Source organism: Pseudarthrobacter phenanthrenivorans, assembly GCF_000813845.1.
Lineage (GTDB): Bacteria > Actinomycetota > Actinomycetes > Actinomycetales > Micrococcaceae > Arthrobacter > Arthrobacter phenanthrenivorans_B.
On the sequence record NZ_JWTB01000022.1, the window covers coordinates 1 to 56,003 of the forward strand.

At 67.5% G+C, this 56,003-nt stretch carries 54 protein-coding genes (1 of these 54 running past the window's edge); 16 read left to right on the forward strand and 38 right to left on the reverse strand.

Annotated elements, in window-relative coordinates:
* Positions 1 to 65: 65 nt before the first annotated feature.
* From RM50_RS11715 to truB, 8 genes are all read right to left on the reverse strand, one after another.
* Entirely contained in the window at positions 66 to 2,324 is a 2,259-nt protein-coding gene (locus RM50_RS11715) for a polyribonucleotide nucleotidyltransferase (RefSeq protein WP_043452944.1), read from the reverse strand.
* Positions 2,325 to 2,565: 241 nt separating this feature from the next.
* Positions 2,566 to 2,835 carry a 30S ribosomal protein S15 gene (gene rpsO, locus RM50_RS11720; RefSeq protein WP_043452786.1) on the reverse strand — a complete coding sequence of 90 codons (270 nt, stop codon included), beginning with the start codon at positions 2,833 to 2,835 and terminating at the stop codon, positions 2,566 to 2,568.
* 182 nt (positions 2,836 to 3,017) lie between these two features.
* Positions 3,018 to 4,277: a kynureninase gene (locus RM50_RS11725; RefSeq protein WP_043452788.1), complete on the reverse strand. Its 1,260-nt coding sequence runs from the start codon at positions 4,275 to 4,277 to the stop codon at positions 3,018 to 3,020.
* Positions 4,274 to 5,128 (reverse strand): tryptophan 2,3-dioxygenase, encoded by an 855-nt coding sequence (gene kynA / locus RM50_RS11730; RefSeq protein ID WP_043452789.1) that lies wholly within the window; start codon positions 5,126 to 5,128, stop codon positions 4,274 to 4,276. Before kynA ends, RM50_RS11725 begins: the two co-directional genes overlap by 4 nt.
* Positions 5,129 to 5,182: 54 nt before the next feature.
* Positions 5,183 to 6,166 (reverse strand): bifunctional riboflavin kinase/FAD synthetase, encoded by a 984-nt coding sequence (locus tag RM50_RS11735; RefSeq protein ID WP_043452792.1) that lies wholly within the window; start codon positions 6,164 to 6,166, stop codon positions 5,183 to 5,185.
* Between the two features lie 100 nt (positions 6,167 to 6,266).
* Complete coding sequence (locus RM50_RS11740) at positions 6,267 to 6,731, reverse strand: membrane protein (RefSeq protein ID WP_043452793.1); 465 nt, start codon at positions 6,729 to 6,731, stop codon at positions 6,267 to 6,269.
* A gap of 19 nt (positions 6,732 to 6,750) precedes the next feature.
* Positions 6,751 to 7,104 carry a hypothetical protein gene (locus RM50_RS11745; RefSeq protein ID WP_043452794.1) on the reverse strand — a complete coding sequence of 118 codons (354 nt, stop codon included), beginning with the start codon at positions 7,102 to 7,104 and terminating at the stop codon, positions 6,751 to 6,753.
* Positions 7,105 to 7,106: 2 nt separating this feature from the next.
* Positions 7,107 to 8,042 (reverse strand): tRNA pseudouridine(55) synthase TruB, encoded by a 936-nt coding sequence (truB, locus tag RM50_RS11750; protein WP_082007061.1) that lies wholly within the window; start codon positions 8,040 to 8,042, stop codon positions 7,107 to 7,109.
* 193 nt (positions 8,043 to 8,235) lie between these two features.
* On the opposite strand from truB, the gene RM50_RS11755 reads away from it, so the two are divergent.
* A complete protein-coding gene (locus RM50_RS11755; RefSeq protein ID WP_205622259.1) occupies positions 8,236 to 9,393 on the forward strand; it encodes a pyridoxal phosphate-dependent aminotransferase in 1,158 nt (385 codons plus the stop codon).
* A gap of 64 nt (positions 9,394 to 9,457) precedes the next feature.
* Here RM50_RS11755 and trxA read toward each other — a convergent pair whose 3' ends face one another.
* The gene (trxA, locus tag RM50_RS11760; protein WP_043452800.1) at positions 9,458 to 9,895 is read right to left on the reverse strand and encodes a thioredoxin; all 438 of its coding nucleotides are present in this window, start codon (positions 9,893 to 9,895) and stop codon (positions 9,458 to 9,460) included.
* A gap of 2 nt (positions 9,896 to 9,897) precedes the next feature.
* Positions 9,898 to 10,419, reverse strand: coding sequence for a nucleoside deaminase (locus tag RM50_RS11765; protein WP_043452801.1), 522 nt, complete (start codon positions 10,417 to 10,419; stop codon positions 9,898 to 9,900).
* 203 nt (positions 10,420 to 10,622) lie between these two features.
* Here RM50_RS11765 and RM50_RS11770 point away from each other — a divergent pair, with 203 nt between their 5' ends.
* The gene (locus RM50_RS11770; protein WP_240471946.1) at positions 10,623 to 11,723 is read left to right on the forward strand and encodes a ScyD/ScyE family protein; all 1,101 of its coding nucleotides are present in this window, start codon (positions 10,623 to 10,625) and stop codon (positions 11,721 to 11,723) included.
* Between the two features lie 71 nt (positions 11,724 to 11,794).
* Here the strand turns inward: RM50_RS11770 and rbfA are convergent, their stop codons facing one another.
* From rbfA to rimP, 5 genes are all read right to left on the reverse strand, one after another.
* On the reverse strand, positions 11,795 to 12,304 hold the full coding sequence (gene rbfA / locus RM50_RS11775) for a 30S ribosome-binding factor RbfA (protein ID WP_043452806.1): 510 nt from the start codon (positions 12,302 to 12,304) through the stop codon (positions 11,795 to 11,797).
* Between the two features lie 284 nt (positions 12,305 to 12,588).
* Positions 12,589 to 15,501 (reverse strand): translation initiation factor IF-2, encoded by a 2,913-nt coding sequence (infB, locus tag RM50_RS11780; protein WP_043452808.1) that lies wholly within the window; start codon positions 15,499 to 15,501, stop codon positions 12,589 to 12,591.
* A gap of 171 nt (positions 15,502 to 15,672) precedes the next feature.
* Entirely contained in the window at positions 15,673 to 16,002 is a 330-nt protein-coding gene (locus tag RM50_RS20390; RefSeq protein WP_082007062.1) for a YlxR family protein, read from the reverse strand.
* A 180-nt stretch (positions 16,003 to 16,182) separates the two neighbouring features.
* The gene (gene nusA / locus RM50_RS11785) at positions 16,183 to 17,163 is read right to left on the reverse strand and encodes a transcription termination factor NusA (RefSeq protein WP_043452809.1); all 981 of its coding nucleotides are present in this window, start codon (positions 17,161 to 17,163) and stop codon (positions 16,183 to 16,185) included.
* Positions 17,163 to 17,777 (reverse strand): ribosome maturation factor RimP, encoded by a 615-nt coding sequence (gene rimP / locus RM50_RS11790; protein ID WP_043452810.1) that lies wholly within the window; start codon positions 17,775 to 17,777, stop codon positions 17,163 to 17,165. Before rimP ends, nusA begins: the two co-directional genes overlap by 1 nt.
* Before the next feature lie 106 nt (positions 17,778 to 17,883).
* Between rimP and RM50_RS11795 the strand changes: the two genes are divergently transcribed.
* From RM50_RS11795 to RM50_RS11805, 3 genes are all read left to right on the forward strand, one after another.
* Positions 17,884 to 18,978, forward strand: coding sequence for a DUF4439 domain-containing protein (locus RM50_RS11795; protein ID WP_052260192.1), 1,095 nt, complete (start codon positions 17,884 to 17,886; stop codon positions 18,976 to 18,978).
* A 129-nt stretch (positions 18,979 to 19,107) separates the two neighbouring features.
* Complete coding sequence (locus RM50_RS11800; RefSeq protein ID WP_043452811.1) at positions 19,108 to 19,905, forward strand: VIT1/CCC1 transporter family protein; 798 nt, start codon at positions 19,108 to 19,110, stop codon at positions 19,903 to 19,905.
* On the forward strand, positions 19,898 to 20,938 hold the full coding sequence (locus RM50_RS11805) for an aminoglycoside phosphotransferase family protein (protein ID WP_043452947.1): 1,041 nt from the start codon (positions 19,898 to 19,900) through the stop codon (positions 20,936 to 20,938). The genes RM50_RS11800 and RM50_RS11805 overlap by 8 nt, the downstream gene beginning before the upstream one ends.
* Before the next feature lie 26 nt (positions 20,939 to 20,964).
* On the opposite strand, the gene RM50_RS11810 is transcribed toward RM50_RS11805, so the two are convergent.
* From RM50_RS11810 to RM50_RS11820, 3 genes are read right to left on the reverse strand one after another with little or no spacing between them, the layout of a single operon-like run.
* A complete protein-coding gene (locus tag RM50_RS11810; protein WP_043452812.1) occupies positions 20,965 to 22,359 on the reverse strand; it encodes a pyridoxal phosphate-dependent decarboxylase family protein in 1,395 nt (464 codons plus the stop codon).
* A gap of 54 nt (positions 22,360 to 22,413) precedes the next feature.
* Entirely contained in the window at positions 22,414 to 23,208 is a 795-nt protein-coding gene (locus RM50_RS11815; RefSeq protein WP_043452814.1) for a sulfite exporter TauE/SafE family protein, read from the reverse strand.
* Positions 23,205 to 25,016, reverse strand: a complete 1,812-nt coding sequence (locus RM50_RS11820; protein ID WP_043452815.1) for a proline--tRNA ligase — start codon at positions 25,014 to 25,016, stop codon at positions 23,205 to 23,207. Before RM50_RS11820 ends, RM50_RS11815 begins: the two co-directional genes overlap by 4 nt.
* 446 nt (positions 25,017 to 25,462) lie before the next feature.
* Between RM50_RS11820 and RM50_RS11825 the strand changes: the two genes are divergently transcribed.
* Genes RM50_RS11825 through RM50_RS11835 form a run of 3 tightly spaced genes read left to right on the forward strand, consistent with a single transcriptional unit; the run spans position 25,463 to position 27,728 of the window.
* Positions 25,463 to 26,311, forward strand: coding sequence for an ABC transporter ATP-binding protein (locus RM50_RS11825; protein ID WP_430929407.1), 849 nt, complete (start codon positions 25,463 to 25,465; stop codon positions 26,309 to 26,311).
* Positions 26,311 to 27,063, forward strand: a complete 753-nt coding sequence (locus tag RM50_RS11830; RefSeq protein ID WP_043452817.1) for an ABC transporter permease — start codon at positions 26,311 to 26,313, stop codon at positions 27,061 to 27,063. The genes RM50_RS11825 and RM50_RS11830 overlap by 1 nt, the downstream gene beginning before the upstream one ends.
* Positions 27,060 to 27,728: a TetR family transcriptional regulator gene (locus tag RM50_RS11835; protein WP_430929408.1), complete on the forward strand. Its 669-nt coding sequence runs from the start codon at positions 27,060 to 27,062 to the stop codon at positions 27,726 to 27,728. Before RM50_RS11830 ends, RM50_RS11835 begins: the two co-directional genes overlap by 4 nt.
* 79 nt (positions 27,729 to 27,807) lie before the next feature.
* Here RM50_RS11835 and RM50_RS11840 read toward each other — a convergent pair whose 3' ends face one another.
* The 8 genes from RM50_RS11840 to dxr form a co-directional block, all read right to left on the reverse strand.
* Positions 27,808 to 28,551 (reverse strand): hypothetical protein, encoded by a 744-nt coding sequence (locus RM50_RS11840; RefSeq protein WP_240471947.1) that lies wholly within the window; start codon positions 28,549 to 28,551, stop codon positions 27,808 to 27,810.
* A gap of 52 nt (positions 28,552 to 28,603) precedes the next feature.
* Positions 28,604 to 29,494 (reverse strand): GNAT family N-acetyltransferase, encoded by an 891-nt coding sequence (locus tag RM50_RS11845; protein WP_043452820.1) that lies wholly within the window; start codon positions 29,492 to 29,494, stop codon positions 28,604 to 28,606.
* Positions 29,457 to 30,623, reverse strand: a complete 1,167-nt coding sequence (gene ispG, locus RM50_RS11850) for a flavodoxin-dependent (E)-4-hydroxy-3-methylbut-2-enyl-diphosphate synthase (RefSeq protein ID WP_043452822.1) — start codon at positions 30,621 to 30,623, stop codon at positions 29,457 to 29,459. Before ispG ends, RM50_RS11845 begins: the two co-directional genes overlap by 38 nt.
* A gap of 34 nt (positions 30,624 to 30,657) precedes the next feature.
* Positions 30,658 to 30,951, reverse strand: a complete 294-nt coding sequence (locus RM50_RS11855) for a YciI family protein (protein WP_043452823.1) — start codon at positions 30,949 to 30,951, stop codon at positions 30,658 to 30,660.
* Positions 30,952 to 31,045: 94 nt separating this feature from the next.
* Positions 31,046 to 31,645, reverse strand: a complete 600-nt coding sequence (locus RM50_RS11860) for a hypothetical protein (protein WP_043452826.1) — start codon at positions 31,643 to 31,645, stop codon at positions 31,046 to 31,048.
* A 165-nt stretch (positions 31,646 to 31,810) separates the two neighbouring features.
* The gene (locus RM50_RS11865) at positions 31,811 to 32,497 is read right to left on the reverse strand and encodes a hypothetical protein (protein ID WP_043452828.1); all 687 of its coding nucleotides are present in this window, start codon (positions 32,495 to 32,497) and stop codon (positions 31,811 to 31,813) included.
* A gap of 91 nt (positions 32,498 to 32,588) precedes the next feature.
* Positions 32,589 to 33,920, reverse strand: coding sequence for a M50 family metallopeptidase (locus RM50_RS11870; protein ID WP_043452830.1), 1,332 nt, complete (start codon positions 33,918 to 33,920; stop codon positions 32,589 to 32,591).
* Between the two features lie 17 nt (positions 33,921 to 33,937).
* Complete coding sequence (gene dxr / locus RM50_RS11875; protein WP_043452832.1) at positions 33,938 to 35,122, reverse strand: 1-deoxy-D-xylulose-5-phosphate reductoisomerase; 1,185 nt, start codon at positions 35,120 to 35,122, stop codon at positions 33,938 to 33,940.
* A 92-nt stretch (positions 35,123 to 35,214) separates the two neighbouring features.
* Between dxr and RM50_RS11880 the strand changes: the two genes are divergently transcribed.
* Positions 35,215 to 36,684, forward strand: coding sequence for a lipase maturation factor family protein (locus RM50_RS11880; RefSeq protein WP_043452954.1), 1,470 nt, complete (start codon positions 35,215 to 35,217; stop codon positions 36,682 to 36,684).
* A 30-nt stretch (positions 36,685 to 36,714) separates the two neighbouring features.
* On the opposite strand, the gene RM50_RS11885 is transcribed toward RM50_RS11880, so the two are convergent.
* The 7 genes from RM50_RS11885 to RM50_RS11915 are packed head-to-tail and all read right to left on the reverse strand — an operon-like array spanning position 36,715 to position 44,861.
* Complete coding sequence (locus RM50_RS11885) at positions 36,715 to 37,554, reverse strand: HpcH/HpaI aldolase/citrate lyase family protein (RefSeq protein WP_043452833.1); 840 nt, start codon at positions 37,552 to 37,554, stop codon at positions 36,715 to 36,717.
* On the reverse strand, positions 37,551 to 38,150 hold the full coding sequence (locus RM50_RS11890) for a MaoC family dehydratase (RefSeq protein WP_240471948.1): 600 nt from the start codon (positions 38,148 to 38,150) through the stop codon (positions 37,551 to 37,553). The genes RM50_RS11885 and RM50_RS11890 overlap by 4 nt, the downstream gene beginning before the upstream one ends.
* Positions 38,147 to 38,929 (reverse strand): CoA transferase subunit B, encoded by a 783-nt coding sequence (locus RM50_RS11895; RefSeq protein WP_043452835.1) that lies wholly within the window; start codon positions 38,927 to 38,929, stop codon positions 38,147 to 38,149. The genes RM50_RS11890 and RM50_RS11895 overlap by 4 nt, the downstream gene beginning before the upstream one ends.
* Entirely contained in the window at positions 38,926 to 39,744 is an 819-nt protein-coding gene (locus RM50_RS11900; RefSeq protein WP_043452836.1) for a CoA transferase subunit A, read from the reverse strand. The genes RM50_RS11895 and RM50_RS11900 overlap by 4 nt, the downstream gene beginning before the upstream one ends.
* Before the next feature lie 47 nt (positions 39,745 to 39,791).
* A complete protein-coding gene (locus tag RM50_RS11905; RefSeq protein WP_043452837.1) occupies positions 39,792 to 40,955 on the reverse strand; it encodes an acyl-CoA dehydrogenase family protein in 1,164 nt (387 codons plus the stop codon).
* A gap of 2 nt (positions 40,956 to 40,957) precedes the next feature.
* Positions 40,958 to 43,246: an acetyl/propionyl/methylcrotonyl-CoA carboxylase subunit alpha gene (locus RM50_RS11910; RefSeq protein WP_052260196.1), complete on the reverse strand. Its 2,289-nt coding sequence runs from the start codon at positions 43,244 to 43,246 to the stop codon at positions 40,958 to 40,960.
* A 7-nt stretch (positions 43,247 to 43,253) separates the two neighbouring features.
* A complete protein-coding gene (locus RM50_RS11915; RefSeq protein WP_043452838.1) occupies positions 43,254 to 44,861 on the reverse strand; it encodes a carboxyl transferase domain-containing protein in 1,608 nt (535 codons plus the stop codon).
* Between the two features lie 145 nt (positions 44,862 to 45,006).
* On the opposite strand from RM50_RS11915, the gene RM50_RS11920 reads away from it, so the two are divergent.
* Positions 45,007 to 45,663, forward strand: coding sequence for an SACE_7040 family transcriptional regulator (locus RM50_RS11920; RefSeq protein ID WP_043452840.1), 657 nt, complete (start codon positions 45,007 to 45,009; stop codon positions 45,661 to 45,663).
* A 105-nt stretch (positions 45,664 to 45,768) separates the two neighbouring features.
* Here the strand turns inward: RM50_RS11920 and RM50_RS11925 are convergent, their stop codons facing one another.
* From RM50_RS11925 to pdhA, 3 genes are read right to left on the reverse strand one after another with little or no spacing between them, the layout of a single operon-like run.
* Complete coding sequence (locus RM50_RS11925) at positions 45,769 to 47,163, reverse strand: dihydrolipoamide acetyltransferase family protein (RefSeq protein ID WP_082007064.1); 1,395 nt, start codon at positions 47,161 to 47,163, stop codon at positions 45,769 to 45,771.
* Between the two features lie 8 nt (positions 47,164 to 47,171).
* On the reverse strand, positions 47,172 to 48,182 hold the full coding sequence (locus tag RM50_RS11930) for an alpha-ketoacid dehydrogenase subunit beta (RefSeq protein ID WP_043452844.1): 1,011 nt from the start codon (positions 48,180 to 48,182) through the stop codon (positions 47,172 to 47,174).
* Complete coding sequence (gene pdhA, locus RM50_RS11935; protein ID WP_043452846.1) at positions 48,182 to 49,348, reverse strand: pyruvate dehydrogenase (acetyl-transferring) E1 component subunit alpha; 1,167 nt, start codon at positions 49,346 to 49,348, stop codon at positions 48,182 to 48,184. Before pdhA ends, RM50_RS11930 begins: the two co-directional genes overlap by 1 nt.
* Before the next feature lie 193 nt (positions 49,349 to 49,541).
* Here pdhA and RM50_RS11940 point away from each other — a divergent pair, with 193 nt between their 5' ends.
* The 4 genes from RM50_RS11940 (at position 49,542) to RM50_RS11955 (ending at position 51,968) form a co-directional block, all read left to right on the forward strand.
* The gene (locus RM50_RS11940) at positions 49,542 to 50,015 is read left to right on the forward strand and encodes an Lrp/AsnC family transcriptional regulator (protein WP_043452848.1); all 474 of its coding nucleotides are present in this window, start codon (positions 49,542 to 49,544) and stop codon (positions 50,013 to 50,015) included.
* Positions 50,016 to 50,147: 132 nt separating this feature from the next.
* Entirely contained in the window at positions 50,148 to 50,717 is a 570-nt protein-coding gene (locus tag RM50_RS11945) for a hypothetical protein (RefSeq protein WP_240471949.1), read from the forward strand.
* A gap of 154 nt (positions 50,718 to 50,871) precedes the next feature.
* Entirely contained in the window at positions 50,872 to 51,276 is a 405-nt protein-coding gene (locus tag RM50_RS11950; RefSeq protein ID WP_043452850.1) for a DUF4383 domain-containing protein, read from the forward strand.
* Between the two features lie 2 nt (positions 51,277 to 51,278).
* A complete protein-coding gene (locus tag RM50_RS11955; protein WP_240471950.1) occupies positions 51,279 to 51,968 on the forward strand; it encodes a hypothetical protein in 690 nt (229 codons plus the stop codon).
* A gap of 169 nt (positions 51,969 to 52,137) precedes the next feature.
* Here the strand turns inward: RM50_RS11955 and RM50_RS11960 are convergent, their stop codons facing one another.
* Both RM50_RS11960 and RM50_RS11965 read right to left on the reverse strand, forming a co-directional pair.
* Positions 52,138 to 53,754 carry a solute symporter family protein gene (locus RM50_RS11960; RefSeq protein WP_043452853.1) on the reverse strand — a complete coding sequence of 539 codons (1,617 nt, stop codon included), beginning with the start codon at positions 53,752 to 53,754 and terminating at the stop codon, positions 52,138 to 52,140.
* Complete coding sequence (locus RM50_RS11965; RefSeq protein WP_043452855.1) at positions 53,751 to 54,131, reverse strand: DUF485 domain-containing protein; 381 nt, start codon at positions 54,129 to 54,131, stop codon at positions 53,751 to 53,753. Before RM50_RS11965 ends, RM50_RS11960 begins: the two co-directional genes overlap by 4 nt.
* A 177-nt stretch (positions 54,132 to 54,308) precedes the next feature.
* Here RM50_RS11965 and RM50_RS11970 point away from each other — a divergent pair, with 177 nt between their 5' ends.
* Positions 54,309 to 55,490 carry a sensor histidine kinase gene (locus tag RM50_RS11970; RefSeq protein WP_043452961.1) on the forward strand — a complete coding sequence of 394 codons (1,182 nt, stop codon included), beginning with the start codon at positions 54,309 to 54,311 and terminating at the stop codon, positions 55,488 to 55,490.
* A gap of 33 nt (positions 55,491 to 55,523) precedes the next feature.
* Positions 55,524 to 56,003 carry the 5' portion of a LytR/AlgR family response regulator transcription factor gene (locus RM50_RS11975; protein WP_043452856.1) on the forward strand. Its footprint extends 237 nt past the window's final position, so only the first 480 of its 717 coding nucleotides appear in the window; its start codon is at positions 55,524 to 55,526; its stop codon lies off the right edge, out of view.

Here is a 56,003-nt window from a genome sequence, read left to right on the forward strand (position 1 = left end):
GGCGGGACCGGTGGATCATCCACCGGTCCCGCCGATTCATGCTTTAGGCCGGGAGGCCCGGGCTGTTAGACGTCAGCGCCTTCAGCCGGTTCCTCGGCGTGTGCACGCTCGGTGTCGGCCGGAGCCTCTTCCTCGGCGACCACGGGGGCGAGGGACAGCTTTCCGCGGTCGTCGATCTTGGTGATTTCCACCTGGACCTTCTGGCCGACGGAGACGACGTCCTCCACGTTGTCCACGCGCTTGCCGTTGGCCAGCTTGCGGAGCTCGGAGATGTGCAGGAGCCCGTCCTTGCCCGGGGTCAGGGAGACGAAGGCACCGAAGGTGGTGGTCTTGACGACCGTACCCAGGTAGCGTTCGCCGATTTCCGGAACCTGCGGGTTGGCAATGGCGTTGATCGCGGAACGTGCTGCGTCTGCAGACGGACCGTTGGTGGCGCCAATGTAGACGGTGCCGTCGTCCTCGATGGAGATGTCGGCGCCGGTGTCCTCCTGGATCTGGTTGATCATCTTGCCCTTGGGGCCAATGACCTCGCCGATCTTGTCCACGGGGATCTTCACCGCGATGACGCGCGGAGCGAACTCGGAGAGCTCGTCCGGGGTGTCGATCGCGGAGTTGATGACCTCGAGGATGTGCAGGCGTGCTTCGCGGGCCTGCTTCAGGGCTGCTGCCAGGACGGAGGCAGGGATGCCGTCGAGCTTGGTGTCCAGCTGGATTGCTGTGACGAACTCGGACGTACCGGCAACCTTGAAGTCCATGTCACCGAAGGCGTCTTCGGCGCCGAGGATGTCGGTCAGGGCTGCGTAGCGGGTCTGGCCGTCAACCTGGTCGGAGACCAGGCCCATGGCGATGCCGGCAACCGGGGCCTTCAGGGGCACGCCGGCGTTCAGCAGGGACAGGGTGGAGGCGCAGACGGAACCCATGGACGTCGAACCGTTGGAACCGAGGGCTTCGGATACCTGGCGGATGGCGTACGGGAACTCCTCGCGGGACGGCAGGACGGGCACCAGGGCGCGTTCCGCCAGGGCACCGTGGCCGATTTCGCGGCGCTTGGGCGAGCCCACGCGGCCGGTTTCACCGGTGGAGTACGGCGGGAAGTTGTAGTTGTGCATGTAGCGCTTGCGCGTTACCGGCGACAGCGAGTCGATCTGCTGTTCCATCTTCAGCATGTTCAGCGTGGTGACACCCATGATCTGGGTCTCGCCGCGTTCGAAGATGGCGGAGCCGTGCACGCGGGGCAGGACCTCGACCTCGGCGGTGAGCTGGCGGATGTCCGTCAGGCCACGGCCGTCGATGCGGACCTGGTCCTTGAGGATGCGCTGGCGCACCACGTGCTTGGTGACCGAGCGGAAAGCAGCGGACAGTTCCTTCTCGCGGCCTTCGAACTGGCCGGCCAGGTTGGCCAGGACTTCGTCCTTGAGGGCGTCGGAGGCGTTGTCGCGTTCCTGCTTGTCGGCAATCTGGAAGACGGCGGCAAGCTTGTCCGCGGCAGCGGACTCGACGGCGGCGTAGGCGTCGTCCTCGTAGTCCAGGAAGACCGGGAACTCGACGGTGGGCTTGGCAGCGCGTGCTGCAAGGTCTGCCTGCGCGTCGCAGAGTGCCTTGATGAACGGCTTGGCAGCCTCAAGGCCCTCAGCCACAACCTCTTCGGTGGGGGCGGTGGCGCCCTGTTCCTTGATGAGGTTCCAGGAGTTGTCGGTGGCTTCGGCCTCGACCATCATGATGGCGACGTCGTCACCGGCAACGCGGCCGGCCACCACCATGTTGAAGACGGAGTTCTCCAGCTGGGAGTGCTTGGGGAACGCGACCCACTGCGAGCCGTTCTCGTCCGCAACCAGGGCAACGCGGACGCCGCCGATGGGGCCGGAGAACGGAAGGCCGGAGAGCTGGGTGGACATCGAGGAGGCGTTGATGGCCACGACGTCGTACAGTTCGTCGGGGTTGATCGCCAGGACGGTGACCACGATCTGGACCTCGTTGCGCAGGCCCTTGATGAAGGCGGGACGCAGGGGGCGGTCCATCAGGCGGCAGGCCAGGATGGCCTCGGTGGACGGGCGGCCTTCGCGGCGGAAGAACGAGCCCGGGATGCGGCCCGCGGCGTACATGCGCTCTTCGACGTCGACCGTCAGCGGGAAGAAGTCGAAGCCTTCACGCGGGTGCTTGCCGGCCGTGGTGGCGGACAGCAGTGCGGTGTCATCATCGATGTACACCATGGCTGCGCCGGCGGCCTGCTTCGCGAGGCGGCCGGTTTCGAAGCGGATTACGCGCTTGCCGAAGCGGCCATTGTCAATGACAGCCTCTGAGAACTGGATTTCGGGACCCTCCAAGAGAGTCACCTCCGTTTCTGTTTCACGGAAGTCCAGCCGCATCAACCCAGCCCAGCATCTGTCTACTGGCCCTGCACCCGGTCATCGATCGAGACCCACGGGCCGTCGGCTTCAGTCGACGAAGCCGTTCCCGGAGATCACTACCGAGGACCGCGAATGCGTGATGCGGTTGATCCTCCTGTTTAGTTTTAGGTGAAGAAGGCGGCCCGTTCCGGATGGAAAGGGCCGCCCCAAAGCCAGACTAGCGGCGCAGGCCGAGGCGCTCGATGAGCGAACGGTAGCGGGCGATGTCAGTCTTCTTGAGGTAGCTCAGCATACGCTTGCGACGACCAACCATGGCCAGCAGACCGCGCTGGGTGTGGTAGTCGTGCTTGTGCTCCTTCATGTGCTCAGTCAGATCCTTGATCCGCTGGGTCAGAACGGCAACCTGGACCTCGGGTGAACCGGTGTCGCCTTCGGCGGTTGCGTATTCCTTGATGATGGACTGCTTTACAGCGGCGTCAAGTGCCACAATAACTCCTTGGGAATGTGCCGTGAGGGCCCAGGTCAGAAACTCACTGCCGGGTCTGCCGCGTGCGTCCCGCCCGGAAAACCGGAGGCGGCCGCCAACAACAGGAGCCAGCCGCCACGGACTGCAGCCGGATCCATCGTCCAGTTTACCGGCCCGGGCCTAACCTTGTCGAAACAGTGCGCTCAGCTTCGCAGGCGGTCCCTGACGGCCGCCATGCCCTGCAGCACTTCCGCGAAGCTGGTGCTCAGCGGCGACAGCCCGATCCGGATGCCGTGCGGGGACCGGAAGTCCGGGATCACGTCGCTGTCCCAGAGCGACTCCACGGTGGCTTTCGTGAAGTCCGGGTGGTCCACCGTGATGTGCCCGCCCCGCTCCTCCGGGTTGCGCGGGGTGGCGAGCGTGGCTCCGAGCGGCGCCAGCCACGCGTCGAACACCTCCACCGCGAAGGCGGTGAGGTCCACGGACTTCGCCCGGATGGCAGCCATGCCGGCCTCCTCGATGAGGTCCAGGGTGCCCTGCATGGCGATCATGCCGAAAATGGCGGGCGTGCCGCTGAGGAAGCCGCGGATGCCTGCAGCGGGTTCGTAGCCTGCGGCCATCTCGAAGGCGTCCTTGCGGCCCATCCATCCCCAGATCGGCTGGTTGAGTGCGGGCAGGTGCCGGGCATTGACATAGGCGAAGGCAGGTGAGCCGGGACCGCCGTTGAGGTACTTGTAGGTGCAGCCAGCGGCGAAGTCGACGTCCGCATCGTCCAGGCCGATCTCCACCGACCCCGCAGAATGGCAAAGATCCCACACCACCAGCGCGCCGGCGTCGTGTACTGCTGCGGTGATGCCCGGCAGGTCCGCGAGGTGGCCCGAGCGGTAGGCGATCTGGCTGAGGAGGACGACGGCGGTGCGCGGCCCGGTGGCCTGGCGCACCTGGTCAAGGGTCACCCCGGCGGCCGGGTCCGGCTCGATCCAGCGGAGGGTCAGGCCCTCCTCGAGGGCGATGCCCTCCACCAGGTAGCGGTCGGTGGGAAAGTTCTCGGTGTCCAGCACAAGTTCGTTGCGGTCCGGGTCCTGCACGGCGGCAAGGGCTGCGCGGATGATCTTATAGAGCACCACGGTGGTGGAATCGGCGATGATCGTTTGTCCCGGAGCCGCGCCCAGGACGGCCCGGCCCAGCTGGTCACCGATGGCCTGCGGCAGGTTGAGCCATTGCTCGTCCCACCCCCGGATGAGGCGGCCGCCCCACTCATCCCTGACGAAAGCGGCGACGTCGTCCGCGGTCCGCTTCAGCGGCCGGCCCAGGGAATTGCCGTCCAGGTAGGACAGGGGCGTCTCCGTGCCGATGAAGCGGTCCCGGTAGTGGGCCAGCGCATCCCGGCGGTCGAGCTCTTCGGCGCGGCCGCGGAGCTCTTCGGCGGTGACGTCGGTGGGGTTTTCCTGGTGGATGCTCATTGTCCGATCTCCGTCCTGACAGCGAATAGTTCCGGGAAGAACGTCAGTTCCAGGGCCTTCTGCAGGAAGGTCACACCACTGGAGCCGCCGGTGCCCGTCTTCATGCCGATGGTCCGCTGGACGGTGCGCAGGTGCCGGAACCGCCACAGCTGGAAGTTGTCCTCCAGGTCCACCAGTTCCTCGCACGCCTCATAGGCCGCCCAGTTCTCCGCCGCGTGTTCGTAGATGTGCTTGAAGAGCGGTACCAGTTCCGGGGCGAACTCGTGGGCGCGGGTCACGTCCCGGTCCAGGACGGAACGCGGCACGTCGAAGCCCTGCCGGGAGAGATAGGCCAGGAACTCGTCGTAGATGCTGGGAGCGGCTAGCAGTTCCTCGAGCATGGCGTGGGCCTCTGGGTCGGACTCGAAGACAGGGAGCATCTTGCGGTTCTTGTTGCCCAGGACAAACTCCACTGCCCGGTACTGCGCGGACTGGAAGCCCGAGGAGTTGCCCAGGAAGCCGCGGAACTGGGAGTACTCGGTAGGCGTCAGCGTGGCCAGCACCGACCACTGCTCGGTGAGGGTCTTCTGGATGTGTTTGACCCGGGCAATGCCCTTGAGCGCCGACCCCAGGTCGTCTGTGCGGAGCCAGGCGGCAGCGCTGCGCAATTCATGGAGCACCAGTTTCAGCCACAGCTCCGTGGTCTGGTGCTGGATGATGAACAGCAGCTCATCGTGGTGTTCGGGCTGGCTGACCGGCTGCTGGGCACTGAGCAGGGTGGGAAGCTGGAGGTAGGAGGCGTAGCTCATCCGTGAGCTGAAGTCGCGGACGATCCCCTTATCCAGCTTGCGGGTGTTCTTCTCGACGGACACGTACTGCCTTTCGTTGTTGTCACCCGGTTGTTGCCGCCCCTGCGGAGGCAGCGGTCAGCGGCCACCCAGGAGTTCGTGGGCCTGCGCCACGTCCAGGCGCATCTGTTCCACCAGGGCTTCAGGGCCACGGTAGGCCACCATGCCGCGGAGCCGCTGCACGAATTCGATGATTACTGTCTGGCCGTACAGATCGAAGTCCTCCACCGCTTCCTTGGGCCGGTCGATGACGTGCGCCTCCACCTGGCGGCTGACGCCGTCGAACGTGGGGTTGGAGCCCACCGAAATGGCCGCGGGCCAGCGCTTGCCGGCCTGGTCCACCAGCCAGCCGGCGTAGATGCCGTCGGCCGGGATCAGCCCCGAGGCGTCCGAGGAAAGGTTTGCGGTGGGAAAGCCAAGGGCCCTGCCCCGGGCTGCGCCGTGCACCACCTCACCGCGCATCCGGTGCGGCCTGCCCAGGACGGACGCAGCGGTGGCGACGTCTCCCTCCTGGAGGGCTTCGCGCACCCAGGTGGAGGAACAGCGGCGGTCCGTGCCGTCGTCGTCGTGCAGGGGATATCCCTCGGAGCCGAACTCACTGATGACCTGCACATCGAAGCCGAACTTTTCGCCAAGCTCCTTCATGGTGTCCAAATCGCCCGAGTTCCCCCGCCCGAAGCGGGCGTCGTGGCCGATCACCACGTGGCCGGCGTGCAGGCAGTCCACCAGGTACTGCTCCACGAACTCCTCGGCCGTGAGGCTCGCCAGGTCCAGGGAATACTTGACCACCAGGATGGCGTCCAGGCCCAGCTCGCCGAGGGCTTCCAGCTTGTCGTCCAGGCCCATAATCAGTTCGGGAGCTGCCTCGGGCCGGTGGATGACTGCCGGGTGGGGGTCAAAGGTGATGGCCACGGCTTTCGCCTGGGAAAGCCGTGCCAAACGCACCAGTTGGGACAGCACCTGCTGGTGGCCCCGGTGAACGCCGTCGAAGTTGCCGAAAGTGACAACAGATGGGCCGAAATCCGCCGGGACATCGGACGGATCGTTCCAGATGTAAACCATCACCCTCGCCTTAAGCTGCCTGCAAGCATCAACGTTCCGTCACCCATACCGGCGGCGGACCTCTTCAAGGTTACCCGGATTCGCTGCCCGTACTTTGCCTTCACTTCGCGGCCCCGGCCTGGGGCTGCCGGGCCAGTGAGGGCCGGCGCCGGTAGAGCCACACCAGCCCCAGGATGGGCAGCAGCAGCGGAACGAAGCCGTAGCCGCGGCCAAAAAGCGACCAGACGGTTTCGTGCGGAAACTGCACGGAGTCCAGGATGCTCAGCGTCCCCACCACCAGCACGCCGGCGAGCTCAACAAGCACGGCGGCAACGGAGACTTTGAACCAGGTGGTGCCTGCCTTGGCCAGCGACACCGTGGCAAGGATGTACACCACGGCGGCGAAGGCAGAGAGCAGATACGCCAGCGGAGCCTCGTTGAACTTGGTGAGGATCTGGTAGCCGGCCCGCGCGGTGGCGGAAATGGCGAAGATCCCGTACACGGCAATGAGCAGCCGGCCGGGACCGGTGTTGCGGGTATTGCGCACGGGCGCGTCTCCGGTGGCCGAGGGCTGCTGGTCTTTCATACGTGCTGCTTCTCCCATTTCAGTACCAGATCTGGTTCATGCGCGCGGCCATCACCAATGCCGTGACGCCGACCGCTGCCAGGACAAAATTGCTCCACCGGGTCCGTTCCAGGATGGACCAGTAGATTGCCGCCGGCGGCAGCAGCATCGCGGTGGCCATGTAGCCCCAGAATTCCCACGCCTCGCCGGCAATCGGTTCGCCGGCCACAACGCGGACAATCGAACCCACCAGATAGACCACCAGGGCCACTTCCACCGCCACGACGGACAGGATGGTCACGTCGTTCGGTGCCTTCTTGAGGATTCCTGCGCCCAGGCACAACAGTGTGGACACCAGCCCCACGACGAGGATGATCCAAAAATATGCGTCCACGCTCAGGCCTCCGCGGCAGCGGCCGCGGCCGCTCCGTTGCCGGGGGCGAAGACGAGTACGGGCTTGGCGTAGCTTCCCGCGTCGGCGAGAAGCGCCACCAGGGTGCCGTCGGGAGCGAAGGCCGCCGCCGGGTGCTCGGCGGTGGCGGCGCCCGGGGTTCCTGCTGCCGGGCCGGCTCCGATCCGCCGGCCAAAGGAAATCTCGGCGGTTTCCTCCGCGGTGAGTTCACGGTTGGGCATCAGGGCTCGGGCGGCAAGGGACATGTCCAGGACGTTGAGCTCTTCGGCGAGCTGTTCCAGGGTGCGCGCCTGGTCCAGGGTGTAGGGACCAACCTGGGTTCGCCGCAGTGCCGTCAGGTGGCCGCCGACGCCCAGGGTGCTGCCCAGGTCCCTGGCCAGGGCGCGGATGTAGGTCCCTGACGAGCATTCAACCGTCACATCCAGGTCCACGTCCCCGGCTTCGGCGTCCCGGCGGACAGAATGCACATCGAACCGGTGGATCGTGACGGGACGGGCTGCAAGCTTGACGTCCTCCCCGGACCGAACCCGCGCATAGGCGCGTTCGCCGTTGACCTTGATGGCGCTGACGCTGCTGGGCACCTGCTGGATATCGCCCGTGAGCGCTGCGACGGCGTCGAGGATCTGTTCATCGCCGACCCCCGCGGCGCTGGTGGTGGCCGTGACCTCACCTTCGGCGTCGTCCGTCACGGTGGACTGGCCCAGCCGGATGGTGGCGGTGTAGGTCTTGGAGGTTCCCACGATGTAGGTCAGCAGCCGGGTGGCTTTGTTGATGCCCAGCACCAGCACGCCCGTGGCCATGGGATCGAGGGTGCCTGCATGCCCCACTTTCCGGGTACCTGCGAGGCGCCGCATCCGGCCAACCACATCATGGCTGGTCCATCCCTGCGGCTTGTCCACTATCACCAGTCCAGAAAGCACGCCTCCCAGTATATCGGCGCAGGTTGGGGCCCCCGCGCAGGGCGGCGACGGGCGACCGGACGACGGCGGCAGGCGACCGGGTGGGCCAGCCACCTGGTGCGGGCCGAAGGCGGGCCGACGGCGGCAGGCGACCAGGCGGGCCAGTCACCGGGTGCGGGCGGAAGGCGGGCCGGCGGCGGCTAGGATGGCTGGCATGCCTGAGCTTGCCGCCCATGTCCGCGACGTGCCCGTCAACCAGATCCGCGAGATTACCGAGGCCGCGTGGCGGACTCCCGGCGCTGTGGTGCTGAGTATCGGGGAGCCTGGCTTCCCGCTCCCCCGCCATGTCCTTGACGCCGGCATCGCCTGCCTGGACCGCGACGAGACCAACTACACGCCCAACGCCGGGATCCCTGCCCTCCGTGAGGCGTTCGCCGCCCGGTTCCGGGAAGAGCAGGGCGTGGACGTCGGGGCCGACCGGGTTTACGTGGTGTCCGGCGCCCAGCAGGGGCTGCACTTTGCGATGAGCCTGCTCCTCTCCCCCGGCGATGAGATCCTCATTCCCAACCCTGGCTACCCCACCTTCGCCATGACCAGCCGGCTGCTGAATGCCGTCCCGGTGGGCTACCCGCTGCACCCGGAACATGGCTTCCAGCCGCGGGTGGCCGACGTGGCGGCCGTGATCACCGGCCGGACACGCGTCCTGGTCCTCAATTCGCCGTCCAACCCGCTGGGCGCGGTACTCGGTGAAGACCTGGTCCGCGAACTGATGGACCTGGCCCGCCGCCACGACATCTGGGTGATCTCGGACGAGTGCTACGAGGCGTTCACGTATGACGTCCCGCACGTCAGCCCGGCACGGTTCGACGGCGCCGTGCCGGACGACGCGCGGGTGTTCACGTCGCTGACGCTGTCCAAGACCTACGGGCTGACGGGGCTGCGGATCGGCGCGCTGGTCTGCCCGCCGGGGCTTGAACGGAAAATGGACAACGTCATGGAGTCCATCGTCTCGTGCGTGGCATCGGCGCCGCAGTACGCGGCGCTGGCGGCCCTGACCGGCCCGCAGGATTACGTCCGGCACGCGCACCGGCATTACAAGGACAACCGGGACGCCGCTTCAGCTGTCCTGGCGGCCAAGGGGATCCGCTACCTTCCGGCGCAGGGTGCCTTCTATCTGTGGGCTGACATGTCGCACGTGACCGGCGGCGATGTGCGGGGCTGGGTGCGGCGCTTCCTCGCGGATTCGGGTGTGGCCCTGGCCCCGGGAACGGCCTTCGGTTCCATCGGCGAGGGGTGGGTGCGGATTGCGCTGTGCGGCCGGAAGGAGGAACTGCTGGAAGGGGTGTCCCGGCTTCCGGCAGTTCTGTCCTGAGCTTGCTCCTGCAGTGCGTGCGGCGTCCCGGGTGGGTTAACTCCGCCGCCTTAACTCCTGCGGGTTAACTCCGCGCGCCGGCAAGTGCCTTGTCCAGCCAGGACCGCAGGACCTGCGCGGGCGCGGCTCCGGCCTGGCGGGCCGCGACCTTGCCGTCAACGATCACCATCAGCGTGGGAATGGCCTGGACGTCGAAGCGCCGCGAGAGGCCGGGCGAGGTGTCCACATCCACCTTCACCAGCTTGATCTTCCCGGGCCGTTCCCGGGCCAGCTTGTCCAGCACCGGACTGACCATGCGGCAGGGGCCGCACCAGGCGGCCCAGAAGTCGACCAGCACCGGAACCGACGACTGTTCGGCCACGGCGGCAAAATCGCTGTCACCGGCGGATACGATCCAGGGCAGGTCCGCCTTGCAGTTGCCGCAGCGGGGGTGGCCGGCGGCCTGGGCAGGCACACGGTTGGTCTTCCCGCAGGCCGGGCAGCTGAGAAGCGCGGATTCCATGGCTAGTATTCCTTCCTGCCCTCGAACGCGCGCCACGCCTGGAAGGGGACGTCCGACGCCGGGATGTCACCCCTGGTGACCGGCATCAGTTCCGGCGCGGCACCATTGAAGTAGTCGTAGAAGAGCGCGTCATCGAAGCCTGCCGCGGCAGCACCGTGGCGGTCCGCGGCGAAGTAGACCCGCCCAATCCGGGCCCAGAGGGCGGAGGCAAGGCACATGGGGCACGGCTCGCAGCTGGCGTAGAGGACGGAGCCGGTGAGGTCGAAGTCCGCCGTCGCGGCAGCTGCCGCCCGAATGGCCACCACTTCGGCGTGGGCGGTGGGGTCGTTGTCCCGGGTCACCCTGTTGACGCCGGCATGCACGCGCCCGTCAGGAGTAACCACCACGGCACCAAAAGGCCCGCCACCCTCACTGACATTCCGCGTGGCCAAGTCCACGGCCTGTTCGAGGTATGCCGCCCACTCATGGTTCCTGCCCTGGTTGGCCTGCTGGAGGGAGCTGCTGCCCTGGTCCGCGGAGTTCATACCACGATCCTAGCCACGGCTGCAGTATGGGGGGACGAAAAGGGGGCGATGTAGGGGGTTTCCCCCAACGACTACCCACAGGTAGGGGCCTACGCTTGCGCCCGGGGGATCCGTTTTGCCTCTGCGGAGGCTATATATCCAGCCCGCAAGGGCCTCGCACCCCGGAGAATCCAATGAAACGAAAACTTACTTTAGTCACTTGCATGGCCACTGCCATGGTGGTCCAGGCAGGTCCGGCGTTCGCGTCCAGCCACGACCCCGACTACGAGACCATGGCCACAGGCCTCGTCTCGCCGCTCCATCTCGCCGTAGGGGACGGCGAATCCGTGCGGGTCAGCCAGGACTTTGCCGGGATACTCACCCGTGTCGAGCACGATGGTGAACGCCACGACGTCTACACAGCCAAGAAAGGCTGGGAAGTCGCCGGCGCGGATATTCGCGACGACACCACGTATTTCCTGGAAAGCATTGGAGCCGGTCAGGGTGACCCCTCGGCCCTCCACGGCTACCTGAAGTCGATTGATTCCAGGGGCGATGTGGATACTATCGCCAACTTCGCCGACTACGAACGGAAGGTCAATCCTGATGGCAAGCAACACTACGGCTTCGAGGCCGATGTAAGCCAGCAGTGCCTCACTGAAGCGGGAGCCATCCCCGACGCCCCTCCCGCACAGTACACCGGAGCCGTGGACTCACATCCTTACGCCGTGGCAGTCCAGAAAGATACAGCATATGTGGCCGATGCAGGCATGAACGCGGTCCTCAAGGTCGACCTGGAGTCTGGCAGGATCTCGACGGTTGCAGTCCTTCCGCCAAGGCCCGTGAAGCTGACTGCGGAAGTTGCAGCATCGCTGGCCGCTCCGGACTGCGCCGGCTTCTCGTACGCTTTTGAGCCGGTTCCCACGGACGTGGAAATTGGTCCGGACGGCTGGCTGTACGTTTCATCGCTTCCGGGCGGACAGCCGGGCCCATCAATGGGTGCCCGCGGTGCCATCTTCAAAGTCAATCCGTGGAGCGGCGAGACGAAACTGTGGCAGGACCACATCCTCACGCCTACGGGGCTGGCCGTGACCGACAAGGGTGATGTGTATGTCGCATCCCTGTTCGGCGGGGAAATCCTGAAGTTCAACTCCGAGGGCGATCGATCGCATTTCCTGACGGTCAACATGCCCGCCGACGTTGAGTTCAGGGCTGGGGACGTCTTCGCAACGGTGGACGCCCTGGTTGGCGTGTCGGACCCTGAGGCGCCTGCCGCTCCCATGACGAAGCCTGGCGGCCGCCTGATCGAGGTGGACCTCCACTAAGGCGGAAACAACAAAACGGCAGGACCCACATTGGGTCCTGCCGTTTTCAGGGCGTGGCGCTTGAGCCCGGACTACTTGTTGCCGTCCTCGTCAAGGTCCTCATCGTCACTGAGGTCAAGGTCCTCTTCGTCGAAGTCGTCCTCGTCGATGTCAACGTTGCCGGCGGCATCGGACTTGTAGGGGTCGGCGTCGCCCGCGTGCTTGGCCTTGGCGGCCAGGGCGGCCACCTCGGCGTCACGCTTCTTGGCTTCGCGGAGGAGGTCCTCAAGGTTGGAGGCGTTGACCGGAATCTGGTCGGCCACGAACTCAAGCGTGGGGGTCAGCCGGACGGTGATGTTCCGGCCGACTTCCTGCCGGAGTACGCCCTTGGCCTTCTCCAGGCCCTTGGCGGCATCCGCCTGGACAGCCTGGTCACCAAAGACGGTGTAGTAGACGGTGGCGTGCTGCAGATCATTGGTCACGCGGGCATCGGTAACGGTGATCCCCTCCAACCGGGGATCCTTAACCTTCCGGCCCAGGGCCTCAGCCACAACAACCTTAATCCGCTGCGCCAACTTGGCAGCACGTGCCGGATCAGCCATGAACAACTCCTAAGAAAAATATGGGACGTACGACGGCGGCGGTGGGCCGGCGTCGAACGTTTCAGTTATGTGCCACGCGCTAAAGGCGGGCCAACGACCATGCCGTCGGGATTTTCCGGCGGCGCTTTGGAGCCGTGAAGGGGGCCCGGGAGTGGCATCGGGCCTGCCGGAGACGGGTGGCTGACGATCGCAGATCGCCAGCCACCCGTCGTAGGGGCGGGGCCCCCTTCACGGCGGAAAAGCGGGGGCCGCCGGGAGATCCCGACGGCCCCACACCAGACAGACTAGACGCGCGGCTTCTCGCGCATCTCGAAGGTCTCGATGATGTCGCCTTCGGTGATGTCGTTGTACGACCCAAGACCGATACCACACTCGAAGTCCGTGCGGACCTCGGTGGCGTCGTCTTTGAAGCGCTTGAGCGACTCAACGGTGAGGTTGTCACCGATGATCTTGCCGTCGCGGCTGACGCGTGCCTTGGCGTTGCGTCGGATGATGCCCGAGCGGACGATCGAGCCGGCGATGTTTCCGAACTTGGAGGAGCGGAAGACTTCGCGGACCTCGGCGGTGCCGAGCTGGACTTCTTCGTATTCCGGCTTGAGCATGCCCTTGAGCGCCATCTCGATGTCATCGATTGCTGCGTAGATGACGGAGTAGAAGCGCATGTCGACGCCTTCGCGGTCAGCCAGTTCGGCAACCCGCTCGGCGGGCTTGACGTTGAAGCCGATGATGACGGCGGAGTCGACCGTTGCCAGGTTGACGTCGTTCTGGGTGATGGCACCCACGCCGCGGTGGATGACGCGCAGCTGCACGCCTTCGCCGACGTCGATCTTGAGCAGTGCGTCTTCGAGGGCTTCCACGGCACCGGACACGTCACCCTTGAGGATGAGGTTGAGGGTGTCGATCTTGCCTTCGGCGACGGCCTGGTCGAAGTCTTCCAGGCTGATGCGCTTGCGGCGCTTGGCCAGGGCGGCGTTGCGGTCGGCGGCTTCACGCTTCTCGGCGATCTGGCGGGCGGTGCGCTCGTCAGCGGTCACGAAGAAGGTGTCACCGGCGCGCGGCACGTTGGACAGACCCAGCACCTGGACGGGGCGGGACGGGCCGGCCTCGGTCAGGGCGCTGCCGTCGTCGTCGAACATCGCACGGACGCGGCCGTGGGCCGTGCCTGCCACGATGGTGTCGCCGACGCGCAGGGTGCCGGACTGGACCAGGACGGTGGCAACAGCACCGCGGCCCTTGTCCAGGTTGGCTTCGATCGCGATGCCTCGGGCGTCCTTGTTCGGGTTGGCGCGCATGTCCAGGGCTGCATCCGCGGTGAGCAGGACAGCCTCGAGCAGCTCGTCGATGTGAAGGTTCTGGCGGGCAGAGACTTCCACGAACATGGTGTCGCCACCGTATTCCTCGGGAACCAGGCCGTACTCGGTCAGCTGGCCACGAACCTTTTCAGGGTTGGCGCCTTCCTTGTCGATCTTGTTCACGGCCACGACGATCGGCACGTTGGCCGCCTGGGCGTGGTTGAGGGCTTCAACGGTCTGGGGCATCACGCCGTCGTCCGCTGCCACCACGAGGATGGCGATGTCGGTAACCTTCGCACCACGGGCACGCATGGCGGTGAACGCCTCGTGGCCTGGGGTATCGATGAAGGTGATCTTCCGGTCTTCGCCTTCGTGGTTGTGCGTGACCTGGTAGGCACCGATGTGCTGGGTGATGCCGCCGTGTTCGCCCGCCATGACGTCGGACTTGCGGATGGCATCGAGCAGCCGGGTCTTACCGTGGTCGACGTGGCCCATGACGGTGACTACTGGAGGACGTGCCTCGAGTTCCTCGTCGCCTTCGGCTTCGAGCTCGGCGTCAAAGTCGATGTCGAAGCTGGAGAGCAGCTCGCGCTCCTCGTCCTCCGGCGAAACGACCTGGAGCTTGTAGCCAAGTTCCTCGCCAAGCAGGGCGAAGGTGTCCTCGTCCAGCGACTGGGTGGCGGTGGCCATTTCACCAAGGTGGAACAGCACGGTGACCAGTGCGGCGGGGTTTGCCTCGATCTTGTCGGCAAAGTCCGTGATGGACGAACCGCGGCGCAGCCGGATGACGGTGTTGCCGTCGCCGCGGGGTACGCTCACGCCACCCAGCGACGGGGCACTCATCTGCTCAAGTTCCTGGCGCTTCGCGCGCTTGGACTTGCGCTGCTTGCCACGGCCTGCGCCGCCCTTGCCGAAGGCACCCTGGGTGCCGCCGCGTCCGCGGCCGCCCTTGCCGAAGCCACCACCGGCGGGAGCACCGCCGCCGCCACCGGGACCACCGGTGCCGGGAGCGCCGCCGGGGCGTCCGGGTCCGCGGCCGCCGCCGGGACGGCCGGCACCTGCGGGTGCGGGACGCTCGGTGCGGTTGGGCATCATGCCGGGAGTGGGACGGGGTCCGCCGGGGCGCGGGGCACCGGGACGGGGTCCGCCTGCACCGGCTGCGGGACGGGGACCACCGGCACCGGCTGCGGGACGCGGCCCACCCGGACGGGGTCCGCCTGCGCCTGCTGCGGGACGGGGACCACCGGGACGGTCGCCGTCGGTGCGGCTTCCACCGGGCCGGGGCATGCCCTGCGAGGTGGCAAACGGGTTGTTGCCTGGACGGGGTGCGCGCTCACCGTCTCCACCACGGCCGCGGGGCATGCCCTGCGAGGTGGCGAAGGGGTTGTTGCCCGGGCGGGGACCGCCGGGACGGGGACCGGATGCACCGGGCGTGGATCCACCCGGACGGGTGGAGGGAGCGGGGGCATCGGCCTTCGGGGCAGGACGTGCACCGGGCTTGGCACCGGTGGACGGAGCACCCGCGGACGGTGCAGCCGGAGCCGCAGGCGCGGAAGCGGCGGGGGCTGCCGGAGCTGCTGCCTGTGCGGGAGCGGCGGGAGCAGCCGGAGCCGGTGCCTGGGCCTTGGGGGCCGGAGCCTTGGGCGCAGCCGGGCCGGGAGCCGGGGCTGAAGGACGTGAATCTGCTGCGGGGGCGGGCGCCTTGGGCGCAGCGGCGGGGGCAGCCGGCGCCGCTGACTTGGCAGCTGCGTCGGGGAAGGCGTTGCGCAGTTTCCGCACAACGGGGGCCTCAATGGTTGAAGAGGCGGAGCGAACGAATTCGCCCAGTTCCTGCAGTTTTGTCACTGCATCTTTGGAAGTTATACCGAGCTCTTTGGCGAGCTCGTGTACGCGGACCTTGGCCACATTTCTCCTGTCTCGGTCCGCACCGAGCCAGGCACGAACCGTCTACTTCTTACTGCGGACCCCAGCCGCTGTTGATGCGAAGGGGCCCATTGCAGAGCGCAACAAAGTTGTCATCGTTACGCACTCATCGCTGGGAACTCATCGGGTTTCCATCAGATTTCTGACCCGCTTTCAGGTTTGGACGGTTGGTGTTGCAGCCACCGGGGCGGCGTCAACGTTCGGGCCTGACATGATCCAGTGTTCGACGGCGGCTGTCCCGGCCGCGCCGTTGAGGGCACGTCCGAATGCTCGCCGCTTGATCGCCAGAGCCAGGCACGATTGGCTGGGGTGCAGCCAAGCACCCCGGCCAGCCATCCGGCGTCGTTCATCCACCACGACAGCGGTTGACCCGCTGCCTTCGGCGACGAGCCGGAGCAACTGCGACCGCGGGCCTTTCTTTCGGCAGCCGATGCAGGTACGTTCGGGCTGACTTCCGGTGGAAGGTACTTCTGCCACGGTCATCGTCCTGACGTTCACTCTGCTGGCCCCGGGCTTACCGCTTCCGCTGTCACGGAAACGAGCACGCCCAAGGCACACGGCTACCGGCCGTAAGGCGCGGTCCTATCTATTCTAGCCCCTTTGGGGCCGTTCTGCCCGAAACGGGTGGCCGCCGCGTTGCGGGGGCCATCCCGTCCGCGGACATTACTTGTCGCGGGCTACCGCGGCGTCGGAGACAATGTCGATCCGCCAGCCGGTCAGCTTCGCCGCCAGGCGGGCGTTCTGGCCCTCCTTGCCGATGGCAAGCGACAGCTGGTAGTCGGGAACCACGACGCGGGCAGACCGCGTGGCTTCGTCCGTGATGGTGACGGAATTCACACGGGACGGCGAGAGTGCGCTGGCGATGAAGGTGGCCGGGTTCTCGCTGAAGTCCACGATGTCGATTTTTTCGTCGTTCAACTCCGTCATGACCGCCCGGACGCGGGAGCCCATTTCGCCGATGCAGGCGCCCTTGGCGTTGATCCCCGGGGTGTTCGCCTTGACCGCGATCTTGGTGCGGTGGCCGGCTTCCCGGGCCAGCGCAACGATCTCCACCGAGTGGTCGGCAATTTCGGGCACTTCGAGTTCGAAGAGCTTGCGGACCAGGCCCGGGTGCGAGCGGGACAGGGTAACCGAGGGTCCCTTGGTGCCGCGGTGCACGTCGATGACCAGTGCGCGCAGGCGATTGCCGTGCACGTACTTCTCCCCGGGAACCTGCTCGGGCGGCGGCAGGAGCGCCTCGATGGAGCCGAGGTTGACCTGGATCATGTGCGGGTTGTTGCCCTGCTGGATGGTGCCGGACACCAGTTCGCCTTCACGGCCCTTGAACTCGCCCAGGACGTTGTCGTCCTCAACGTCGCGGAGCCGCTGCAGGATGATCTGACGGGCGGTGCTGGCGGCGATGCGGCCGAATCCCTCCGGCGTGTGCTCGAATTCGCCAATGGGCGCGCCGTCGTCGTCAAGTTCGACAGCCCAGATGGTCACGTGCCCGCTTTTGCGGTCCAGTTCGGCGCGCGCTTTTTCGAAGGCGCCGGGCGACTTGTGGTAGGCCACCAGGAGCGCCTGCTCGATGGTGGGGATCAGGAGGTCCAGCGGGATTTCACGCTCACGCTCCAAAAGTCTCAGTGCGCTCATGTCAATATCCATCAGGCCTCCTCAGAAGGTCCATTGTGTTCAGGTTCCAGACCGTCCTCCGGGAGGTGGCTGAATTCGATCTCGACTTTTCCGTTGCGGATCCTGTCGAAAGGAAGCTTTACGGGTTCACCCTGCCGGGGCTTCATGCCCTTCTTCGCGGCGATCTCAGGGACCAGGGTCACTCCCCCGTCGTCCACGGACTGGATGCGTCCGGTGATGTTTTCGCCCTGGATCACGTTGACTTTGGCCATCCTGCCCTTGGCGCGGTGCCAGTGCCGGGGTTCGGTCAGCGGCCGTCCGACGCCGGGCGAGGACACCTCGAGGTCGTAGGGGCGGGTGTCGGACTGGGGGTCGTTGTCGAGGACGTCGGAAAGCACTCTCGAGATGTCGGCGATGACGTCCAGGCTGACGCCGCCCGTCTCCTCCTGGGGCAGGTCCACCACAACGTGGACCACCCGGTGGGAACCGGCGATGTTGATGACGACGTCTTCCAGGTAGAGGCGGTTGGCCTGGACGGCAGGTTCCAGGAGGGCCCGGAGCCGGGCGGCTTCGGGATTGTGGGCCGGGGTGGACCCGGTTCCCGTGCCGGTGTGGTCTGGTGAAGCCGTAGCTTCTGCGTTGCTCACGATGCCGGCCGCCTCCCTATAGATGATGTGGTGTTTACTAGCGTAGCTATTTTACCGGCCCATTGGTGCACCCGGGTTCCCCCTCGGCATGACACCATGGTCTGTTGTGAAAGACCGCCCCCAGGACTCCGCCCGACGCATCCGCCCGTTCCGGTTGGCGGCCGGCGGCCTGGCCGCGCTGGTGGTCCTGAGCCTCGGTTTCGCCCTGATTCCCGCGCAGGAACCCGCGCCGCCCGAGCCTCCGTTGTCCGAGCGGGCCCGCGCCGCGGCGTTCACTGAGGCCTTGAATCTGCGGGCTGTGGGGATGCGGCTCGCCGCCGCAGGAGCCGCTGATTCCGGCGTGTTGGACGGGGTTGTGACCTTGCTGACCATCCAGGCCAGGGCGCTCCAGGCCCCCACCCCCGCAACTGCCGCGCCTTCGCCGGCCCCATCCGCCGCGGCGACGTCGGATCCTCCGGATATCGCGGTGCTCGTCCGAGGCCTGGCTGCGAGCGGCGCCGCCCGGGTCAAGGACGCGGAAGGGGCCGACGGCGGCATGGCGCGCCTTCTGGCCGGGACCGGCACCGCCCAGCTGCTTGCGGCCGGGAGGCTCGCTGCGGCCGCCGGAGTGCCGGCGCCGCAGGGCACGCCGGCAGAACCGGGCGGTGATGCGTCCGGGGCCGGTTCGAGCGCTTCCCCCTGCGTGGCGGCGCCGTCCGCGGCGTCCGCAGGCGGGGCTACGGATGGCGGCGCGTCCGCAACCATCCAACAGGCCTTGGCGGCCGTCGTCGCTGTTGAAGAGCAAGCCATCTACGGCTACGAGGCAGCGCTTCCCCGGCTCGCCCCCACCGACGCGGGCCCGGCGTCGGAAATGCTCGGCCGGCATGAAGAGCTGGCCGCCGAAGCCGTAGAACGCCTCCGCCTGGCGTGCGGTGCTGCCCCGCCGCAACAGCCTGGCTACGTGCTCGACGGCGGATTCCTCGCCGCGCCGGCCGCAGGGCTGGCCAGGCTGGAGGCAGCGACAGTGGCGTCCTACGGGGATGCGGTGGCAGTGTCGCAGGGCCACGACCGGGAGTGGGCGCTGTCAGGACTGCAGGCCGCTGCGGGCAGGGCCGTACGGTGGGGCGCGGACCCGGGTCCCGTCCCGGGCCTGGCGCTGGACATTGACCAGCTGCCGGTCCTTGCCGACAGCGCCGGCCCGGGCCCCTCACCGGGATCCTGAACCGGCGCCCTCCGCGTGTCCCGTCTTTCCTGCTGCGGTGCTCCCGTGTGGGCTGATGCCGCGGTCTTCTCCTTGGAAAGGCAACCGCAAAGGGTGGCACCGGGCAGGCCTGAATGGTTTGCTGAAGGGATGAACGCGGACGAACCGGCCGATGCGGAGAAGGCAGCTGCCCAGGAAACCGCTGCCCGGGAAACTGCTGCTGCCGGGCAGGAACTAAGCAGCCATCGTGAGACGGAACCGCACAGCAATGACATCGCCCACCGGCTGAACTGGCTGCGCGCCGGTGTCCTGGGCGCGAACGACGGCATTGTGTCCGTTGCCGCCATTGTGGTGGGCGTGGCCGGGGCCACCTCCGAGGCAGGTCCCATCCTGGCTGCCGGAGCAGCAGGAGTGGTGGGCGGCGCGGTCTCAATGGCCCTGGGCGAGTACGTTTCCGTCAGCAGCCAGCGGGACAGCCAGCGTGCCCTGATCGAAAAGGAGCGCCGGGAACTGGCCGAGGAGCCCGAGGCTGAACTGGCAGAGTTGGCCGCCATTTATGAGGCCAAGGGCCTCTCCCCCGAAACGGCGGCCACGGTGGCCCGCGAGCTCACGGACCACGATGTCCTGGCCGCGCATCTGTCCGCCGAACTCAATATCGACGAGGCAGACATCGTCAGCCCCTGGCATGCGGCTTTCGCCTCCGCTGTAGCTTTCACCATTGGGGCCATCCTGCCCATGCTGGCCATCCTCCTTCCGCCACCGGGCATCCGTGTCCCGTTGACCTTCACCTCAGTCCTGGTGGCACTTGCCCTGACGGGAGCGCTTGGAGCCTGGATCGGGGGCGGTTCACGGTCCAAGGCCGCCGTGAGGGTTGTGGTGGGCGGCGCCCTTGCCCTTGCGGCGACCTTCGCGATCGGCAATCTGTTGGGTGCCTCCGGTGTTGTCTGAGCCCACGCTGCCCCATGCGGTCCCGGTCCCTGCGTTCCTCGAAGCACGGTACGGACGCAGCAGCGCGGGGCGGGGCTGGCTCAGCAGCCTGCCAGGCCTGCTGGCCGACCTGGTGGAGCGCTGGCATCTGGACGTCGACCTGGCTCCAGGCGGCCAGCCGTGGCACGGCCACGGCGCCATCGTGGTTCCGGTGCGGCAGGACGACGGCTCACCGGCGGCCCTCAAAATCGCATTTCCGCATGATGAGGCGCTGGTGGAACGGCATGCGCTGGCGCTCTGGGAGGGCCGTGGCGCCGTTGCCCTGCTGGCATCGGATCCGGGGACGTGCGCCATGCTGCTGGAACGGCTCGACGCCGGGCGGTCGCTTGCCGGTCTTGCCATGGACGATGCCGTGCCGGTGTGGGGTGGCCTGGTGCGGCAGCTGGGGCTTGCGCCAGACCACCGGCCCGGGTGGCAGGAGTTCGAACACATCGCCGCCCGGGCGGAGCAGTGGAGCGATGAGCTGCCGGCCGAATGGGAGCAACTGGGCCGGCCCTTTCCCAGGTGGCTCCTGGAGGCCGCCCTGGAAGTTTGCCAAACGCGGGGCGCGGTGGGACGCCGGTCTGCCCATGACGTACTGGTCCACACCGACCTGCATTTCCTGAACATCCTGGCACGCCCGGTCAGTGCAGACGCAGGGGCCACGGCCGGCGCGGCGGCGTACGCCGCAATCGATCCCCAGCCGATGATCGGCGAGCCCGAATTCGCCGTGGCACCGCTGCTGTGGAACCGGCTGGGCGACCTCCCGGAGGCACACCCCGGAGCCGCACTGCTCCGCCGCTGCCATGACGTCAGCACCGCCGCCGGCCTGGACCCCGAGGTGGCCCGCCAGTGGGGAGTTGCCCGGGAAGTGGAGAACGCGCTGTGGTACGCCGCCAAGGGCCACCGGGGCGACCTCGCCCGGTCCCTCTGGGTGGCCAGCACCCTTGCCGGAGATACGCTGGCCGACCTGCCGCATCCCCACGCACTGCCGGAACCCGGACAGGGTGGATAGCCGGGCCTGCGGGAGGATTGAACGGGTCAGGGGTTCCGCACGGCGGCGAGGGCGCTGCGGACGGCTTCCACGGCCGTGGCCACGTCCTCCCCGGCAGTCTGCCAGTTACTCACGGAAACCCGGAGGATGTCACGGCCGCGCCACCGGGAACCGGACATCCATACCGTTCCGTCCTCGATGATGCGGGCGGTGACCTTGCGGGTGGTCTCATCGTCTCCGAAGGCAAGTGACACCTGGGTGTAACCGACGTCGTTGACCACCTCGACGCCGTCGAGCCTTGCCATGCCCTCCGCGATGGCTGTGGCGGCCGCAGCCATGCCTCCCACCTGCGCTGCCACGCCGTCCCGGCCAAGGCTTTTCAGGGCCGCCCAGACGGGGACGCCGCGCGCCCTGCGGGACAGTTCGGGAACCTTCTCGAACGGGTCTCCCGGGCCTTCGGCATCATGGACCAGGTAGCTGGCGTGCAGTCCCATCGCAGCCCGCAGGGCCGAGGGGTCACGGACAATGGCGATGCCGCAGTCGTACGGCACGTTCAAGGTCTTGTGCGCATCGGTGCCCCAGGAGTCCGCCTCCGCGAAACCGTCGGTCAGGTGCCGCAGTTCCGGGGCAGCGGCGGCCCAGAGCCCGAACGCCCCGTCGATGTGCACCCAGGCGCCGTGCTGATGGGCGACGGCGATGGCTTCCCTGAAGGGATCGAAGGCACCGGAGTGCAGGTTCCCGGCCTGGAGGCAGACCAGGGCGGGTCCGTTCCCCGCGGCAAGGGCCGCGTCCAGGGCAGCGGGGACCAGCCGGCCCTGGCCGTCGGCGTCGATTTGCTCCGGCTTTCCGAGGCCCAGGTACCGCAGTCCCAGGTCCACGGTGTCGTGCCGCTCCCGTCCCACGAAGCAGCGGATCCGCGGCGCGCCAAACAGGCCATCCCGGTCCAGGTCCCAGCCTGCGTCGGCAAGCAGCCGCCAGCGGGCAGCCGCCATCCCCGTGAAGTTGGCCATGGTGGCACCGGTGACGAATCCGACGTCGGCCGTGGCCGGCAGGCCCAGCAGTTCCAGCACCCACTGCCCTGCGGCTTCCTCGATCGCGGCGGTGGCGGGAGTCGCGTACCGGAGGCCGGCGTTCTGGTCCCAGGCGCTGACCAGCCAGTCGGACGCCAGGGCCGCTGGCAGGGTCCCGCCGATCACCCATCCGAAGAAGCGGCCCGAGGGCATGGCCATCAGTCCGGGCTCGGCCTCCTTGGCCAGGAAGTTGATGACGTCAACGGGCGGCGTTCCCGCTTTCGGCAGGGGGCCGCCGAATATCCGGACAAGCCCGGCGGCATGTTCGCTTGGTCCTACCGCCCGGCCGGCCAGGCTGGCCAGCCAATCCTGCGCGTGCCCGGCTGCGGCCGCCAGTGCCGCGGCATACCCGTCGTCGTCGCCGTGTGCCATACCTGCATGCTACGCCGGGGCCGGTCCGGCTACGAGGCCGGCTTCCGGGGTGGATCAGCCGAAGTTTTCCTGCCACACGTCATAGCCAAGCTTGACGATCAGTGCCGCGACAACCACCAGGAAGACCACCCGGACAAACTTGCTTCCCTGCTGCACGGCGGTACGGGCGCCAAGGTAGCCGCCGGCCATGTTTGCTCCCCCCAGCAGCAGGCCGATTCCCCACAGGATGGACCCGTGGGGAAGGAAGAACAGCAGCGCGCCGGCATTGGTGGCCATGTTCACGATCTTGGCTTTGGCGCTGGCCTCCAGGAAGGCGTAGCCCATGGCCGACACCAGCGCGATGACCAGGAAGGATCCGGTTCCGGGGCCGATCAGGCCGTCATAGAAGCCGATCACCGCGCCGATGAGGCACGCGACGACGTAATGCCTGTGCCCTGCGTGCCGCAGTTCCGTGAGCTCCCCGACGCTGGGCCTGAGGGCGGTGAAAAGCGCGACGGCGACCAGCGCCACCACGATGATGGGCTTGAAGACTCCTGCCGGCAGCGTGGCCGCCAGGCTTGCCCCGCCAAAACTGCCGGCCAGGGCGATGACCGCCATGGGAACGGCCGTCCTGAGATCGGGGCCCACCCTTCGGTAGTACGTTGCGGCGCTGGTGGCGGTGCCAAAGATGGAGCCCATCTTGTTCGTGGCCAGCGCCTGGACGGGCGCGATGCCGGGCACCAGGAGCAGCGCGGGGAGTTGGATAAGTCCCCCGCCGCCCACCACTGCGTCAACCCAGCCGGCTGCGAATCCAGCCACCACAATCAGGATGATGGTGGCGGGCTGGATCGATTCGAAGCCGGAAATCACTGGTTGCGGACGGCGTTGACCACGTAGTCGACGGCCTTGTCCACTGCAACGTTCTCGGCTTCGCCGCTGCGGCGGTCCTTGATCTCCACCACGCCGTCCACCAGGCCACGGCCCACAGCCAGGATGGTGGGAACGCCCACCAGCTCGGCGTCGCCGAACTTCACGCCGGGCGAAACCTTGGGACGGTCGTCATAGATCACGGACAGCCCGGCTTCTTCCAGTTCCGTGGAGAGCTTCTCCGCGGCCTGGAAGATCTCGTCACCGCGGCCCACGGCAACCACGTGCACGTCGGCGGGCGCCACGGAACGGGGCCAAACAAGACCACGGTCATCATGGTTTGCCTCCGCCAGGGCGGCCACCGCACGGGTAACGCCGACGCCGTAGGAACCCATGGTGACCACCACCTGCTTGCCGTTCTGGTCCAGCACCTTGAGGTCCAGGGCTTCGGCGTACTTGCGGCCGAGCTGGAAGATGTGGCCCATCTCGATGCCGCGGGCGGTTTCCAGCGGGCCGGAACCGTCCGGGGAGGGGTCACCCGCACGGACTTCGGTGCACTCGATCACGCCGTCCCAGGTGAAGTCCCGGCCCGCCACCAGCCCGAAGACATGCTTGCCGGCCTCGTTGGCGCCGGTGATCCAGGCGGTTCCGCTGACGACGCGCGGATCCACCAGGTACAGCAGCTTGGTGGCGCTTTCGGCTCCGAGGAGCGGTTCATCCAGGGAGAGGCCGGGGCCAAGGTAGCCCTTGACGATCAGCGGCTGCTTCTTGAGGTCTTCCTCGCCGGCCTGTTCAAGCCCGATTTCGCCCGCAATCGGCAGGAAAGCGCCGATGTTTGCTTCGACGCGCTTGAGGTCCACGGCACGGTCGCCGGGAACGCCGATGACCACCAGCTGCCGCTCACCGGTGGGCAGCGTCACGGCGAGCACCACGTTCTTGAGCGTGTCAGCCGCAGCCCAGGGGCCGCCGTCGGCCTCTGCGCGCGGCGCAATCTGGTTGGCAGCGGCAACCAAAGTCTCGATGGTGGGGGTGTCCGGGGTGTCCAGGACCTCCGCCGCCGGGGCGTTGCTGAAGTCGATGTCTTCGGGGACCACGGTGGTGACGGCCTCGACGTTGGCTGCATACCCGCCGGCGGAGCGGACGAAGGTGTCCTCGCCGATCTCGGTGGGGAACAGGAATTCCTCACTCCTGGACCCGCCCATGGCACCTGCGGTGGCTGCCACCGGCACCACCTCCAGCCCCAGGCGCGCGAAGATCTTCAGGTAGGCGGCGCGGTGCGCGGCGTAGCTGGCGTCCAGGCCGGCGTCGTCCACATCGAAGGAGTAGGAGTCCTTCATGATGAATTCGCGGCCGCGGAGGAGCCCCGCGCGGGGGCGGGCCTCGTCGCGGTACTTGTTCTGGATCTGGTACAGGCTCAGCGGCAGGTCCTTGTAGGACGAGTACAGGTCCTTGACCAGGAGCGTGAACATTTCCTCATGCGTGGGGGCCAGCAGGTAGTCCGCGCCCTTGCGGTCCTGGAGCCGGAACAGGCCCTCGCCGTACTCGGTCCAGCGGTTGGTGGCCTCGTACGGTTCCCGGGGCAGCAGGGCCGGGAAATGGACTTCCTGCGCGCCGATGGCTGCCATTTCCTCGCGGATGATTTCCTCGACCTTGCGCAGGACACTCAATCCCAGCGGCAGCCAGGTGTAGATGCCCGGGGCGGCCCGGCGGATATAGCCGGCGCGGACCAGGAGTTTGTGGCTCGCAACCTCGGCGTCGACGGGGTCTTCGCGCAGGGTGCGCAGGAAAAGCTGGGACAGTCGTAGGACCACGGGTGTATCCGTTTCTGGGGAAGTGCTGGGTCAGCACGCCGGGCAATTTCGTCTGGGTACTAATCTACCGGCACACGACCTTGGGCATGGACCTGCCTTGGCGCGCCTCCCGGCCCCGGGCCATCGGGCGGCCGGTCACGGACCCCGGACACAGTAGGGCCACGCCCGGAATATACAAAGCCCCTGGCCCCCCAGTGAGGCTGGTCATCGCATCCGGGCGTGGCCCAACGCCGTTATCGCCTGAGTACTGGTGAGGACTGGTGAGACCGCCCACGCCACTTCCAGCGCAGCTAGATCGAACTTATGTGATCGCGCACACGTTTGACAAGTGTTTTGACGTTAAACCTGTTGACCCCCTCCATGACGGCGCCTAGCTTTTAATTCATCAGGTGATGAATTCCGGGACCACCTTCCCGGGCCGCCTGGCAAAGCATCCGGAGGCAGCCGTGTCCCACCCTTCAGCACCCCCAACCGCCCAGCCCGGCCCCCATGCCGGTGGCGGGACAGATGCCATCGTGGCCACCGGACTGGCTGTGCGGCTTGCACGGCAGCCCGTGCTTCATGGACTGGACTTCACGGTCCCCGCCGGACAGATCACCGGCCTGCTGGGGCCGTCCGGAAGCGGCAAAACCACCCTGATGCGGACCATCGTGGGGGCGCAGCGGCCTTCCGCCGGGACCGTCCAGGTGCTGGGGCTGCCCGCCGGAAGCGCCGCCCTGCGCCGGCAGGTGGGCTATGTGACCCAGTCCCCCAGCGTCTACCCCGACCTGACGGTGGAGGCAAACGTCCGCTACTTCGGAGCGATGCACCGCAAAGGCAAAGCCGACGTGGCGGAGGCGATCGCCGCCGTCGGGCTTGAACCCCTGGCCCGCCGGAAAGCCGCCGACCTGTCCGGCGGGCAGGTCAACCGCGTGTCCCTGGCTTGTGCCCTGGTGGCACATCCCCGGCTGCTGGTCCTCGACGAGCCGACCGTGGGCCTGGATCCCGTCCTGCGCGCCGACCTGTGGGAACGGTTCCGTGCCATGGCCGCGGCGGGCACAACACTCCTGGTCTCCAGCCATGTGATGGAGGAGGCCAGCCGCTGCGACACACTGCTGCTGTTGCGGAACGGGCGGCTCCTGGCCCACCTCACGCCGGAAGGGCTCAGCAGGAAGGGACACAGCAGCAACCTGGAGCAGGCCTTCCTGGCCATCATCAGGGAGCAGGAAGAGTACGACGGCGAAAGGCCGCCCGGGCAGGACGCCTCGCGGAGCGGCGGCGGTGCGGGGATGGAAGAGAACAGGAGCGTGCGGTAATGGACGTCCGGATGATGCTGGCGACGGCGCGCAGGGTGCTCAGCCAGGTGCGCCACGACCACCGCAGCATCGCCATGATCCTGGTGGTGCCTGCACTGCTGCTGACGGCGGTGTACTTCCTCTACGAGAACGAGACCCTCCCGCCCGGCGTGCCGCGCACCTTCGACCGGGTGGGCCTAATGATGCTGGCAATCTTTCCGTTCGTGGTGATGTTCCTGGTCACCTCCATCACCATGCTGAGGGAACGCACGTCCGGGACGCTGGAGCGGCTGCTGACGACTCCCGTGCACCAGGCCGATCTGCTCTTCGGATACGGCCTGGCTTTTTCCCTGATGGCCGCACTGCAGTCGCTGGTGGCCACCGCGGTGGCCTACTGGGTCTTCGGCCTGGATATCGCCGGAGCACCGGGCTATGTGGTGCTGATCGCGGTGATCAATGCGGTTTTGGGCGTGGCGCTCGGCCTGTTTTGTTCGGCCTTTGCCCGGACCGAGTTCCAGGCGGTCCAGTTCATGCCGGTCGTGGTGGTGCCGCAGATCCTCCTGTGCGGCCTGTTCGTGGCGCGGGAACGGATGAACGATGTCCTGGAGGCAGTGTCCAATGTGCTGCCCCTGACCTTCTCGGTGGATGCCCTCCAGGAGATAGCGGCCCACGCGGAGGCGACCAGCAGGCTGTGGCAGGACGCCTTGGCCATGGCGGCCATCGCGCTGGGCGTCCTGGTGCTCTCCGCCCTCACGCTGCGGCGGCGGACGTGAGGCTGGAGGATTCCGCCGGCAGCCCGGACCGGCCCGGCAGGGTCCGTTCCGCAACGGCCGGCGGCGGACCAACTTCCACCCGCAGGGGACGCCGCGGCGGCACCACGGAGTCCCGGGACCACATCCTGGACGCCGCCCGCAGACTCTTCGCCGAACATGGCTTCGAGGGCACCAGCCTGCGGCAGGTTGCCCGCAGTGCAGGAGTGGATCCGGCCATGATCCACCATTTCTTCACGGGCAAGGACGAGCTTTTCGCGCTCAGCGTGGAGCTGCCTGCCGACCCGGAGACGGTCCTGGCGGGCATGGCGGGCACGGCCCCCGACCGGCGGGCGGAACTGGTTGTCAGGACGGTCCTCCGGCTCTGGGAGAGCCCGGCCCAGGCCGGCCTGCTGGCTTTCCTCCGTGGCACGGTCGGGTCCAAGGCCAAAACGGCCCTGCTGCGGGACATGGTGGCAAAACGGGTGATCAGCAGGATCATGGCGGGCGTTTCCGGGACACCCGAGGAAGTCGCGCTGCGTGGAAGCCTCGTGGCCACCCAGGTGGTGGGACTGATGATGGTCCGCTACGTTGTCCGGCTGGAGCCGCTGGCCTCCGCTGCGCCCGAGGACGTTGTGCGGCTCGTGGCCCCGAACGTGCAGCGGTACCTCACCGGCCCCCTCGCCTGACGGAGCGGGTTACAGCACGCCAGGGGCTGGCCTGGGTGATCAGGGTCGAGGCCGGGCCGGCTGCCTGCTCACGGTCCTGCTATTTGATCAGGGCGGCAGCGGCGTCCATCAGGGCGCCCGCCCGTTGCACGGCGTCGGCCTCGCTTGCGCCGCCGGATGCGACGGAGGTAAGGACAACGCCCTGCCGGACCGCCTGGGCCGTGACGGTGGACTGTGTGCGGCCGTCAGGCAATGTGCTGTCCGTGCGGTACGCAACAGCACCGGGAACTGAACTGACCCCCGGCACCGCTTTCACGGTAACGGCGATCTCCATCCCCGAGGCAGTCATGGTCATCGAGGGGCACTTCGCCAACTGCTGCGGCGAGTCTGTGACTTTGGCCAGGAAGCTCTGGTCCAGGCCTGCCACCAGTGACAAAGCAGTGGCCGCACCGGTGCCGTTATCAGTGCTCATACCGACCGCCATGGCCGCGCCGTCAACCGATGGCACCGTACTGGCGGCAGCGAGCTCCTTGCACTCGGCAGGCTTGACGTCGATGGAGGCGAGCATGGCCTTGGTTTGCTCCAGGGTGGTGGCGATGTCCCCGCTGGGCAGGACGGACAGCCTCCGGTCGGCCGCATCCCTGACCTGGCCGACGATGGCAGCCAACTCTTCCGCCGTGTATGCCTTGGCGGTGGGCGTTGGGGTGGGCGTGGCTGTTGGGGTGGGGGCCGCCGTGGTTGCCCGGGGTGCCGGGGAAGAGTCCGCGGCCTGTGGGGCAGCCGGTCCCCCGCAGGCGGATACGGAGATGGCCAACAGGGCCGAGGCCCCAAAAGTTCCCAGCACGGACGTCTTCAATTTTTCCCCCAATATGCAGCTGTGCGCCGGCGGCCGCCGGCTAGAAGAGAACTGTAGCGAATGTCCCCACCTGGCGGAAGCCGACGCGTTCGTACGTGGACCTGGCCCTGGTATTGAAGCCGTTCACGTAGAGGCTGGTGACGGGGGCGATCTTCTGGGCCTGCTCCACCACGGCGGACATGTACCCGGCGCTCAGTCCCTGGCCCCGGAAGACCGGGTTCATCCAGACGCCCTGGACCTGGGTGACGTCCTCGGTCACTGCTCCGAGCTCGGCTTTGAACACCACCTCGCGGGCTTCGTTGAGGTGGACCAGGGAATGGCCCTGCCTGATGAGGCCCTCCACGCGGCGGCTGTAGAACTCCCTGCCGCCCAAATAGGGCGAATAGCCGACTTCTTCCTCGAACATGGCGGCGCAGGCGGGAAGGATTCGGTCGAAGTCGGCGAGGTTTCCCTGGGCAAGGCCGGGATTGGCCTGCACCTGGGGGGCACCTTCGATGACCATCAGGGGCTGGTCCCCGCGGACTTCGTGGGCGTGGTGGCCCAGCTCCGCCAGCTCGGTGTTGAGGGCCAACACTGCTTCGGCGGGACCGAATGCGGACGCATACCTGCGCCCGGAGCTGTTGGCGGCCTGCGCTACCAGGGGCGCCAGTGCGGGATCGAGCTGGACGGGGACCAGGTTGGCTCCGGCCCAGCACGCGCCCGCCAGCACGCCGTCGTCGAATATTCCAATGACGCCGGCACCGCCGCTGGTGGGTGCCGCCGTCCCTGTGGCCCGGAGGTGGGCCAGGATGAACACGTTGGCCACCGGGTCCTGCAGGGCCAGCGACGTCAGCGCGGGGGTGTCCTGCCCGTCGAGGGTACGGACGGACAACCCCGCGGGATCGGCAACGTCCTTACGAGACGCTAACCACGGGGCTACCCTTGACAGCATCTTCGCCATCGGCCTCCCCCATCTCTTCCGCGATACGCATGGCCTCTTCGATCAGTGTCTCAACAATGGCGCTCTCCGGAACAGTCTTGATGACCTCGCCCTTAACGAAAATCTGTCCCTTGCCGTTGCCGGAAGCAACTCCAAGGTCAGCCTCGCGCGCCTCGCCGGGGCCGTTGACGACGCAGCCCATGACGGCCACGCGCAGCGGAATCTCCATCCCTTCCAGACCGGCCGTGACCTGTTCTGCCAGAGTGTACACGTCCACCTGGGCCCGGCCGCAGGAGGGGCAGGACACAATTTCCAGCTTCCGGGGCCGCAGGTTCAGCGACTGGAGGATCTGGTTGCCCACCTTGATCTCCTCCACCGGCGGGGCGGAGAGGGACACGCGGATGGTGTCGCCGATGCCGCGCGAGAGGAGCGCCCCGAACGCCGTGGCCGACTTGATGGTCCCCTGGAAAGCAGGGCCGGCTTCCGTAACACCGAGGTGCAGGGGCCAGTCACCCTTTTCGGCCAGCATTTCGTAGGCCGCGACCATGATGACGGGGTCGTTGTGCTTGACCGAAATCTTGAAGTCGTGGAAGCCGTGTTCTTCGAAGAGCGACGCTTCCCAGACCGCAGACTCCACAAGGGCCTCGGGAGTGGCCTTGCCGTACTTCTTGAGGATGCCGGGTTCCAGGGAGCCGGCGTTGACGCCGATCCGGATGGAGGTCCCGTGGTCCTTGGCGGCCGCGGCGATCTCCTTGACCTGGTCGTCGAACTTGCGGATATTGCCGGGGTTTACCCGCACGGCCGCGCAACCTGCTTCGATGGCTGCGAAGACGTACTTGGGCTGGAAGTGGATGTCCGCGATGACGGGGATCTGGGACTTCCTGGCGATGATGGGCAGTGCCTCGGCATCATCGGCGGATGGGCAGGCAACGCGGACGATGTCGCAGCCGGACGCCGTCAGTTCGGCGATCTGCTGCAGCGTGGCGTTGATGTCCGTGGTGGGCGTGGTGGTCATGGACTGCACGCTGATGGGGTAGTCGGATCCTACGCCTACCGAGCCGACTTTGATCTGGCGCGTCTTGCGGCGGGGGGCAAGGACGGGCGGTGGTGCGGACGGCATTCCCAGGCTGACCGAGGTCACGTGGACTCCTTGAGTTGAAAGGGTGAAAAGGCGGCTACGCGGCAATCCCGGCCAGGATGCCGGTTACCGGAGACCATTCGGTGATGCGGGTTCCGGCGATCACGCCGGCCGCGGCAAAAGGGTCCTGCTTGAGGATCGAGTTGAGGGCGGCTTCGTCCGATGCCTTGAAGATCAGCAGGGCACCTGCTCCGTCACCATAAGGGCCGCTTGCCACGATGACGTCATCCTCTGCCAGGCCGCCGGTCCATTCGCGGTGGGCGGGACGGACCTCGTTGCGGGTTTCGGTGGAGTCTGCGGCATAAACGTACTCAACGGCAAAAACTGTCATACCGCTACCCTATCGCCATGGCAGGCCTGCCAGCGCACCGATCCGGGTCCGGCGAGGGGTCCTGCACGCGAAATGGAGCGGCACCCGGCGCAGCTCACTGCAGGAAGAGGACCTTGGCTGCTGCGGCGGTTCCGGCCGCCCACAGCATGGAGGTGAGGGTGCCGATGATGAACCGTTCGGCGGCCACCGGCGTCTCCTTCAGCTCGGCAAACCTGCCGAGGCCCTTGATGGCGACGATGTAGGCGATGGCCACCGGCTGGCCGGCGAGGATGGCAAGGCATACTCCCAGCCGTTCGAGCACGCCGATGATGGCTCCCCCGCGCAGGATCCGCTGGGTTGGCTGGGCCGGAGCGGCGGCAGTTCCGTCCGACGCCGTGTGGCCGGGCGGGGCGCTCAACTCGCCGTCCACGGCCTGGCCCCCTGCGCCGCCCGGGCCGGTGGCGCCGCCTGCAGTGGCCTGGGATCCATCGGCTGGGGTGCGGGGAACGACTGTCCCGTCGGCGGGTGCGCGGGAGGGATCATCCACGGTGACATCGGCGGAAGGGTCCTGCTCCGCCCGGCGGGAATCCTCCGCAGCCTTGGCGGCGTCCGCCTTGTCATCGATGGTCCTGGCCAGCTTGAACACCAGTGCCGTGACGGGCCAGCCGGCAAAGCCAGCCACCACAAGGGCCAAAGCCACCCAAAGTGCGCTCACCTGTCTCCTTTGTTCCGCGGTCCGGCGGGGGTTCCGGACCGGCCTCCGCCAGGGCCAAACCCGTTCCGGGGCCAGGCCTCCTCACGTGGCCGGACCTCTTCCGGGGCGGTCCCCTCCCAGAGCTCCGATTCCTTCAGGCCCGGATTCCTTCAGGCCTGGATTCCTTCAAGCCTGGGCCAGTTGCGAGTCGGCCAGGTCCAGAAGCATGGAAGCAGCCGGCCTGGCTGCCCATTCTTCCTGCCACCCGGCCCGCAACACGGTACGGCTCACCGACTGCTCCGAAATTCCAAGTTCCTGCGCCACGCGCTTTTGGCTTCCATGCCGGCCGGGCCCAGCGCTGCCCGGGCCCAGGCGGCGGAGTGCATCCACCACCCGCCACTGCGCCTCGGTACGTTCCTGGACGAGCCGGCCGAGCAGCCGCAACACGGCTTCGGCATTGGCACACTCCTGGACCCCTTTCCCGGCTTGGCTTCCGCCGCCGCTTTCCCCTGCCATGATGCCCGGCACCACCGACAATGGAACCTGGGAGCCGGCACCCTTGGCGAGTTCCACGGCTTTCCGTGCCGCAACGAAAGCCGTTCCGGATCCTTCCCGGGGGCTGCCGCCGCGGGGCAACGAAACGGTTCCGACGCCGATCCCGACGTACCAGCGTCCTCCGCGGAGGGCGTGCAGGGCGATCTCCACCACCGCGGACGGGTCCCGCACCACGCCCTGGACTTCATCCCCGACGGAGCGGTCGAAGACGGGCGGCTCCGCATCCGCCAGGTCCAGCCGCGCAACCTCGGCAAGCAGGGCCGGAACCCGGTCCTTGTCTCCGGTGCTTCCGCGTTGGTCGATGGTCATGACGAACATGACTCAACCATATACGGCTGATCACACACGATCAATCAAATTTGGCTGATTATCGGTAATCAACTGTTTTTGTCTGACGAAGCAGGGATGGCTATCCGAAGAGGTTGACTGGCTTGACGATGTCCGCGTAGATCAGCAGCGCGCTCATTCCCATCAGGAGGGCCGCAACCACATAGGTGACGGGAAGCAGCTTGGCGATGTCGAAGGCGCCGGGATCGGGGCGGCCGCGAAGCCTGGCAACCCAGCGCCGTGCGCCCTCGTACAACGCCCCGGCGACATGGCCGCCGTCCAGCGGCAGCAACGGGATCAGGTTGAACACAGCGAGGGCGAAGTTCAGGCCGGCGAGCAGGCCAACCAGCGTTGCCACCCGTGACTGCAGCGGCACGGCTTCCATGGCCGCCACCTCGCCGGCCACCCGGCCAACGCCCACCACGCTGATGGGGCCGTTGGGATCGCGTGGCTCTTCACTGAAGGCGGCCTTGGCGACGCCCACAACCCGGGCCGGCAGGTTGAAGACAACGCCGGCCACCTGGCGGATGTTCTCCCCGGCCATGGGCAGGACGGACGACGCCGGCTGGGGCACCAGCGCCGTTTGCGCACCGATGCCGAGGAATCCGACGTCCTGGTACTGCAGGTTGCCCGCAGCGTCCGTGGCCTGCCGCCCGTCCGCACCCATGACCGGCCGGGCCGACAGGACAGGGGTGACCGTGGTGGACACCTGGCTGCCGTCCCGCTCCACGGTGATGGCTACGTCCTTGCCGGCGGAGGCCCGGATCCATTCCGTCAACTGGTCCCAGCTGGTGACCTGCCGGCCGTCGAAGGAGGTAATTGTGTCATTGGGCTTCAGGCCGGCCGCAGCGGCGGGCGTCAGCTGGCAGTCGGCGGAATTGGGATCCACGGTCTGTCCCGCGGCCACCTGGCACTTGGAGACATCGGAAATGGTGGTGGTGGCCGTGGCGACACCGAAGCCCATCAGCAGCACGGCGGTGAGCAGCACGCCAAGGATCATGTTCATGGCCGGACCGCCGAGCATGATGATGACTTTTTTCCAGACCGGGAGGCGGTAGAACACGCGGTTTTCGTCTCCTGGGCCCACTTCCTCGTGCGCCATGGAGCGGGCCTCGGTGGCAAGGGTCTGGAACATCCCCGTACTGGAGGGCCGGACGGAACCGTCCTCCTTGTTGGGGGGGTACATGCCGATCATGGAGACGTAGCCGCCGAGCGGGATCGCCTTGACGCCGTATTCGGTTTCGCCTTTGCGGCGCGACCACAGGGTGGGCCCGAAACCGATCATGTACTTGGTCACCCGCACCCTGAAGAGCTTGGCGGGCACCAGGTGCCCCACCTCGTGGAGCGCGATGGACGCGGCAATGCCAAGGGCGACGAAGACAACGCCGAGGATGAAAAGTAGGACAGGGGTCATTGAGGTGCTGCTGCTTCCTAGAGACTGCTGACTGCTAAACGTTCGTGGGCGCGGGCGCGTGCCCAGCTTTCAGCATCCAGCACCGATTCCACCGTCAGCCCGGAAGAACCTGGGTGTTCGCTGAGCACGGCTTCAACGGTGTCAACGATATCGGTGAACCGGATCCGGCCGGCGTGGAAGGCCGTGACGGCTTCCTCGTTGGCGGCATTGAACACAGCCGGGAACGTGCTGCCCTGCCGTGCTGCCTCCTTGGCCAGGCCGACGGCGGGGAAGGCTTCGGTGTCCAGCGGCTCGAACGTCCACGTGGCCGCCTGCGTCCAGTCGCAGGGGCCGGCGGCTCCAGGCACGCGGTCCGGCCAGCCCAGCCCAAGGGCGATGGGAAGCCGCATGTCCGGCGGTGATGCCTGGGCGATGGTGGAGCCGTCGATGAACTGGACCATGGAATGGACGATGGACTGCGGGTGCACCACCACGTCGATTCGGTCCAGCGGGATGTCGAACAGGAGGTGGGCCTCGATGAGTTCCAGGCCCTTGTTCACCAGGGTGGCTGAGTTGGTGGTGACCATGACTCCCATGTCCCAGGTGGGGTGGGCAAGGGCCTGCTGGGGGGTGACGCCGTGAAGCTCGTCCCGGCTCCGGCCGCGGAAGGGCCCGCCGGACGCGGTGAGGATGAGCTTGTCCACCTCCCCGGCGGAACCGGAGCGCAGGCACTGGGCAATTGCGGAGTGCTCGGAGTCCACCGGCACGATCTGGCCTTCGGTGGCTGCGGCCTTGACCAGGCTGCCGCCCACGATGAGCGATTCCTTGTTGGCAAGGGCCAGGGTGGCTCCGGACTTGAGGGCGGCGAGGGTAGGTGCCAGGCCGATGGATCCGGTGATGCCGTTCAGCACCACGTCCGCGTCCACGGCGGCGATCCGGGCGGAGGCGTCCGGGCCGGCCATGATCTCAGGCCGGTAGGACGGGCGGCCTGCCGCTGCGGCGGCGTCGCGGATCAGCGCTTCCAGCCGCCCTGGGTCTCCCCCGGCAATTCCCACGGCTGCCGCGCCGGTGTGGACGGCCTGCTGCGCCAGGAGCTCCAGGTTGCCGCCCCCGGCACTGAGTGCCACCACCTCGAACAGGTGCGGGGCGCCGTCGACGACGTCAATCGCCTGGGTGCCGATGGAACCGGTGGATCCGAGGAGGACGACTCTGCGTGGCTGCATTGTTTAAGTATCCCGCACCCTCCATGCGCCGCCGCGCCCCTGACCTGCTGCTGCGCCTTGACCCCCGTGCCGCCGGGCGTAACGTGGACTGCGTGGACTGGCTCTCGTGGTTCGATGCACCGGAGTACGAATTCGCGCGGCAGGTGCTGCAACGGGGTGTGGCAGCACTGTATTTCGTTGCGTTCCTGTCCACGCTGAACCAGTTTCCCGCCCTGCTCGGCGAGCGCGGGCTTCTCCCCGTGCCGGAATTCCTCGCCGCCTTCACCCGCCTGCGCCGGCCCACGCTGTTCCGCTGGCGGTACTCCGACCGGCTGCTGCGCGGTGTATGCTCCGCCGGCTTGGTGGTGTCGGCGCTGCTCGTGGCCGGCTTGCCGCAGGCGGGACCGCCCTGGGTGCCGCTGGCCGCGTTCCTGGCGCTCTGGCTGCTCTACATGTCGATCGTGAACGTGGGCCAGACGTTCTATGGCTTCGGCTGGGAAATGCTGCTCCTTGAGGCAGGCTTTACGGTGGCGTTCCTGGGGTCGAACCAGACGGAGCCGCCCCGGACCATCCTGATCCTGGTCGTGTGGCTGGTGTTCCGGCTGGAGTTCGGCGCGGGCATGATCAAGATCCGCGGCGGCCGGGAGTGGCGCGACCTGACGGCGTTGTACTACCACCATGAGACACAGCCCATGCCCGGACCGCTCAGCCGGCAGGCGCACCTCCTGCCCAAGCCACTGCACCGGATCGAGGTGGTGGGCAACCACATCGCCCAGCTGGTGGTGCCGTTCCTGCTCTTCGCGCCGCAGCCCGTGGCCAGCGTCGCGGCGGCGGTGGTGGTGGTTACCCAGCTCTGGCTGGTGGCGAGCGGAAATTTCGCCTGGCTGAACTGGATGGCAATCGTGCTGGCGTTCGCGGCGGTCAGCGATCCCGTGGCACATGCCGTCATCCCGGCCATTCCCGCCGATTGGGATGCCGCCACGGGATGGCAGCGGCAAACGCCGCCGTGGTGGCTGGCCGTCACCCTCGCGGCGTCAGTGCTGCTGCTGGTCCTGAGCTACTGGCCGCTGCGGAATTTGTTCTCCCGCCGCCAGCTCATGAACGCCAGCTTCAACCGGTGGCAGCTGGTCAACGCCTACGGCGCGTTCGGCACGGTGACGAAGCAGCGCATCGAAATCGTTGTGGAGGGCACGCTGGACGAGGACCCCGGCGACGGCGCGGACTGGCGTGAGTACGGTTTCAAGGGCAAGCCCGGTGACGTGCGCCGGATTCCCCGGCAGTGGGCCCCGTACCACCTGCGGCTGGACTGGCTGATGTGGTTCCTGCCCCTGCGGAGTGTGCATGAGGAGTGGTTCTACGCGTTCCTGGCCAAGCTCCTGGCGGCGGACCGGCAGGTGCTGCGGCTGCTGCGCCGTGATCCGTTCGACGGCGCCGCCCCGCGCTGGGTGCGGGTGCGCAGCTTCCACTACCGCTTCGCCACCCGGAAGGAGTTCCGGGAGACCGGCAACCGGTGGGTGCGGACGCTGCTCTACGAACCCATTCCACCAACCTCGCTGCGGCGGTCCCCCGGCCGGCAGCGGTAACGGGCATCCGGGGGAAAGTTCCCGCCCGCGCTAGGCCTTTTCCGCTGCGCGGCGGATGATCTCCTGGGCGTGTTTGAGGATGGGCCCGTCAATCATCTTCCCCTGGTACCGGAAGACTCCCGATCCGGCCGACGCCGCGGCATCCAGGAGGTCCTGTGCGGCAGCCACCTCCTCATCCGAGGGCGCGTAGGCCTTACGGACGACGGCGGCCTGGCTGGGGTGGATGCATGCCTTGGAGCTGAACCCGGAGGCCACAGCATCGGCGGCTTCGGCGGCCAGTCCATCAAGGTCCGGGATGTTCGTGTAAACGGCGTCTACCGCTTCCTTGCCATGGGCGCGCGCGGCCAAAAGCACCGACGAGCGGGCGTGCAGCGCCACCGCCCGGTAACCGCCGTCGTCATTCCTGCTGGACGTGCCGCCCAGCGTGGCAAGCAGGTCCTCCGCGCCCCACATAAGGCCCACCACGTTGGGGGCAGCGGCGATGGCCGCGGCGTTGAGCACGCCGAGGGCTGTTTCACACAGGGCGATCACCTGGTACCCCTCCAGCGCCTTGAGCTGTTCAGCCGATTCCGCTTTGGCCAGCATCACGGTCCGGTAGGGCGTGTGGGCGAGGCAGTGCAGGTCCTTTTCAAAGTCGTCGGTGCCAACCGGATTGACCCGGACGATGGTGCAGCTGGGTTGGAGCTCCGGCTCCACGCCGGTGGTGCCGAGCTGGGCGAGGATGGCACCGCGGGCACGCTGCTTGTCCGCCGGCGCCACCGCGTCTTCAAGGTCCAGGATGACGGCATCGGCGCGGGCGGCCGCCTTCTGGTAGCGCTCCGGCCGGTCGGCGGGGCAGAAGAGCAGCGCGGGTCCCATCACAAAAGTCATACCGGCATTCTCTCCTGTCCGGTGCCCTGCGCCTTCACATGGGCGTCCCGGGTCCACATCAGGCAGCTGCGCGTGGCCCGGGCCACCACCGTTCCATCCTGGTTGCGTCCGGTGTGCTGCATGGTGGCGATCCCCTGTCCGGGGCGTGAAGCCGACAACCGCTTGCCGGTGATGACCGTCTCGGTGTAGAGCGTGTCCCCATGGTAAAGGGGACGCGGGAACGAAACGTCCGTCAGGCCCAGCTGGGCGATGATGGTCCCCTGGGTCAGCTGCGTCACCGACTGCCCCACCATGGTGGCCAGGGTGAACATGGAGTTCATCAGCCGCTGGCCGAAGGGCTGGCCCGCGCTCCAGGCGGCGTCCAGGTGCAGTGCCTGGGTGTTCATGGTGAGCGTGGTGAACAGGACGTTGTCCGTTTCCGTCACCGTGCGGCCCGGGCGGTGGGCATATACCACGCCCTCCTCCAGTTCATCGAAGTACAGCCCGCGCTGTTCGACCACCCGCCGGCCGCCGCCCTGGCGGGTGCCCGTCCCGGTGCCGGCCCCGTTGGAATTTGTCCCGTTGGAATCCGTGCCGTTGGAATCCGTGCCGCTCATACGGTGAGTTCCTGGTCTTCCTCGAAGAGGTCCGCGCCGGTAGCGGCCACGACGTCCTCGGCGGAGACATTGGGGGCCAGTTCGCGCAGCACCAGGCGCGGGGAACCGCCGTCCTTGACGACGTCGATCACGGCCAGGTCCGTGATGATCCGGTCCACGCAGCCCTTCCCGGTCAGCGGCAGCGAGCACTCCTGGACGATCTTGGGGTTGCCGCTGCGGTCCACGTGCTCCATCATGACGATCACCCGCTTGGCCCCGAACACCAGGTCCATGGCTCCGCCCATTCCCTTGACCATCTTTCCGGGGATCATCCAGTTGGCCAGGTCCCCGTTGGCGGCAACCTCCATGGCGCCCAGGACGGCGAGGTCCACGTGGCCACCGCGGATCATGCCGAAGGAGGTTGCCGAGTCGAAGAACGCCGCCCCCCTGTTGACCGTCACGGTTTCCTTGCCGGCATTGATCAGGTCCGGGTCCACCGCGTCTTCGGCGGGGTAGGGCCCGACGCCGAGGATCCCGTTCTCGGAGTGCAGCACCACTTCCACCCCGTCCGGGATGTAGTTGGGAATCAGGGTGGGCATTCCGATGCCCAGGTTCACGTACTGTCCGTTGCGGAGCTCCCGGGCAACCCGGGCGGCCAGTTCGTTGCGGGTCCAGCCTTTGCTGTCGGCGGCGGACGCCTGGTCGCCTGGTCCGGCATGGCGCTGGGAACCCGCCCGGCGGTACTCCGGGCGGACGGCTTCGGGCCGCGGCGCTTCGGGGCTGTTGGGATCCATGCTCATGCTCCTGCCTGCTGGATGCTGCCCGGTGTTCTGCCGCCGGACGCTGCGCCCCCGGCAGTCTGCGCCGTCAGGGCGACGGTGCGTTTCTCGATCCGCTTCTCGCCGTCCTTTGCCAGGACCACGCGCTGGACGAAGATCCCCGGCGTATGGATGTGTTCGGGATCAAGTCCACCGGGCTCCACGAGTTCCTCGACCTCGGCGATGGTGATCCTTCCGGCCATGGCACACAGCGGGTTGAAGTTCATCGCCGTGGCGTGGAAGACCAGGTTGCCGTGGCGGTCGCCCTTCCAGGCATGCACCAGCCCGAAGTCCGGGGTGAGGGACTCTTCCAGGACGTAGTCAACTCCCCCGAACGAGCGGACCTCCTTCGGGGCGGAGGCGACCGCTATGCCTCCGTTCGCGTCGTACTTCTGCGGCAGGCCGCCGTCGGACACCTGGGTGCCGACCCCAGCCTTGGTGTAGAAGGCCGGGATGCCGGCGCCGCCGGCGCGCAGCTTCTCCGCCAGGGTGCCCTGTGGGGTCAGCACCACTTCGAGTTCACCGGCGAGGTACTGGCGGGCGAACTCCTTGTTTTCGCCCACGTAGGAGCTGATGGTGCGGCGGATGCGCCCGTCGCGGAGCAGGATGCCAAGCCCCCAGTCGTCTACGCCGCAGTTGTTGCTGACGGTTTCCAGGTTCGAGGTTCCGGCCCGGTGCAGGGCATCGATCAGGGCCACCGGGATCCCGCAGAGTCCGAAGCCGCCCACGGCCAGGGAGGCGCCGTCGGGGATGTCCGCGACGGCTTCATCGGCACTGGCAACAACCTTGTCAATCATCATCGATCCTTTCAGGCCGGCTTCGTTGCCTGCCGCAGGTGCGGGGGCTACAGTCCCAGTTCGCGGGCGATCAGCATCAACTGGACCTCCGTGGTGCCCTCCCCCACTTCAAGGATCTTGGAGTCGCGGTAGTGGCGTGCCACGGTGAACTCGTTGATGAAGCCATAGCCGCCGAATACCTGGGTGGCATCCCGCGCATTGTCCATGGCCGCCTCGCCTGCGACCATCTTAGCGATGGCTGCCTGGGTCTTGAACGGCTTCCCGGCGAGCATCCTGGCGGCAGCGTCGTAGTACGCCAGGCGGGCGGTGTGTGCCCGCGCCTCCATCCTGGCGATCTTGAACGAGATGGCCTGGTACTTGCCGATTTCGCTGCCGAATGCGCGGCGCTCACGGGCGTACCGGACCGACAGGTCAACGCAGCCCTGCGCCGCGCCGGTGGCCAGGGCGGCGATGGCGATGCGTCCTTCGTCCAGGATGGAGAGGAAGTTCGCGTAGCCGCGCCCCTCCGTGCCCAGCAGGTTTTCCTCCGGCACGCGGACGTCCTTGAGGGTCAGCGGGTGAGTGTCGGAGGCATTCCAGCCCACTTTGTTGTACGGCTTTTCGGCCTTGAAGCCGGGCGTGTCCGTGGGCACCAGGATGGTGGAGATCTCCTTCTTGACGCTGCCGTCCGCGCGTTCCGTTTCCCCCGTGACGGCCGTGACGGTGACCAGCCGGGTGATGTCCGTCCCGGAGTTGGTGATGAACTCCTTATTGCCGTTGATCACCCAGTTGCCGTCCTCGCGGCGGGCGTGGGTCTTGGTTCCGCCGGCATCCGAGCCCGCCTCCGGCTCGGTCAGCCCGAACCCGGCGAGCGCCTGGCCGGAGGCCAGCATGGGCAGCCATTCCTCTTTTTGCGCATCGGTGCCGAAGCGGTAGACGGGCATGGCACCCAGGGACACGCCCGCCTCGAGGGTGATCGCCACGGACTGGTCCACGCGGCCGAGCTGCTCCAGGGCGAGGGCCAGGGCAAAGTAATCCCCGCCCATGCCGCCATATTCCTCCGGGAACGGCAGCCCGAACAGGCCCATCTCCGCCATCTGCTTCACCACTTCATACGGGAAGCTGTGCTCTTCGTCGTGCTTTGCCGAGACCGGGGCCACCACGTTGTCCGCGAAGTCCCGCACGGTGTCGCTGAGGTCCTGGTATTCCTCGTTGAGTTCAAAACCGGTCATGGTCAGGCTCCTTCGCCTTGCTGTGCAGCTGAATCTGTCTCTATGGCTTGCGCTGTGTCCGTCGCCGGCGACGTGTCACTGGCGTCCGGCGTAGCGTCGGGGTGGATGGTGGCCAACACCTGGTCGGCCTTGACCAGGTCGCCGGTGCGGGCGCCCAGGTGGACCGTCCCTGCCAGCGGGGCCACCAGATGGTGTTCCATCTTCATGGCCTCCACGGACACCAGGACATCCCCGGCCTTGACCGCCTCCCCGTCGCTGACCGGGACGGCCACGACGGTCCCGGGCATCGGCGAGCGCACTTCGGGGTCGGCCGCGCCGTCCTTCCGCTGGATGGCAGCCAGCACCCGTTCCAGCCGCGCCTCGCGGGTCAGGACGTCCAGCCGGCAGGACCAGCCGGTATTGCCCAGGTAGAGCTGTTCGGGTCCGGCGGGAACGGGGTTGTCCCAGGCCGGGGCCCCAGGCCGTGTGTAGGCCGGTGCCAGCCGGTAGGCGTGGTGCTGGCCCTCCAGGTCAAGGTCGAAGCTTCGCCGGCTGGACCACAGCAGTGACGCCCGCATCCCGGGGCCGCCGTTGACGGCGACCACGGCGGTCCCTCCCCCGTTGGGGGTGCCGGTGACCTGGACGGTGGCCACGCCGCCGTCGGGCGTTCCCAGGCTGACGCGGCGCGGCGCCGGCTTCCCAAGGCGCCAGCCGCTGCGGTCCCGCCAGGGCCCGCTCCCCGTGGCAGGGTTGTCCTGGTCCTCCAAGGAGAGCGTGTACAGGGCGGCGGCCACCAGCTCCGCGTCGCCCACGCGCCGGAACTGCAGTCCTGGCAGTTTCCGCTCAATCAGCCCGGTATCCAGGCGGCCGGCCTGGACGTCGGGATCGCTGAGCAGCAGCCTCAGGTATTCGACATTGGTGTCGATGCCCAGCGCCGTGTAGCCGGACAGGGCCACGTCCAGGGTGGCGAGCGCGGCTGCACGGTCTTCACCCCAGGCAATGACCTTCGAGATCATGGGGTCATAGCTGGCCGAAAGCTCAAGCCCTTCCACCAGGGAGGAATCCACCCGGACCCGGCCGGCGGCCTGGTCCGCTTCCGCGGGGGCCGGAGCGGTGGGCCGCCCCTTGGGCCCGGGCAGTTCGTCCAGCGCGAGCACCGTACCGGTGGACGGGAGGAAGTTCTTCTCCGGCACCTCCGCGTACACCCGGGCCTCCACGGCATGCCCGCTAAGCGTGACGTCGTCCTGCCGGAGCGTCAGTTCGGCACCCGCGGCGATGCGCACCTGCCATTCCACCAGGTCGGTGTCCGTCACCATCTCGGTGACCGGGTGTTCCACCTGCAGCCGGGTGTTCATCTCCATGAAGAAGAACTCGTCCGGCGCATCGTCGGAGACCAGGAACTCCACGGTCCCAGCACCTGTGTAGGCCACGCTGCGGGCGGCGTTGCAGGCGGCTTCGCCGATCCGGGCACGCACGCCGGCCCCGTTGGGAAGGCTTTCCAGCAGGGGTGAGGGGGCTTCCTCAATGACTTTCTGGTGCCGGCGCTGAAGGGAGCATTCGCGCTCGCCGAGGTGGATGACGTTGCCGTGGCCGTCCGCCAGCACCTGGACTTCGATGTGCCGCGGTGTGGTCACCAGGCGTTCGAGGAAGAGGGTGTCGTCGCCGAAGGCGGCGGCCGCCACCCTGCGTGCTGTCACCAGGGCTGCGGGGAGGTCCTCCGCCGTGGTGACGGCCTGCATGCCCTTGCCCCCGCCGCCCGCCGACGGCTTGATCAGGAGGGGAAAGCCGACGGCGGCAGCCGCCTCTACGAGTTCGGCGTCGGTCATGCCGGGCTTGGCGATGCCCGGAACGACCGGCACACCGTACCCGGCCACATGGTTCTTTGCCCGGATCTTGTCGCCCATGACGTTGAGCGCTTCCACGCCGGGGCCGATGAACGTGATGCCGGCCTTCTCCAGGGCGCGGGCGAAGTCCACGTTCTCGCTGAGGAACCCATAGCCGGGGTGGACGGCCTCGGCGCCGGACTCCCGGCAGGCCTGAATGATGGCGTCGGTATTCAGGTAGCTCTCGCTTGCCGCGGCGGGGCCGATCCGGACGGAAAGGTCGGCTTCCCGCACGTGGCGCGCTCCGGCGTCGGCATCGCTGTATACCGCTACGGAACGGATGCCGAGGCGGCGCAGGGTGCGGATGACGCGGCAGGCGATCTCGCCGCGGTTGGCCACCAGCACCGTGCTGAACAAGGGTCCGCTGGCGGCTCCGTCAGGGGCAGCAGCGCCGGCGGTGGCTGGATTTGTGGTGGTCTGCATGGTCATTGCTGGCTCACATCCGGAAGAGGCCGAAGGAGGTCTCCGGCAAAGGGGTGCGGGAGACGACGTCGAGCGCCAGGCCCAGGATGGTGCGGGTATCGGCGGGATCGATGACGCCGTCATCCCAGAGCCGGGCCGTGGAGTAGTAGGGGCTGCCCTGTTCCTCGTACTGCCGCCGGATGGGGGCCTTGAACTCCTCTTCGTCCTGTTCCGGCCATTCATCGCCGGCGGCCTCGTACTGGTCCCGCTTCACGGTGGCCAGGACGCTGGCGGCCTGGTTTCCACCCATGACGGAAATCCGCGCGGCGGGCCACATCCACAGGAACCGCGGGGAGTAGGCCCGGCCGCACATGGAGTAGTTGCCGGCGCCAAAGGAGCCGCCGATGACCACGGTCAGTTTGGGGACCCGGGCGGTGGCAACGGCGGTGACCATCTTGGCGCCGTTCTTGGCGATGCCACCCTGCTCGGCGTCCCTGCCCACCATGAACCCGGAGATGTTCTGCAGGAACACCAGGGGGATGCCGCGCTGGTCGCACAGCTCGATGAAATGGGCGCCCTTAAGGGACGATTCGCTGAACAGCACCCCGTTGTTGGCCACGATTCCCACCGGGTGCCCCTCGATCCGGGCGAACCCCGTGACCAGGGTGGTGCCGTAGTCCTTCTTGAATTCGTGGAACCTGCTGCCGTCCACCAGCCGGGAGATGACCTCGTGGACGTCGTAGGGGGCGTTGACGTCCGTGGGCACGGCGCCATAGAGCCCATCCGGGTCCAAGGCCGGTTCGACGGCTGGTTCCACCTGCCAGGCAGGGGCGGCGGGGGGCGGCAGGGTGGCCACGATGTCGCGGATGATCTGCAGGGCATGTTCGTCGTTTTCGGCCAGGTGGTCCGTGACCCCGGAGACCCGGGAGTGCACGTCGCCGCCGCCCAGCTCCTCCGCCGTGACGATCTCGCCGATTGCAGCCTTCACCAGCGGCGGCCCGCCGAGGAAGATGGTGCCTTGGTTGCGGACGATGACGGTCTCGTCGCTCATGGCCGGGACGTAGGCTCCGCCGGCCGTGCAGGACCCCATGACGGCTGCGATCTGCGGGATCTTGGCGGCGGAGAGGCGGGCCTGGTTGTAGAAGATGCGGCCAAAGTGGTCCTTGTCCGGGAATACTTCATCCTGCTTGGGCAGGAAAGCGCCGCCGGAGTCCACCAGGTAGATGCACGGCAGCCTGTTCTCCAGGGCGATCTCCTGGGCGCGGAGGTGCTTCTTCACCGTCATCGGGTAATAGGTGCCGCCCTTGACGGTTGCGTCATTCGAGATCACCAGGACCTGCCTGCCGTGGACCAGGCCAATGCCGGCGATGACCCCGGCGCCGGGCGCTTCGTCGTCGTACATTCCGTTGGCCGCCAGCGGCGCAATCTCCAGGAAGGGGCTTCCATCGTCCAGCAGCTGGTCGATCCGGTCGCGCGACAGGAGCTTGCCGCGGGCCATATGGCGCTCGCGCGACTTCTGCGGGCCGCCCAGTGCGGCGTCCGCCAGCCTTTTCCTCAGGTCCCCGGCGAGCGAGAGCTGCGCTTCCCGGTTGGTTCGGAAGGACTCGCTTGCTGCATCAAGCCGGGTGGCAAGGGTCTCCATTGACGGTCCGTCCTTGTATTGACCGGGTGGCCTCAATGCCAACTCGGTTAGTGTCTAATAACTGAAATTCAGGTTAGCCGCGATTAACTGTGATGTCCAACACACCACCGGCTTGCTAGACTCTGCGTCGGTCCTAGGAGGAAAAGTGGCCAGCACAGAAACACAACCCAGCAACGCCCGGCAGCCGACCGTCGCGCAGCCCGCCCCGACCACCCAGCGCGGCAGGGCCAAGGAAAACCGGCGGCAGGCGTTGCTGGCAGCTGCCGCCTCACTGTTCGCCCTGAACGGTTTCAACCGTGTCTCGCTGGAGGACCTGGGGGCTGCTGCAGGAGTCAGCGGGCCGGCCGTGTACCGCCACTTTTCCGGCAAGCAGGCCGTCCTCGCCGACCTGCTGGTCACCGTGAGCCAGGAACTGCTGGACGGCGGGCGCCAGGTGGCGGAAAACACTGCCGATCCCCTGGCTGCGCTGCGCCGCCTGGTGGAGTTCCAGGTGGACTTCGCCCTCGGCAAGCCGGATGTGATCCGGGTGCAGGACCGCGACTTCAGCAACCTGTCGGAACGCGACCAGTTGGCGGTGCGCACCCTGCAACGCAGCTATGTGGAGGTATGGGTCGACGTCCTGGCCAAGGTGCATCCAGGAATTGATCCTGCGGAACTGCGCATGCGGGCGCACGCCACCTTTGGCCTCATCAATTCCACTCCGCATTCCGTCCGCACGCACGGCAGGCGGATGGCCGTCGGGGTGGCCCGGCCCCTGCTGGAACGCATGGCACTGGCCGCGCTGACGGTGCCCTCGGCCTGACCCGCCCGGCACGGGGCACCACACGAACGGCCTCGGCCCGCACAACCGGCCCCGGGCAGCGCCGCTTATGCGGGTTGGGGCCGGTGATGTGCAGGTCAGGACGCGTTAGACCATCGTGAGCACCATCCCGGGCTCGGCCAGGATGGCTCCGACGTCGGCCAGGAACCGCGAACCCTGCTCCCCGTCCACCAGGCGGTGGTCGAAGGACAGGCTCAGCGTGAGCACCTGGCGCAGCGCCACCTCGCCGCGGTATTCCCACGGAAGGGTCCGGACTGCACCCAGGCCCAGGATGGCGGCCTCGCCGGGATTGAGGATGGGGGTGCCGGCGTCGATGCCGAAGACGCCGATGTTGGTGATGGAGATGGTGCCGCCGGACAGATCTGCTGGGGCCGTCTTTCCGGCCCGCGCGGTTTCCGCGAGCGCCGTCAGGGCCTGGGCCAGCTCAGGGAGCGCCAGCGCGTCAGCGTCCTTGACATTGGGAACGGTGAGTCCCCTCGGCGTGGCGGCCGCGATACCCAGGTTCACGTAGTTGAAGGTGATGATTTCCTGGTTTCCCTCGTCCCAGCGCGAGTTCAGGGCCGGGTTGCGGCGCAGGGCGATGAGGACTGCCTTGGCCGCGAGCGTCAACGGGGTGAGTTTGATGCCCGCGAACGCCCTGCTGTTCTTGAGTGTGGCCAGCAGCTCGAGGCTCGGCGTGACGTCCACGGTGAGGAACTCGGTGGCGTGCGGCGCGGTGAACGCGCTGTGCACCATCGCCGCGGCGGTGTGTTTGCGCACGCCCTTGATGGGGGTCCGCGTCTCCCGCGCACCGGGGCGGGTTGCAACGTCTTTCGGCGCCGGTCCGGCCGCGGGCGCCGGTCCTTCCGGCTGTCCGGCGAACCCCTGGACGTCATCGCGGGTGATGAGGCCGCCCGGGCCGGTGCCGCGGACCTGGGCCAGGTCCAGGCCGAGGTCCTTGGCCAGCTTGCGGACCGGAGGCGTGGACCGCGGACGTTCCACGGGCTTGGTGTCGACGAGCTCAGCCACCGGGGAGCTGATTACCGCGGGCTTGGTGCCGGCGGGCTCGACCGTCGGGGAGCTGGTTCCGGCAGGCGCGGCCGCCGGCGCAAAATTCCTGGGCCGGCGGGCCGGCCGGCCGGCCGCTTCAACGACCGCGCCGTACCCCACCAGATTCGGTTCCCTCTTCGGCGTTACCGCAGTGGACTCCCCTTCCCCGGCCGCCAAGCCGGCGGACGGCTGCGACGGTGACGCCCCGGCGTCGTCCGGAACTTCGAAGGAGACGATCGGCTTGCCCACCTCCACCACGGACCCGGGCTGTTCGTGGAGCTCCTTGATGACCCCGGCGAACGGTGACGGCAGTTCCACCACGGCTTTGGCGGTTTCAACTTCGGCGATGACCTGGTTCAGGCTGACGGTGTCGCCAACGTCCACTTTCCAGCTGAGGATTTCTGACTCGGTGAGTCCCTCGCCCAGGTCCGGGAGGCGGAATTCCTTGATCATGGTGGCACTCATCCTTCCAGCCCGCTCAGGGAATTGGGGCGGCCCAGGGCACGGTCCACGCCGTCAAGGATGCGGTCCAGGCCCGGCAGGTGGTGCATTTCCAGCTTTGAGTAGGGGTAGGGGATGTCGAAGCCGGTCACCCGGACGGGGGCGGCCTCGAGGTGGTAGAAGCACCGCTCGGTAATGCTTGCCGCAACTTCCGCGCCCAGGCCGCCGGACTGTCCGGCCTCGTGCGTCACCACCAGGCGCCCGGTCTTCCGGACGGAGGCCACCACCGGTTCGTAGTCCACGGGGGCCAGCGAGCGCAGGTCGATGACTTCGATGGAAATGCCCTCGTCCGCCGCTGCGGAGGCAGCATCCAGCGCGGTCTTGACCAAGGGCCCGTAAGCCACAAGTGTGACGTCGCGGCCGGTGGTCAATACCCGGGCCTTGTCCATGGGCAGGGCAGCATGTGAGTCAACGGACTCGTCCACGTCACCCTTGTCGTGGTACCGGCGCTTGGGCTCGAAGTACAGGACGGGGTCGTCGCAGGCGATGGCCTGCTGGATGACGGTGTAGGCATCCTGGGGGTTCGCCACAGTCACCACGCGCAGTCCGGAGGTGTGGGTGAAATACGCTTCCGGGGATTCGGAGTGGTGTTCGGGCGAGCCAATGCCGCCACCGAACGGGACCCTGATGGTGATGGGCATCTTCACGGCGCCGCGGGTGCGGTAGTGCAGCTTTGCCACCTGGCTGACGATCTGGTCGAACGCCGGATAGATGAACCCATCGAACTGGATTTCCACCACGGGCCGGTATCCCCGGTAGGCCAGGCCAACGGCCGTGCCCACAATCGCGGACTCCGCCAGCGGCGTGTCCACCACCCGGTGCGTGCCAAAGTCCTTTTGCAGGCCATCCGTCACCCGGAAGACACCACCCAGGGCACCGATGTCCTCACCCAGGAGCACCACCTTGGAGTCGTTCTCCAGCGACTTGCGCAGCCCGGCGTTGATGGCGCGGGCAAAGGTCAACTGGGTCATCAGCGTGCACCTTCCTCGGAAACGGCTCCTGCGGGATCGCCGAAGGAGGCCAGGTAGCGGGCGTAGTGGTCCTGCTGGCGTTCCAGCCAGGAATTGGGGGTGCTGTAGACATGTTTGAAGATGTCCATGGGCTGCGGATCCGGCATGGTGGTGCATCCGCGGCGCATCTGCGCCGCAACGGTGTCGGCCTTGTCCTTGACCTGCTGCTGCAGCCCGTCGGTCAGGAGGCCCTTGCGCTCCAGGAGGGCGGCCAGCCTGGCGATGGGGTCCTTGGCGGCCCAGTCCTCGAGTTCGTTGGGATCGCGGTACCTCGTGGGGTCATCCGCCGTGGTGTGCGGGCCCATGCGGTAGCTGACGGCCTCGATGAACGTGGGTCCACCGCCCCGACGGGCCCGGTCCAGCGCGAGCCGGGTGGCAGCCATGACTGCCAGGACGTCATTGCCGTCCACCCGCAGGCTGGGGATGCCGAAGCCGGCGGCCCGGTCTGCGAGGTGGATGTGGGACTGGAGCCGCACAGGCTCGGAAATTGCCCAGTGGTTGTTGGTGCAGAAGAACACCACCGGGGCCTGGTAGCTGGCGGCGAACACCATGGCCTCGTTCACGTCGCCCTCGCTGGTGGCGCCGTCGCCGAAGTAGGTGACCGCCACGGCGTCGGCTCCGTCATTCTGGATACCCATGGCATAGCCGGTGGCGTGCAGGGTCTGGGCGCCGATGATGATCTGCGGCGTGGCCATATTGATGCTGTAGGGGTCCCAGCCGCCGGAGGCGTTGCCTCGCCATACCCGCAGGAGGTCGGTCAGGTCCACGCCCCGGCAGTAGGCCACGCCGTTCTCGCGGTAGCTGGAGAACACAAAATCGTCCGCCCTCAGGGCCCGTCCGGAGCCGATCTGGGCTGCCTCCTGGCCCAGGAGCGGCGGCCACAAGGCGAGTTCCCCCTGGCGTTGCAGGGCGGTGGCTTCCACGTCGATCCTGCGGATGACGGTCATGTCCTCATAGAGGGAACACAACTGTTCGTCGGTAATGTCCTTCACCCAGAGGTCGAACTCCGGATGGCTGATGCGTTCACCCGAAGGGGTGAGCAACTGGAGAAGTTCCTGTCCCGGAGCGGAATCTCCCCCGCTGTGCGGGGTTTTTGCACCGCCATGGCCCGTTTCGTCTGTAGACACGATTGCCGCAACCTTCGTACGTCGTTGACCGTGGTTTTGCGGGCTTTTGGCCCCTGCCGCCACCGGCCTTCCGGGCGTCATTGCCCCAGATACTGTGACCCTACTCACAACACCCAGGGGGTACAACCACTCCGGGAATTTTTGAGCAGAGTGCCCTGTCGGGCGTCCCCGCACCGTGCTAGCGTTGCGCATTATGCGAGCTTTGGATGGCACTGACACCCGCCTGCTGTCGGCGATGGCGCAGGATCCGCGGCGTACGGTGGTGGCTCTCGCCCAGAAGCTTGGCCTGTCCCGCAACACGGTCCAGGCACGCATGGCGCAGCTGGAGAAGAAGCATGTCTTCCTGTCCTTTGAACGGCGTATTAACCCGGCTGCGCTGGGGTATCCGCTGATGGCGTTCATCTCCGTCCATGTCCAGCAGCAGAAGCTTGGGCGGCTGGCGGAGGAGATCGCGGCCATCCCCGAAGTGCTGGAGGGATACGGGCTCACGGGTTCGGCGGATTTGCTGCTGCGCGTGGTGGCCCAGGATGCGGAGGACCTGTTCCGGATCAACGGCAAGATCCTGGCCTGCGACGGAGTGGAGCGGGCTGACACCGCGCTGGCGATGGGCGAACTGATCCCCTTCCGGGTGCAGCCCCTGTTGGAGCGGGGCTCCGAAGCAGGGTAGGAAGGGAGCGCGCCGGGTGCGGCTGGCACGACGGCGGCGGGCAGGGTTATAGGCTGGGTGCAGTCATGCGCCGGTCCGGAAGGCCCGGGTTGGTTCGCGGCGCCGGAGCGCCAGTTCGTTGAAAGGTCCCCCTTGAGCAGTCCCCAGGATCCGTACCAGCGCAGTCCCCAGGATCCGTACCTGCAGGGCCGGGCGGGCTACGGGCCGCAGCAGATTCCCCCCATGCCGGAGCAGCCGGCCCCGTTCGGACTTCCGGGGGAACCGCCGCAACAGCGCAGCCGGCGGAAGCTCTGGATCATTCTTGGCAGCATTGGCGGGGTTCTGCTGCTGGTGATTATCGGCGTCGTCATCCTGGTGAACGTGGTGGGCAGCGCCACCAACCAGGCCCGGGGACTCGCGGACGACTTCACCAAGAAGGTGATCGCCGGCGATACATCCAGCGCCTACGACGAATACCTCGACCCCGCCCTGCAGAAGCAGCTTTCCCGGGAAGCGTTTGTTTCCGGGGTGCGGAGCCTGGAAATGGACAGCTCCTGCAAGCCTGCCTACAACGACCTCAAGGTTGCCACGGAGAACGGGATGAAGTCGGCGGAGGTGGTGGGCCAGATCAGCTGCACGGGCAAGAAGGTTGACCTGGCGTACCGGTTCGAGGGCAACGACCGGCTCATGATGACGAGCATCAAACTGCGGCCTGCCTCATAAGGCGCACCGGACGGCTCCGGCCACAATTGCAAAGGGCACTGACCTTTTTACCCATCCGCCGCGTCCAATGGTCCGAATCGCTTCCGAGGGTCCCATCCGGGGACCCCGCAGCCGGCGGGAACAATGCTCCCGCCCTTTCGGAAGGATCCGGTCCATGCGCAACTCACCCAACCGCCTCGTCGCCACCATCTTCGGAGCCGTCTACCTGCTGGTGGGACTCCTGGGCTTCGCCGTCACGTCAGGCGTCGGTTTCGTTGCCACCGAAGGCGCGAACCTCATCATCTTCGAAGTCAATCCACTGCACAACGTCATCCACCTGGCCATCGGGGCAGCCCTGCTCTTCGCCGGCCTCCGCGGTACGGACACCGCCCGCACGGTCAATGCCAGCGTGGGCGCCGTCTACCTCCTGGTGGGCATCGTCGGCCTGTTCCTGCTGAATTCGCCGCTAAACATCATCGCCCTCAACGGTGCCGACAACGTCCTCCACCTTGCCAGCGCGGTGCTCCTCCTGGGCGTGGGCCTGTCCCTGGACAAGTCCCCGGCCACGGCCCGGGCCTAAGCATGGCGACCCCCGGCACGGCAGTACCCGGGACAACCGCAGCACCGGCGACGGCTGCCGCCGGGGCCGCGGCAGCACCGGACAGGACCCCGGCCAGCGCCCTCGACGTGTCCCCAGCGGCAGCCCCGGTACGGCTGCTCGCCGGCTTCGCCGGCTTTGGTGCCGGATCGGTAAACCTTGCGATCTCCTCCAGCATGTTCGCCGCGCCTGGCGCCATGGGACCCGCGCGGCTCCTGGCCGGAGTGCTGGCGGGGTTGTGGGGCGCGGCCCTGCTCGCCGGAGCCGTCGTGTTCCTGGCCAGGGAGCGGCCGGCGGGCCACTGGACCCGGTACGCCCTGTCCGGCGCGGCTGTGGTCCATCTCGCCGCCATCGCTTTCGCTGCCTCCAGAGCCTCCGCAGCCTCCGCAGCCTCCGGCCTGAGCCTGACGCAGCTCTCCGCGCTGCTGCTCACCCTGATGGCCATCGCCTCCATCGGCTGGCTCCGGCGGTCCGGGGAACGGCGGCAGCACAAGGACACTCCCCCGCAGCCCGTCGGAATGCGGCCGGGCCGGCTCCTGCTAGCAGCGTTCGCCGGCGCCGTGCTGGTGGCCGCCATAGCGACGCCGGGACTCGCCGCATCAACGGCCGGCCAGTACGCAGTACCGCACGGTGGCCACGGCACCCCGGCACCGGGCGGCCACCACCAGCGGTAAACCCGCGCCGGGGACCGGGCAGCGACCCCGGTCCCGGCACCGAAAGAGCCTCCATGCCGCAGTTTGGACTGCTCCAGTCCAGCGGCAGGAGGCTCTTCACGTTGTTGCCGGTCCATCACGGCCGGCGTCAGTAGGCCGGCGTCAGTAGGCCGGGTTCAGTGGGCCGGGGTCAGTGGTTCACGGCTTTTTCGGCCCCGATCCCCGTCAGTGACCGGACTTCCATCTCGGCCTGCTTGGCTGTGTCCTCCCGCTTCCGGTCCAGGGTGGTGCCCAGCCAGCCCAGGAAGAAGGCCAGCGGGATGGACACGATGCCCGGGTTGCTGAGCGGGAAGAGGGCGAAGTTGGCCCCCGGGATCATCGAGGTCTTGGCCCCCGAGACCACCGGGGAGAACACGATGAGCAGGATGGCCGCGGCCAAGCCGCCGTACATGCTCCATACCGCGCCCTGGGTGGTGAACTTCCGCCAGAACAGCGAGTAGATGATGGTGGGCAGGTTGGCGGAGGCAGCGACGGCGAAAGCCAGTGCCACCAGGAACGCGACATTCTGGCCGTTGGCGAAGATGCCGCCCAGAATGGCCAGGATGCCGATGACCACCACGGTGCGGCGTGCCACCCGGACCTCGGTGGCGGCGTCCGCCTTGCCCTTGGCGATGACGTTGGCGTAAATGTCATGCGCAAAGGAGGCGGCGGCCGTGATGGTCAGGCCTGCCACCACGGCGAGGATGGTGGCGAACGCCACGGCCGAGATGAAGCCCAGCAGCAGCGGTCCGCCAAGGTGGAATGCGAGCAACGGGGCGGCAGCGTTGACACCGCCGGGTGCCGATTTGATGGTGTCCGCTCCCACCAGGGCGGCAGCGCCGTAGCCCAGCACCAGGGTGAAGAGGTAGAACAGCCCGATCAGCCAGATGGACCAGACCACCGACTTGCGTGCTTCCTTGGCGGTGGGCACCGTGTAGAAGCGCATCAGCACGTGCGGCAGGGCTGCGGTGCCCAGGACCAGGGCAAGGCCCAGGGACATGAAGTCCAGCTTGGAGGTCTCGGTCTTGCCGTACTGCAGGCCGGGGTTGAGGACGGCCGGGTTGTTGGCGGTCTCCACGGCGCCGCCCAGCAGTGCCGAGAGGTTGAAGCCGTAAATGGCCAGCACCCAAAGGGTCATGACCGCGGCGCCGGCGATCAGCAGCATGGCCTTGATGATCTGGACCCAGGTGGTGCCCTTCATGCCGCCGATGAGGACATACATGATCATCAGGGCGCCGACGACGATGATCACCAACGCCTGGCCGCCCCAGTCGCTGATGCCCAGCAGGAGGGAGATCAGGCTGCCTGCGCCGGCCATTTGGGCCAGCAGGTAGAAGAAGCAGACGGCGAGGGTGGAAATGGCGGCGGCGATCCGGACGGGGCGCTGCCTCAGCCGGAAGGAGAGCACGTCCGCCATGGTGAACTTGCCGGTGTTGCGCAGCAGTTCGGCCACGAGCAGCAGTGCCACCAGCCAGGCCACCAGGAAGCCGATCGAGTACATGAACCCGTCGTAGCCGTTGATGGCAATGGCGCCGGTAATGCCCAGGAAGGAGGCCGCGGACAGGTAGTCGCCGGCGATGGCGGTGCCGTTCTGCGAGCCGGTGAAGGAGCGGCCTGCTGCATAGTAGTCGGCGGCGGTCTTGTTGTTGCGGCTGGCGCGGAACACGATCACCATGGTCACGGCCACGAACAGGCCGAAGATGCCCATGTTGAGCAGGGTGGTGTCCTTGAGCGCGGCGACGTCCACCGCAGCAGGAATTGAGATCATTTGTTGGCTCCGCCCACTCGGTTTCCGTGCTTATCGAATTCGTGCCCCTCGATCTCCTGCCGGATCTCCGAGGCGATGGGGTCCAGTTTCCGGTTGGAGTAGTGGACGTACCAGCCGGTGATGGCGAAGGTCGAAACGAACTGGAGCAGGCCCAGGATCAGGCCGATGTTGATGTTGCCCCAGACCTTGGTGGACATGAATCCCACTGCATAGTCGGCGAGCAGCACGTAGGCGAAGTACCACAGCAGGAAGGCCACTGCCATGGGGAAAACAAAGCTGCGGTGCCGCCTGCGCAATTCCTGGAACTGCCCGGTCGACTGGACTTGTTCGAAGTCCACGGACGCCGCTGCGTCCGGAGTATGGGCATCATTACCCATCGTTCCTCCTCATTGAGTTGCCGGTACACACCGGGCGGCAGGCCCGGGTGGACACCGCAGATGTGACACCAATCACTCTGCCGCCCACCGGCCTGTCCCTTCCAGAACTTCGCCGCCCACGGTCGCTCAACGGTTGCGATGCTGCGGCAAACGGCACCCCCCGCTACGCTGGGCACCATGCCGGACTCCCCCCTCCTCACCGCCGCGGCCGTGGCAGTGATCGCCATGGCGATTGCCGTCGTCGTCGGCGTGGGCCTGAAGGTGCTGCGATCCTTCCGGGAGCTGGGCACCGACGCCGAACGCGCCACCTACCACACCCTGCATGCCGCGTCCCAGGCCGGGCAGCACCTGCGGCGCGGCCTGAACCCTGCCGGCGCAGCGAAAGCCAGCCGCCAGCTGCGCACCCTGCTGGCCTGCGAGGCCCTGGCCATCATGGACACCTCAGGCGTCCTGGCCTGGGACGGGGGTGCCGAGGACATCAGGCCGCGCCTCATGGACCTCGCCGCGGACGTGCTGGGCTCGGGCCGGACCGCCGTCCTGCCCGCAGGGGCGGACGGAACGGGCGGCCGGCTTGCCGCCGTGATCGCCCCGGTGCGGGCCGGCACCCGCGTGGTGGGTGCCGTGGCCGCCTTCGCCCCGTCCGCCGGGGCCGGCCTGGTCCGGGCCACCGGCGAGGTTGCCGACTGGGTGGCCGTGCAGGTGGAACTCGCCGAGCTGGATGCCTCCCGGACACTGCTGATGGAAGCTGAGGTCCGGGCGCTGCGGGCCCAGATCAGTCCGCACTTCATCTACAACTCGCTCAACGCCATCGCGTCTTTCATCAACACCGATCCGCAGCGTGCCAGGGAGCTGGTGGTGGAGTTTGCGGATTTTACCCGCTACTCGTTCCGGCGGCACGGCGACTTCACCACCCTCGCGGAGGAGCTGCGCTGCATTGACCGCTACCTGCTGCTGGAGCGGGCCCGGTTCGGCGAGCGCGTCCAGGTCAGCCTGCGCGTCGCCCCCGAGGTGCTCAGCACCGTCATCCCGTTCCTCAGCCTGCAGCCGTTGGTCGAAAATGCCGTCCGGCATGGGCTGGAGGCCAAGGAAGGCCCCGGGCACATCAGCATCACGGCGGAGGACGCCGGTTCCTTCGCCGAGGTCACCATCGAGGACGACGGCGTGGGGATGGATCCGGAGCACCTCCGGTCGGTGCTGGCCGGCCACACGGACGGGGACCACGTGGGGCTGCGGAACGTCGATGCCCGGCTCCGCCAGGTGTACGGCAACGACCATGGGCTGGTGGTGGAAACGGCGCCGGGTGAGGGCACCCTGATCACCATGCGGGTGCCGAAGTCACAGCCCGGCCACGACGCGTGAGGCAGGACCTGCAGCTGGAAGTACCCTAGGAGCATGATTAACGTCCTCGTCGTTGATGATGAGCTGCCCGCCGTGGAGGAACTTGCTTTCCTGCTGGGCAGGGACGACCGCATCGGCAAGGTGCTGCGGGCGACGTCCGGCGCTGAAGCCCTCACGGCCCTGTCCGCGGGCAGCATCGATGCCGTATTCCTGGATATCCATATGCCCGCCGTCTCCGGGCTGGACATCGCCGCCGCCATTGCCCGCAGCAGCAGCCCGCCGGCCGTCGTCTTTGTCACCGCCGACGAGGACCATGCCCTGGCGGCCTTCGAACTCGCGGCCGTGGACTACCTGCTCAAACCCGTGCGCGCCGAGCGGCTGGCCCGTTCCGTGGGGCGGATCAGTGAACTGCGCGACGGCGGGACGGCACCGGAAATGATCACCGTCGACCAGGGCGGGACCACCAGGATGATCCGCCGCGACGATGTCACCTATGTCCAGGCCCAGGGCGACTACGCCCGGCTGCACACCGCC

What these genes read in the sequence shown, in the direction of transcription:
- nusA (WP_043452809.1), bottom strand. Translation starts at nt 17,163, where the DNA reads ATGGATATTGACATGAGCGCACTGAGACTTTTGGAGCGTGAGCGTGAA.
- RM50_RS11885 (WP_043452833.1), bottom strand. Translation starts at nt 37,554, where the DNA reads ATGACTTTTGTGATGGGACCCGCGCTGCTCTTCTGCCCCGCCGACCGG.
- RM50_RS11845 (WP_043452820.1), bottom strand. Translation starts at nt 29,494, where the DNA reads ATGCTGTCAAGGGTAGCCCCGTGGTTAGCGTCTCGTAAGGACGTTGCC.
- RM50_RS11810 (WP_043452812.1), bottom strand. Translation starts at nt 22,359, where the DNA reads ATGGCACACGGCGACGACGACGGGTATGCCGCGGCACTGGCGGCCGCA.
- RM50_RS11960 (WP_043452853.1), bottom strand. Translation starts at nt 53,754, where the DNA reads ATGATCTCAATTCCTGCTGCGGTGGACGTCGCCGCGCTCAAGGACACC.
- rbfA (WP_043452806.1), bottom strand. Translation starts at nt 12,304, where the DNA reads ATGGCTGATCCGGCACGTGCTGCCAAGTTGGCGCAGCGGATTAAGGTT.
- dxr (WP_043452832.1), bottom strand. Translation starts at nt 35,122, where the DNA reads ATGCAGCCACGCAGAGTCGTCCTCCTCGGATCCACCGGTTCCATCGGC.
- RM50_RS11965 (WP_043452855.1), bottom strand. Translation starts at nt 54,131, where the DNA reads ATGGGTAATGATGCCCATACTCCGGACGCAGCGGCGTCCGTGGACTTC.
- RM50_RS11890 (WP_240471948.1), bottom strand. Translation starts at nt 38,150, where the DNA reads ATGAGCGGCACGGATTCCAACGGCACGGATTCCAACGGGACAAATTCC.
- RM50_RS11725 (WP_043452788.1), bottom strand. Translation starts at nt 4,277, where the DNA reads ATGAGCATCCACCAGGAAAACCCCACCGACGTCACCGCCGAAGAGCTC.
- RM50_RS11870 (WP_043452830.1), bottom strand. Translation starts at nt 33,920, where the DNA reads ATGACCCCTGTCCTACTTTTCATCCTCGGCGTTGTCTTCGTCGCCCTT.
- RM50_RS11925 (WP_082007064.1), bottom strand. Translation starts at nt 47,163, where the DNA reads ATGATCAAGGAATTCCGCCTCCCGGACCTGGGCGAGGGACTCACCGAG.
- RM50_RS11800 (WP_043452811.1), top strand. Translation starts at nt 19,108, where the DNA reads ATGAACGCGGACGAACCGGCCGATGCGGAGAAGGCAGCTGCCCAGGAA.
- RM50_RS11765 (WP_043452801.1), bottom strand. Translation starts at nt 10,419, where the DNA reads ATGAACTCCGCGGACCAGGGCAGCAGCTCCCTCCAGCAGGCCAACCAG.
- RM50_RS11855 (WP_043452823.1), bottom strand. Translation starts at nt 30,951, where the DNA reads ATGACAGTTTTTGCCGTTGAGTACGTTTATGCCGCAGACTCCACCGAA.
- RM50_RS11755 (WP_205622259.1), top strand. Translation starts at nt 8,236, where the DNA reads ATGCCTGAGCTTGCCGCCCATGTCCGCGACGTGCCCGTCAACCAGATC.
- RM50_RS11770 (WP_240471946.1), top strand. Translation starts at nt 10,623, where the DNA reads ATGGCCACTGCCATGGTGGTCCAGGCAGGTCCGGCGTTCGCGTCCAGC.
- RM50_RS11940 (WP_043452848.1), top strand. Translation starts at nt 49,542, where the DNA reads ATGCGAGCTTTGGATGGCACTGACACCCGCCTGCTGTCGGCGATGGCG.
- RM50_RS11955 (WP_240471950.1), top strand. Translation starts at nt 51,279, where the DNA reads ATGGCGACCCCCGGCACGGCAGTACCCGGGACAACCGCAGCACCGGCG.
- RM50_RS11740 (WP_043452793.1), bottom strand. Translation starts at nt 6,731, where the DNA reads ATGAAAGACCAGCAGCCCTCGGCCACCGGAGACGCGCCCGTGCGCAAT.
- RM50_RS20390 (WP_082007062.1), bottom strand. Translation starts at nt 16,002, where the DNA reads ATGACCGTGGCAGAAGTACCTTCCACCGGAAGTCAGCCCGAACGTACC.
- RM50_RS11735 (WP_043452792.1), bottom strand. Translation starts at nt 6,166, where the DNA reads ATGGTTTACATCTGGAACGATCCGTCCGATGTCCCGGCGGATTTCGGC.
- RM50_RS11970 (WP_043452961.1), top strand. Translation starts at nt 54,309, where the DNA reads ATGCCGGACTCCCCCCTCCTCACCGCCGCGGCCGTGGCAGTGATCGCC.
- RM50_RS11950 (WP_043452850.1), top strand. Translation starts at nt 50,872, where the DNA reads ATGCGCAACTCACCCAACCGCCTCGTCGCCACCATCTTCGGAGCCGTC.
- RM50_RS11915 (WP_043452838.1), bottom strand. Translation starts at nt 44,861, where the DNA reads ATGGAGACCCTTGCCACCCGGCTTGATGCAGCAAGCGAGTCCTTCCGA.
- RM50_RS11865 (WP_043452828.1), bottom strand. Translation starts at nt 32,497, where the DNA reads ATGTTCGTCATGACCATCGACCAACGCGGAAGCACCGGAGACAAGGAC.
- RM50_RS11900 (WP_043452836.1), bottom strand. Translation starts at nt 39,744, where the DNA reads ATGATTGACAAGGTTGTTGCCAGTGCCGATGAAGCCGTCGCGGACATC.
- RM50_RS11905 (WP_043452837.1), bottom strand. Translation starts at nt 40,955, where the DNA reads ATGACCGGTTTTGAACTCAACGAGGAATACCAGGACCTCAGCGACACC.
- RM50_RS11895 (WP_043452835.1), bottom strand. Translation starts at nt 38,929, where the DNA reads ATGAGCATGGATCCCAACAGCCCCGAAGCGCCGCGGCCCGAAGCCGTC.
- RM50_RS11910 (WP_052260196.1), bottom strand. Translation starts at nt 43,246, where the DNA reads ATGACCATGCAGACCACCACAAATCCAGCCACCGCCGGCGCTGCTGCC.
- RM50_RS11930 (WP_043452844.1), bottom strand. Translation starts at nt 48,182, where the DNA reads ATGACCCAGTTGACCTTTGCCCGCGCCATCAACGCCGGGCTGCGCAAG.
- trxA (WP_043452800.1), bottom strand. Translation starts at nt 9,895, where the DNA reads ATGGAATCCGCGCTTCTCAGCTGCCCGGCCTGCGGGAAGACCAACCGT.
- RM50_RS11830 (WP_043452817.1), top strand. Translation starts at nt 26,311, where the DNA reads ATGGACGTCCGGATGATGCTGGCGACGGCGCGCAGGGTGCTCAGCCAG.